We start from the raw sequence: 57,671 nt of genomic DNA on the forward strand, positions 1-57,671 counted from the left end.
TGGCTTAAAGAAAAACAAACACGCGCTGTTGAGTTCTCAAAAAACAACCGCTCATCCCGTACAAGCCCGAACCACCCACAAGGAGCGAATTCCCAAGGCTCTTCCGCAGAGGCGGAGCTTCCGTCTTATTGGGATTTCCCCATCCGGAGCTTATCACGGCTCCTGATTGAGGCTAACCCTTCTATGTTACTCAGTCGAGCTTCCCTGTCAAGATCCAGAGTCGCTTTCCGGAGTGGTTCCCACCCTACCGCCTGTCCCGAGTGCTCGTGACAGCCGCTTGAGTGGGGAGAACCGGCGTTCGCCCACGGGAAGACCCGTGTTCGTTCTGCTCGGTGTCCCCAGACTACAGGCTCCGTACAGTGCTCGTTACCGCTTCCCGGTCACAGGGCGCTATCGGTCGCCCGGTGCAGCCGCCCCCGGCGGCCGTTTCCCGTGCTCACTGCTCCCGGCCGGCTCCACCGAATGGGGAGCCGGCCGGCCGTTCCCGGTCAGAGTTTCTCGATCGGGGCGAACTTCACCAGGAAGTCCTTCTCCCCGATGTCGGCCCCGAAGTCGATCCTCGCCTTCGTCCGGTCGCCCACACCGTCGACCAGTTGCACCGTGCCCATGCCGAAGGAGTCGTGTGTGACCTTGTCGCCGACTTCCAGAGTGGGCACCTCTCGCGTCGGCCGGGACGACGGCTTGCGCGACTGCGCCGCGAACTTCGGGCGCGACGGGGCGATCGCGGATTCGGCGCGCCGCCACTCGACCAGGTCCTTGGGGACCTCGTCGAGGAAGCGCGACGCCGGGTTGTACGACGGCGTCCCCCACGCGCTGCGTACCGCCGACCTACTGATGTACAGCCGCTGCCGCGCCCGTGTGATCCCCACGTACGCCAGCCGCCGTTCCTCCTCCAGCTCCGCCTTCTCCCCCAGGGTGCGCATGTGCGGGAAGACGCCGTCCTCCATGCCCGTCAGGAAGACCACCGGGAATTCCAAGCCCTTGGCCGAGTGCAGTGTCATGAGTGTGACGACGCCGCCGGTGTCGTCGGCGTCGGGGATCTGGTCGGTGTCGGCCACCAGCGCGATCTGCTCCAGGAAGTCGACGAGTGTCGGCTCGGCCGGCTCCGCCGCCTCGCCCTCGGTCTCCGCGCTCTCCGCCGCCGCGTCCGCGTCCCCCGCGGTTCCCCCGGCTCCCTCGGCGGGTTCGGCCCCGAGCGCCGCCTCCCCGTCCTCCTCCTCACCGCCGTACAGCGGGCCGCTGAAGGTGTTCTCGAACTCGCGCGCGACGTCGACGAACTCCTCCAGGTTCTCCACCCGGCTCTCGTCCTGGATGTCCTTGGAGTTCGCCAGCTCCGACAGGTAGCCCGTGCGTTGCAGCACCGCCTCGATGACCTCCGACGGGGTGCTGCTCGGCGCGAGCTCCTCCAACTCCTCCAGCAGGGCCGTGAACTCGCGGATGGCCTTGAGCGAGCGCGTCGCGATGCCGGGTGCGTCCTGGGCGCGGCGCAGCGCCTGGGCGAACGAGATCCGCTCGCGCGCCGCGAACAGCTCGATGCTCTCCTCCGCGCGGTCGCCGATGCCCCGCTTGGGCACGTTGAGAATGCGGCGCAGGCTCACCGTGTCCTCGGGGTTGGCCAGAACCCGCAGGTAGGCCAGGATGTCGCGGATCTCCCTGCGCTCGTAGAAGCGCACCCCGCCGACGATCTTGTACGGCAGGCCCGTGCGGATGAAGACGTCCTCGAACACGCGGGACTGCGCGTTGGTCCGGTAGAACACCGCGACCTGCGACGGCGTGAACTCCCCTTCGTCGTGCAGCTTGTCGATCTCGCCGACGACGAAGGCGGCCTCGTCGTGCTCGTTGTCGGCCACATAGCCCGTGATCTTCGGCCCGATCCCCTGGTCCGACCAGAGCTTCTTCTCGCGCCGGTCGGGGTTGCGCTGGATGACGGCGTTGGCGGCGTTGAGGATGTTCTGCGTGGACCGGTAGTTCTGCTCCAGCAGGATCGTGCGCGCCTCGGGGTAGTCGGCCTCGAACTCCAGGATGTTGCGGATCGTCGCGCCCCGGAACGCGTAGATCGACTGGTCGGCGTCGCCGACCACGCACAGCTCGGGGGGCGGGAAGGCGTCGGGGTCGGCGTCCCTGCCGCCGCCCACAAGCAGGCGGACCAGCCGGTACTGGGCGTGGTTGGTGTCCTGGTACTCGTCGACCAGCACGTGCCGGAACCGGCGGCGGTAGTACTCGGCGACGTCGGGGAACATCTCCAGCAGGTTGACCGTGAGCATGATCAGGTCGTCGAAGTCCATGGCGCCGGCCTCGTGCAGCCGGCGCTGGTAGAGCGTGTACGCCTCGGCGAGCTTCTTCTCCTGCTCGGTCTGGGCGTTCTCGCCGAAGGTGTCGTAGTCGACCAGCTCGTTCTTGAGGTTGGAGACCTGGGCGGAGAACGACTTGGGCGGGAACCGCTTGGGGTCGAGGTCCATCTCCTTGCAGACGAGCTGCATCAGCCGCTTGGAGTCGGCGGAGTCGTAGATGGTGAAGCTGCTCGGGTAGCCGAGCCGGCCGCCCTCGCGGCGCAGGATCCGCACGCACGCCGAGTGGAAGGTCATGACCCACATGGCGTTGGCGGCGCGCGAGCTGAGGAGCCCTTCGACGCGCTGCTTCATCTCGGCGGCCGCCTTGTTGGTGAAGGTGATCGCGAGGATCTCGCCCGGGCGCACGCCGCGCTGCTCCAGCAGGTGCGCGATCCGGTAGGTGAGCACCCGGGTCTTCCCGGAGCCGGCGCCCGCGATGATCAGCAGCGGGCTGCCGGAGTGCGTCACGGCTTCGCGCTGAGGGGCGTTGAGATCGTTGAGGGACAGCTCTAGGGACGGCACGCACCCCAGGTTACGGGGAGCGCGGAGCGCTCGCCCCCCGCCGGGCGGTCCCCTGCGGATGAGGGGGCGGGCGCTCCCCGTACCAGCGGGAACTCCGCTCGGCGCGTCGGCCCTGCGGGCTGTCTCCCGGCCCTCTAGGGCGGGCCGTGCGCGGGCGCGTAGCATCGGGGGTCGTGAAGGAGGGTGCGCGCATGCCGGTGGTCGTCGGGCTGTTCCGGTCGGTCGTGGTCGTGGCGGGTGTGGCCGGCGTCGGCGTGGACATGGCGCGGTCGGGGATCTGGCCGCCGCTGGTGTACTTCACCCTCCAGAGCAACGCGATCCTCGTGGCCTGCTTCGCGGCCGGCGCGTACGCGGCGTTCCGGCGGCGGCCGGGCCCGCCGCCGGCCGTGAAGGGCGCGGCGACCCTCTACATCCTCATCACGGGCCTGGTGTTCCACCTGGTCCTGGCGGACGCCCCGGCTCCGCTGCCGCCGGCGTCCCCGGGGGTGCCGCCCGTCGAGGTCCTGCCGTTCGTCGACACGGGCCTGCTGATGCACACGGTCACCCCGGTACTGGCCGCGGCGGACTTCCTGCTGTTCGACCGGCACGGCCGCCTGCGGTGGCGGCACGCGCTCCTGTGGCTGTCCTACCCGCTGGCCTACGTGGCGTTCACGACGGTGCGCGGGATCGTGCTGCCCGGCAGCGCCTACCCGTACTTCTTCGTCGACGTCCGGATGGTCGGCTACGACGGCCTGCTGCTCAACGTGCTCGGCTACGGTGTCGCGTTCTACCTGCTGGGGCTGGTGCTCATCGGGGTCGACCGGCTGCTCGGGGCACGGGTCCGCGGTGGTCGCCGCGGCGTGGGCGCGGGCCAGGCGCCGTCCGCCGCCGGCTCCGCGTCCGCCGGCGCCTGAGCGCCCTCCCGCTCACGGCGGCGTCCGGCGCCGGTCCTACTCTGATCACGAACTTCGCCGATCGGACACCATGGGAGTTACCTTGCGAATCTTCGTCGACTGCGACCCGGGGATCGACGACGCGGTGGCGCTCGCGTACCTCACCGCGCGGCCGGAAGTCGAGATCGTCGGCGTGGGAACGGTGTTCGGCAACCACACCGTCGACACCACGACGGACAACGCCCTGCGCCTGCTGCGGCTCTACGGGGCGCCCGGCGTTCCGGTGGCGCGCGGCGCGGAGCGCCCCCTCGTGCAGCCGCCGACCCTCGCCGAATCGGTGCACGGGGCCAACGGCCTGGGCGGCATCGACCTCCCCGCCGCCGAGACGGGACCGGCCGCGGAATCGGCCGCCGAGGCCCTGGTCCGGCTCGCGCGCTCCGCTCCGGGCGAGATCGACGTCCTCGCGGTCGGCCCGCTCACCAACATCGCGCTGGCGCTCTCCCTGGAGCCCCGGCTGCCCGAGATGGTCGGCCGTGTCGTCGTCATGGGCGGGGCGGTGCGCGCCCCCGGCAACGTCACCCCGTGGGCCGAGGCCAACACGGCCAACGACCCCGAGGCCGCCGAAGCGGTGTTCGCCGCGGGCTTCGACCTGACCCTGGTCGCACTCGACATCACCATGAAGACGACCGTGGACGCCGCGTGGCTGGACGGGCTGCAGCTGATCGACGGCGAGCGCGCCGCCACGACGTCGGCGTTCCTGGAGTTCTACGTCGGCTGGTACAGCGAGGTGATCGGCGAGCGCGGGTGCGCCATGCACGACCCGCTGGCCGCGGCGGTGCTGCTCGACCCCGACCTGGTGACCGCGTCGGTGGACGTGCCGGTCCGGGTGGAGCTCCAGGGCCGGCACACGCGCGGGCTGACGATCGCCGACCTGCGGCCCGGCGCCGCCGCGGCGGAGGACCCCCGCCCCTCGGTCCGGCTCGTCACCGAGGTCGACAGCGGGACGTTCCTCAAGCGCATGGCCGACTCCCTGCGCCAGGGCTAGGGCAGGGGGTCAGACGAGTTTGCGGGCGGTGGCCCAGCGGCTGAGCTCGTGCCGGTTGGAGAGCTGGAGCTTGCGCAGGACCGAGGAGACGTGGGTCTCGACGGTCTTCACCGAGATGAACAGCTCCTTGGCCACCTCTTTGTAGGCGTAGCCGCGGGCGATGAGGCGCAGGACCTCGCGTTCGCGCTGGGTGAGGCGGTCCAGCTCGGGGTCCATGGGGGGCGCGTCGGTCGCGGAGAAGGCGTCGAGGACGAAGCCCGCCAAGCGCGGCGAGAACACGGCGTCGCCGTCGGCCACCCGGACGATGGCGTTGGCGAGGTCCTTGCCGGAGATCGTCTTGGTGACGTAGCCGCGGGCGCCGCCGCGGACCACGCCGATCACGTCCTCGGCGGCGTCGGAGACCGACAGCGCCAGGAAGCGGATCTCGGGGTGCTGGGGGAGGACGCGGCGCAGGACCTCGGCGCCGCCGCCGCCCGGGAGGTGGACGTCGAGCAGGACGAGGTCGGGCCGCTGCTCGGTGATGACGCGCACGGCGCTGTCGACGTCGCCGGCCTCGCCGATGACGTCGACGGCGTCGCCGAGCTCGCCGCGGACCCCGCTCCGGAAGAGCCGGTGGTCGTCGACGATCACGACGCGCGGAACGGAGGTGCCGTCGGCGAAGGTGCTGTTCTCGTCTCCCACACCCTGGACTCTACCCACCCCGGCCCGCCGGGCGGCGCCCGGTGCCGGTACCGGACGCGCCCGGTTCCGGCCGCCGGGCGGCGACGGTGCGCCGGGTTCAGTCCGTGGCCGTGGGACGCGGCATGCGCAGCTGCACCTCGGTCCCCTCGCCGGGAGCGGTGCGGATGCGGGCGCTGCCGCCGTGGCGCTCCATGCGGCCGATGATGGAGCCGCGGACGCCCATCCGGTCCTCGGGGATGGCGCCGAGGTCGAAGCCGTGGCCGCGGTCGCGGATGAAGATCAGCACCTCGTCGGGGTCGACCTCGCCGAAGACCGAGATGGCGTCGGTCCCCGCGTACTTGGACGCGTTGACCATGGCCTCGCGGGCGGCGCGCAGCCCGGCGTGGACGGCGTCGTCGATGGGGCAGTCGCCGACGCAGACCACCTCGATGGGCACGCCGTGGGCCTCTTCGACCTCGGCGGCGACGCGTTCCAGGGCGGGGGTGACGGTGGTCTCGGCGTCGGCGGGCCGCTTGTAGAGCCAGCTGCGCAGGGCCCGTTCCTGCACGCGGGCCAGGCGCTGGACCTCGCGCGGGTCCTCGGCCCGGCGCTGGATGAGGGTGAGGGTGTGCAGGACGGAGTCGTGGATGTGGGCGGCGAGCTCGGCGCGTTCCTGGTTGCGGATGCGTTCGCGGCGTTCGCGGTCGCGTTCGCGGACCAGGCCGACGATCCACGGTGCGGCGATCAGGGAGATGCCCGCGAGCATGGCGATCGCGAAGGTCAGCCCCGCCCGGGCCGCGTGCAGCTGCTGCTGGAAGACGAGGAAGCCGATGACCCCGACCACGACGAGCAGGACGCCCGCGACGGAGCGCACCCAGCTCTTGCGGTCGCGGAAGGCGGTGGTGGCCATCCACTCGTCGCGCAAAGCGGGGTTCGCCTGCTGCCACAGGATGGTGGCGCCCATCGCGCCGAAGACGAGGAACCACAGCAGCGGGTCGAAGACGCCGCCGAAGATGAGGAAGAGCACGCCCAGCCCGCTGGCGAGGGCCAGGTAGGCCAGGAGCTGGCCGATGTCGCGGCCCCTGCGCGCCCGGACCTTGTCGGCGGAGGTCGGGGGCTCGGAGCCGCCGGGCTCGGGCTCGGGCTCGACCGGCACGAAGAACACCAGCGCCAGGTAGACCGCGATCCCGATCCCGCCGATGCCCAGAGCGAGCAGGGCGAGCCGGGTGACCACCGGGTCGATGCCCAGATGGCGTGCCAGGCCGGCGCCGACGCCCGCGACGAGCCGTCCGTCGCGGGCGCGGTAGAGGCGCGGCATGTCGCTCGCCGTCTGCGTCACGGTGCTCGCGTCCTCCTCGCCTTTCGTCCGTTGCCTCCCCAGAATGCCCCTTGCGGGGTACGCGCTGCATCAGGGGCGCGCCCCTGGGGTCCCCGGTACCGGTTCAGGGTGTGATCAGGGTCGTCCCCGATGGGAAGCGGGTCCCAGGGGCGACGACGATGAGGGTGTGAGGTGGATGCGGTGACCGATCGTGAGTGACGGGCGAGGGCCGATGGACGACGCCGCGCGGGGCGGACCCGCGGCGTCGGCTTCCGGCGACCCCGCGTCCGGCGCCGACGACCGGGAACTGGTCCGGCTCAACGAGGCCGGCGTCATCACGGGGGTGTGCGCCGGCCTCGGCTCCTATACGCGGATCGACCCGATCGTGTGGCGGGCGGCCTTCGCCCTCACGGCGCTGGCGGGGGGCGCCGGGCTGGCGCTCTACCTCGCCGCGTGGATGATGATGCGCGACACGGGCGGCGGTCCGGCGATGGCCGAGCAGCTGCTGAACCGCAGGATCGCCCCGCGCGCGGTCCCCACTCTGCTGGGGGCCGGCCTGGCGGCGGCGGCCGCCTTCAGCCTGGTCGGCGGGTTCAGCTGGGGGACGCTGGTGCTGGCGACCCCGCTCATCCTGGGCGCGCTCGTGGCGCACAACCGGGGGGTGAACCTCCAACGGACGTTCCGGGAGCTGCCGGGGCTGTTGCAGTCGAAGGAGCCGCCGCCGGCGGCGCCACCGCCCGAGCCCAAGCCCGCGTACTTCAACCCGGCCCAGCCGTGGGCGCAGGCGCCCGTCGGGCCCATCGACCTGAAGGTGGTCGCCGACCGGGCGCGCGCCGCTCGCGCGGGGGGCGACGCGCCGCAGGACGGGGACGGGGACGACGACGCCGATGGCCCGGGAGACAGCGCCGGTGACGCGGGCGGCGACACGGGCGGCCCGGTGGGCGGGCGCGACAGTGGCCTCGCGGGCGGTGCGTACGCGGTCCCGGAGTGGGCGGACCCCCACCAATGGGCCTATGAGCACGCGTTCAGCGCCCGGGAGCGGCGGCGCGAAGCCCGTGAGCGGCGCCGGGAGGCGCGCCGGCGGCGCGGGTTCCGCTGGTTCCGGCTGGTGTTCTGGGGGATCGTCGCCACGACCGGGATCGCGTTGGGGCTCACTGGGAACGCGTCGGCGACGGACCTGCTGGGGCCCTCTCTCAGCCCCGTCTACCTGGGGAGCGTTGTCGTGATCATCGGACTGGCCCTCGTCGCCGCCACCTGGGTGGGCGATCCGCGCGGGCTGATCGGTACGGGGGTGCTGGTCACGCTGGTGCTGATCGCGACGGTGTCGGTGGACGTGTCGTCGTTGCGGTTCGGTGCGGAGCAGTGGCGTCCGGCCACGGTGGCCGAGGCCGAGCGGCCGCGCGCGCTGACCGGCGGGTTCGCGGAACTGGACCTGACCGGCCTGGAACTGGCGCCGGGGCAGCGGGTGAGCGTCGCCGCGGATGTGCGGTTCGGCGGGCTGCACGTGCTGGTGCCGGACAGCGCGCGGGTCGTCGTCCACGGCCGGGCGTCGTTCGGTGAGATCCGGGTGGACGACGCCGTCCGGGCGGGTACCCGGCTGGATGTGCGCAGGACGCTGGAGCCGGAGCCCGTCCCCGCCGGATCGGGGGCCGCCCCGGAGGACGGGACCGCGGACCCGGCCGGCGACGGCGGCCGGGAGGCCGCGGGGGACAGCGAGGGAAACGAGTCCGCGGAGCCGCCGACGCTGGTCGTGGATCTGCGGGCGATCGGCGCCGATATGGAGGTGCGACGTGTCGCGTCATGAGACCGACTGGGGATCCCTGATCGCCGGTCTGCTGTTCATCGTGCTCGGGGCGGCCTTCGTGATCAGCGGCACGACCGATTGGGGCTTCGACGCCGTCTGGATCGTGCCGGTGCTCGCCATCGGCCTGGGGATCGCGGGGGTGGCGCGGGCCCTGGCCGGGTCGCGGGGGCCCGACGACCGCGCCTGACGCGGCGCGGACCGGCACGCCCCTGCCTGGGGGCCGTTAGCGGCGCCGCCGCCGGGGCATACCGGGTTGGGAGTCCCCGGACGCGGAAGGTGGCCAGCGATGGGCATTCCGGTCAGGCACGGTTTCCTGCTCGCCGTTCCCGTGGAGGAGGCGTGGCGGATACTGCGCGACCTCCCGCGGATCACCCCCCACATGCCGGGTGCGACCCTCGACTCCGTCACCGGCGACTACGCGGACGGCCGCCTCCGGGTGCGGCTGCGCCGGCTGACCGTGACCTACCGCGGGCGGCTGCTCCTGCTGTCCGCCGACCCGGCCGAAGGCGAATTCGTGGTCGAGGCCGAAGCGCGGGAGGCGCGCGGCGAGGGCCGGGCGTCGGCCACGATCGCCGGCCGGCTGACGGACGAGGGCGGGTCGACCAGGGTCGCCATCGACGCCGATGTGACGGTCACGGGCCGCGGGGCGCTCGTGGAGCCCGCTGTCCTGGCCGCGGCGGGCGAGCGGTTGCTGACCCGGTTCGGCGCCTCGCTCGCGGCGCAGGCCGCGCGGCCCGCCGGGGAGGGCGCCGCCGATGCGCCCCCGCCGGCCGAAGGGCCACCGGTGGTGGTCCCCCGGCCGGCCGCCGAGGCCGATCCCCTGGTCGCGGCGCAGGGCGGGAAGCCGCCGGTGATGGTGGCGGGTGAGGAGTCGCCGGTGACCGTGGCGGCCCCGGAGTCGGCCGCGCGGCCGGGAGCCGTGGCGGTGGCACGGCGGGTGGGGGCGCCGCCCGGCGGCCGGGCGGCGCCGCGCCCCCGGACCGCCTCCACGGAGCCGGCGCGCCCGCCCCGTACCATCCGGCTGCCCTCGCTGCTCCCCCTGCTGCCGGCGGCCTGCGCGGCCGCCGCCGTGCTCATCGCGGTGCGCAGGCTGCTCCGGTCGCGGCGCCGCGCGCCCGGGCGGGCGGCGCGGCCGGGCCGGCGCTGACCCCGCCGGCCGGATCAGGTGGGCCTCATCCGGCTCCGCCGGCCGCCCCGGACCCTCCGATGCGCTCGGCCACGAACCGCACCCGCTCCGCCACGGGGGCGCGCGGCAGCTCGACCAGCTCGTAGCCGTGGTCGCCGTAGGCGGCGGCCATGGCCTCGTGCGTGCGCCGCGCGATCTCCGGTGTCTGGCGGCGTTCGGTGTCGGTCCGGTAGATCTCCGGCCAGGGCGGCGCGATGAACACCTGCCTCCGGTACCGGAACGTACGCGCGGCGGCGTCGACGTGGGCGGGGACGTCGTACCCCTCCAGCCGCAGATAGCCGACCACGTCGGGGACCCCGCGGTCGAAGAACACCGGGCCGCGGCCGGAGGCCGCCGCGGCCTCGTGGGAGCGGAGCTCCCAGCAGAGCATGGCCTCGGCGAAGAGGGCCGGGTCGGCCCATGGCAGGGCCCGGCCGCCGATGGCCGTCTGGGCGCGGATGATCGCGCGCCCGGCCTCCGGCGACGTGGCGTACCCGGCGGCGCGCAGCCCCTCGATCAGCGCGGTCTTGCCCGACCCCGGACCGCCGGTGACGACGACGAGGCGGTCGGTGCCGCGCGCGGCGTCCTGCGGCTCCTTCGGTTCCCGCTGTTCCCGCGGGTGGTGGCGGTGGTGCGGCATGCTGCGGCCTTCCGTGTCCGTGGCGTTCGGGGTGGGACCGCCCCGGCCGGCGGACGCGGCGGCCTAAGGGCGGTGGCCGGGTTCGGGGCCGAGAACGGTGCTGACCCTCCGGAGGTAGGCCGCGAACCCGCGTGTGGCCAGGCCGCGCGGGATCATCCGGTGGACGAGGGCCGGGGGCCGGCGGCGCATGGCGATCTGCAGGGAGGAGACGCGCGAGGCGAGAGCGGCGGGGGGCCGACGGGTGTGTTCGTAGCGCCGCAGGAGGGGTTCGGGCCCGGCCGGGTGCGGGGTGCGGCGGGGGTCCAGCGCCCTGGTGAGGGCCCAGGCGTCTTCGAGGGCCTGGTTCGCGCCCTGCGCGGTGGAGGGCGGGAAGGCGTGCGCGGCGTCGCCGAGGAGGGTGACGGGGCCGTGGCCCCAGAGGTCGGGCACGGTGTGCCGGTAGTGGGGGTAGCGCCCGAGGTCGGTGTCCTGCGCGTACTCCAGGATAGCGGCGGCGACCGGGTCCTTCCAGCGTCCGAAGCGGGCGCGCAGCGACTCCACCGGGGACGCGGGCTCGGCCGCATCGGGAGACCAGGGGACGTCGAACCACCACTGGACCAGCCCGTTCCCGGCGGGCATGATCCCGCACATGCCCCCGGGCCCCTGGACGCACCGGGAGACCGTGCCGTCGGCCAGGGCGACGGGCACGGGGGTGAGCGCCTGCATGCTCGCCCAGCCGCAGGGCTCCGCCGGGGTGTCGGGCAGCTGGTGGGCGCGCAGCACCGAGCCGATGCCGTCGGCGGTCGCGCCGCCAACGGGATCGGTCCGCGGCGCGGTGCACGCCCGGCCGAAGCGCACGGTGCCGTCGGGCAGCCCTGAGGCGAGCCGGGCGAGGAGGTCGCGCCGGGGGACGGTGCGCGATCCGTACCCGAAGCGGGCGCCGACCGCGGCGATGTCGATGGCGGTCCGCATCCGCCCGTGCTCGTCGCGGAACTCCAGGGTGTCGATGCGCCGGCCGAGGTCGGAGATGTCGACGCCGAGCCGGTGCAGGGCCGCGGTCCCGCCCGGGTTCACACCGCGCGGGACGCGGCCGGATCGGCGGCGGTGCCGCCGCGGGCCGTGCGCCGGGAGAGCCGGCCGGTGCGGTCGGCGGGGACCACCAGGGGGGTGCCGGTCTCGGGGTCGGGGATGACCCGCACCGGCAGGCCGAACACCGACTCGACCAGCTCGTCGGTGACGATCTGCGCGGGGTCGCCTTCGGCGACCACCCGGCCGTCCTTCATCGCGATGAGGTGGGTGGCGTAGCGGCAGGCGTGGTTGAGGTCGTGCAACACCGCCACCAGGGTGTGGTCGCGCTCCTGGTGCAGTTCGGCGCAGAGGTCGAGCACGTCCATCTGGTGGGCGATGTCGAGGAAGGTCGTCGGCTCGTCGAGCAGCAGCAGCGGGGTCTCCTGGGCGAGCACCATGGCCAGCCACACGCGCTGGCGCTGGCCGCCCGACAGCTCGTCGACCATGCGCCCGGCGAGGTCCGTGACCCCTGTGGCGTCCATGGCGTCGGTGATGACGCGCTCGTCGGCGCGCGACCACTGCTTCAGGAACCTCTGGTGCGGGTAGCGCCCGCGGGCCACGAGGTCGGCGACGGTGATGCCGTCGGGCGCCACCGAGCTCTGCGGGAGCAGCCCCAGCCGCCGGGCCACCTCCTTGGACGGGTAGGACCCGATCAGCCGGCCGTCGAGGTGCACGGCGCCTTCGGCGGGCTTGAGCATCCGCGACAGCGCCCGCAGCAGCGTGGACTTCCCGCAGGCGTTGGGCCCGACGATGACCGTGAACGAGTTGTCGGGGATGGTGATCCCCAGGTCACGCGAGATGACGCTCTGGTCGTAGGCGAGCGTCAGGTTCTCGCCCCACAGCCGGGACGGCCCGGCGCCGGTGGATGCACTTCCCGCGGTGGTCACAGTGGTGTCTTCCTCGTCGAACCGGACGGCCCGGTCTCGGCCCGGCCGCCTTTCCTGATTCCCGGCGTCACGCACGGCCGCTCCGCCACTCCCGGTGGAGCAGCCACACCAGGTAGCCGCCGCCGATGATCGCGGTGACCGCGCCCACCGGCAACTGGGTCGGTGCCAGCGCGCGCTGGGACACCAGGTCGGCGCTGATCAGCAGAAGGGCGCCCATGAGGCCGGCGCCGAACAGCGCGGTGCCGCCGGTGCGCGCCACGCGGCGGGCCAGCTGGGGCGCCGCAAGGGCGATGAACCCGATCGGGCCGGCGACCGCGATGGCCACACCGGTCAGCGCGCTCGCCGCGACGAGCGCGACGGCCTGGGTGGCCTGCACCGGGACGCCCAGGGCGTGGGCGGTCTGGTCGCCCATCTCCATCAGCCGCAGGCGCGGGCCCAGCGCGAGCACCAGCGGCACCAGCAGCCCGGCGCCGATCGCGACGGCGGTGACCTCGCCCCAGCTCCGGCCGTTGAGGCTGCCGATCATCCACACCTGTGCGGTCATGGCGTCGGTGAGGTCGGCGCGGGTGATGAGGTAGTCGCGCACCGACAGCAGCATGGCGTTGATGCCGATGCCGACGAGGATCAGCCGGTACCCCTGGACGCCGTTCTTCATGGCCAGCAGGTAGACGAGCGCGCCGGTCAGGACGCCCCCGGCGACCGCGCCGAACGAGACCTGGAGCATGCTGCCGCCGAAGACGAGGATGGCGGCGACCGCGCCCGTGGCCGCGCCTCCGGTGAACCCGATGATGTCGGGGCTGCCCAGCGGGTTGCGCGACAGGCTCTGGAACACCGCTCCCGCCACGCCCAGCGCGGCGCCCACCAGGACCGCCGCCCAGGCGCGCGGCAACCGCACGCCCTGCACGAAGAACAGGTCCAGGCGCTCGCCGCGGCCGGCGAGGGCGAGCAGCACACGGGGCAGGGGGATGTCGAAGTCGCCGGTCATCAGCGACACCGCGAACACGGCGGTGACGGCCGCGCCCATGGCGCCGTAGACGACGGCGATGCGGGGCCGCAGCACGAAGGAGAACCGGCCGCCGGCCAGGCGCACCACGCGCGGCCGGGACGCGGGAGCGGCGGCGGGGCCGGGGCGGGACAGCGTGGCGGTCATATCCGGGCCATCTTCTTGCGCCGCACGAGTGCGATGAACACGGGGGCGCCGACCAGGGCGGTGATGATACCGACCTCCAGTTCTCCGTTGGGGAGCACGACCCGGCCCACGGTGTCGGCGGCGGTGAGCAGGACCGCCGCGAGCACGGCGGAGTAGGGCAGCAGCCACCGCTGGTCGGCGCCGACGAGGACGCGGGCGACGTGGGGGACGGCGAGGCCGACGAACCAGATGGGACCGGCCGAGGCGGTCGCCGCACCGCACAGCAGGATGATCGCCACGGCGGTGGCGGCGCGGGTGCGGTTGATCCGGGCGCCGAGCGCCGCGGCGAGGTCCTCGCCGAGGGCGATGGTGTTCAGGGCGGGCCCCAGGAGCAGCGCGATCACGATCCCGGCCGCCAGGAAGGGCCACACCTGGAGGAAGATGTCCAGGTCGCGGCCGACGAGGGAGCCGACCTGCCAGAACCGGATGCGGTCGAAGACGAAGTCGTCGAGCATGAAGACGGTGTGGACGAAGCCTTGGAGGACCGCGGCGACCGCGGTTCCGGCGAGGGCCAGCCGGACGGGGGTGGTGCCGGTCCGGCCGCCCGATCCCAGGCTGTAGACCAGCACCGCGGCGACGCCGGCGCCGATGAACGCGAACCACAGGTAGGACGACGGGGAGGTCAGGCCGAAGACGAAGATCGCGACCACGATCGCGGCGGCGGCGCCGGAGTTGATGCCGAGGATGCCGGGTTCGGCGAGCGGGTTGCGGGTGAGCGCCTGCATGAGCGCGCCGGCAAGGCCCAGCGCGGCCCCCACGAAGATCCCGAGCACGGTGCGGGGCAGCCGCAGTTCGCGGACGACACTGTGGTCGTAGGAGCCGTCGTAGCTCCACAGCGCGTCCCAGACGGTGGCGACCGGGATGGCCTTGGCCCCGACGGCGATGCTCAGCAGGGCGCAGACCACCAGGACCCCGAGAGCGGCGAACAGCCCGGCGGTGCGCGCGAGATGGGTGCGGGCCCGGGCCCGGGTGCGGTCGCCGAGCAGATCGGCGGCGACGGCGGCGTCGTCGTCGGCTCCGCGGTCCGCGGTGGCCGCGGTGGAGGGGCGGTCCAGGCTCATCGCACCCCGCTCCGGTACACCGCCGGCGCCCACCGGTGCAGCAGGCACACCACTGTCACGTCCTCCATCGCTGACGGGACGGCCGGGCTCGGCCGAACTTAGACGAGGCTAACCTACCTCCCTCCGCCGCGGAACCCGGCCCCTCCGGTGACCATGGTCTCCCACCTGCACCTCCCCGGCCCGGCCGCGTCCCGCGCGGAGAAGGAGCGCCGCTCATCCCCGCGGAGGACGCGCGCCGGCGCCGCCCCGGCCCTCATCCACCGGTGATGCGGGGCGGGGTGAAGGCGCGGACCGGGGGAAGGGCGCCGGTGTGGCGTTCCACCTCGACCAGCACCAGCTGGCCGGTGGTGCCCTGGCCGAGGGACGAGGTGCCGATGTCGGCGGTGAGGACGTTGGGGTTGCCGTGGGCGCAGGTGACCCCGGGCGCCGACGGGTCGAACCAGGCGCCGGTGGACAGCTGCACGACACCGCGGCGCAGTTCGTCGCTGGTGACGACCCCGGCCAGGCAGCTCCCGCGGTCGTTGGACACGCGCACCACGTCGCCGTCGGCCAGCCCGCGCGCGGCGGCGTCGTCGGGGTGCAGGCGCACCGGGGCGCGGCCGGCGACCTTCTGCCCCCTGCTGTGGGCGCCCATGTCCTGCTGGCTGTGCAGCCGGCCGCTGGGCTGGTTGGCGAGCAGCAGCAGCGGCCATGTGCGGGCGCGCTCGGTGCCCAGCCGTTCGCCGGAGTCCAGCCAGACCGGGTGGCCGGGGCAGTCGGCGTAGCCGAACCCGGCGATGGTCGCCGAGAACAGTTCGATCCGGCCGCTGGGCGTGCCCAGGGGGTGGGCGGCGGGGTCGGCGCGGAAGTCGCCGAGGAGCGCGACGGGTTCGGTCCGCCCCGGGAGCGCGGTCCCCCCGTCCGCCCAGAAGGCGTCGAACGCGGGCACGTCGCCGGACCGGCCCGTGCGCCCCCGCCAGTCCTCGTAGATGTGCCGCAGCCAGTCCGCGGAGGTGCGGCCCTCGGTGAAGGCGGCGCCGGCGCCGAGCCGCTCGGCGAGGGCGGCGTAGACGTCGTACTCGTCGCGCGCCCGACCGTGCGGGGGCACCGCCCGCCGCATGACGCGCAGCCGCAGGTCGCCCTGGCCGGCGGCCATGTCGTCGCGTTCGAGCGAGGTCGTGGAGGGCAGGACGATGTCGGCGTGGCGGGCGGTCGCGGTCCAGTGGGTCTCGGCGACGACGACGGTGTCGGGCCGGGCGAAGGCGCGGCGGAGGCGGGCGAGGTCCTGGTGGTGGTGGAAGGGGTTGCCGCCGGACCAGGCGACGAGCCTGATGTCGGGGTAGCGGCGGGTCTCGCCGTTGTAGTCGTAGGGCTCGCCGGGGTGCAGGAGCATGTCGGCCACGCGCGCCACGGGGATGTACTCGGCGACCGGGTTGGCGCCCTGCGGGAGGGTGGGCAGCCCGAGCGGGGTGGCGCCGCCGCCGTAGCTGCCGATGGACCCGTATCCGGCGGCGAAGCCGCCGCCGGGCAGCCCGATCTGCCCCAGGCAGGCGGCCAGCGCGATGCCCGCCCACAGCGGCTGCTCGCCGTAGCGGGCGCGCTGGACGGACCAGCCGACGTTGACGAGCGTCCGGCCCTCGGCCATGCGCCGGGCGAGCGCGCGCAGTTCCGCGGCGGGCAGCTCGCAGATCGGGGCGGCCCACTCGGGGCTCTTGGGGGTGCCGTCGGCCTCGCCCAGCACGTAGCGGCGCAGGGTGCCGGCGCCGACGGTGTAGCGGTCCAGGAACGCGGTGTCGGCCCGGTCCTCGGTGAAGAGCACGTGCATGAGCGCGAGCAGGATCGCGGTGTCGGTCCCCGGCGCGGCGGGCAGCCATCGGGCGCCCATGTCGCCCGAGGTGTCGTCGCGCAGCGGGCTGATGGAGACGGTGCGCAGCCCGCGGGCCGCGGCGGCGCGCATGCCCGGCACGGCGGTGTTGGCGGCGCGCCCGCCGGAGGCGTTCCAGGCGTTGGAGGTGCGCAGCCCGCCGAAGGTGACCAGCAGGTCGGTGTGCTCGGCGATCGCCTGCCAGGTGGGCGGGCGCCGCAGCAGGTCGTAGGCCCCCTGGGCGCCGAGCAGGTGGGGGATGAGTACTTCGATGGCGGCGTGGCTGTAGGTGGTGCGCGAGCGCGTGTAGCCGCCGATGCTGTTGAGGAAGCGGTGCAGCTGGCTCTGCGCGTGGTGGAAGCGGCCGGCACTGGCCCAGCCGTAGGAGCCGCCGTAGATCGCCTGGTTGCCGTGGGCGCGGCGCACCCGGTCGAACTCGCCGGCGAGCCGGTCGAGCAGGTCGTCCCACTCCAGCGCGACGTACTCGTCGTCGGGGTGCCCGCGGTGGTCGTCGGGGCCGGGGCCGTTCTGGAGCCAGCGCCGGCGCACGACGGGGCGGTCCACCCGCGTGGCGTGGTGCTGGGCGTCGGGGACGTTGCCGATGATGGGCGAGGGCGCGGGGTCCGCCGGGTCGGGACGGACGCCGACCACCGTCCCGCCGGCCACCAGCACCGAGTAGGTGCCCCAGTGCGAGCTTGTGGGGTACTCCGCGATCTCGGGATTCTGCTGTGCCACCGTCGCCCTCTTCCGCGCTCATCGTGCCTGAACGCACCCTATGCGGGGACCGTCGGCGCGGGCTCGCCCGGGCCTGGTGCGGCCGGCGGGCCGGGCGTTTGGCAGGATGTGGGGCGCCGGAAGCGTCGTTGTAAGGGGTGTTCATGGTGGCGTCGCGGTCGCGCCGGTCGGTTCTCGCCGTGCCCGGGTCCAACCCGCGGTTCATCGAGAAGGCGCGCGGCCTGCCGGTCGACGCGTTCTTCCTGGACCTGGAGGACGCGGTCGCGCCCTCGGAGAAGGAGGGGGCGCGCGCGAGCGTGGTCGCCGCGCTCAACGAGGGCGGCTGGGGCGGACGGGTGCGCGCGGTGCGGGTGAACGCGCTGGACACCGAGTGGACCTACCGCGATGTGATCGCGGTCGCCGAGGGCGCCGGCGCGCACGTCGACTGCCTGATCCTGCCCAAGGTCACCGGGGCCGAGCAGGTGCGCTGGCTGGACCTGCTGCTCACCCAGATCGAACGCGCATCGGGGCTGGAGCCGGGGCGCATCGGGATCGAGGCGCAGATCGAGGACGCCCGGGGGCTGGTGAACGTCGACGAGATCGCCGCCGCGTCGCCCCGGCTGGAGGCGCTGGTCTACGGCCCGGCCGACTTCATGGCGTCGATCAACATGAAGTCGCTGGTCGTGGGCGAGCAGCCGCCCGGCTACGACGTCGGCGACGCCTACCACTACGTGCTGATGCGCATCCTGATGGCGGCCCGCGCCAACGGCCTCCAGGCGATCGACGGCCCCTACCTCCAGGTCCGCGACGCCGACGCGTTCCGTCGCTCGGCGGCCCGGTCGGCGGCGCTGGGCTTCGACGGCAAGTGGGTGCTCCACCCGCTCCAGGTCGACGCCGCGAACGAGACCTACGCCCCCGGCCAGGCGGACTACGACCACGCCGAACGCATCCTGGACGCCTACGAGCACGCCACAACGGTGCAGCGCCGGGGCGCGGTGATGCTCGGCGAGGAGATGCTCGACGAGGCGTCGCGGAAGATGGCCCTGGTCATCGCGCACAAGGGCCGCGCCGCCGGGTTGCGGCGCACGCGGCCGTAACAGCGGACGTGTTCCCCCGTTGGCGGCTCACGCGTAGATTCGTTTGACAGGGTCAACGAACGCGCGATCCGACAAGGGGAACAGGACATGCCCACCGAACCCGCACCCGTGCCCGCCGCCGACATCGCCGAGGTCCGGGCGTTCAACCGGTTCTTCACCCGGCGGGTGGGGGTCCTGCGCCCGGGGCTGCTCGATTCGCCCTACTCGCTGACCGAGGTGCGCATCCTCTACGAGCTGGCCCACCGCGACAGCACCGAAGCGGTCGACCTGCGCAGGACGCTCGACATGGACGCCGGACAGCTCAGCCGGGTCCTCACCCGCATGGAGAACGCCGGCCTGCTCACCCGGGCGGCGTCGCCCGACGACGGCCGCCGCCAGGTGATCGCGCCCACCGGCGACGGGACCGCGGCCGCACGGATTCTGGACGACCGGTCCACCGCGCAGGTCCGCGAGCTGATCGGCCATCTCTCCCCCGCCGGCCGGGAACGGCTGATCGCGGCGCTGCGCACCGTCCGCGGGCTCCTCGCCGGGCCGGGCGAGGAGCCCGCCGACAGCGGACCGGTGCTCCGTCCCCTGGCCCCCGGCGACCTCGGCTGGGTGGTCGAACGCAACGGCGCCCTGTACGCGGCGGAGCACGGCTTCGACACCACCTACGAGGCGCTGGTCGCCGAGATCGCCGCCGGCTACGGCCGGGCGCACGACCACGCGCGCGAGGACGCCTGGATCGCCGAGGCCGGCGGCGAGCGCGCCGGGGCCGTCTTCTGCGTCAGGGAGGACGACTCCACCGCCCGCCTGCGGCTGCTGCACGTGGAGCCGTGGGCGCGCGGCAGGGGGATCGGCGGGCGGCTGGTGGACCACTGCGTCTCCTACGCCCGGTCGCGCGGCTACACCCGCATGGTCCTGTGGACGGTGTCGGTGCTCTCGTCCGCGCGGCGGATCTACACGGGTGCGGGGTTCACCCTGGTATCGGAGGACCGGAGCCCCCGGTTCGGCCGGGATCTCGTCGGCCAGACCTGGGAACTCGACCTGCGGCCGGCGTCCCCCGGCCGCGCCGCGCCTCTTACCGGCGGCTAACCCTGATGGGCCACGATGGCTCCTATGAGCCCAGCCAGCCGCGTGCTGATCGCCGATGACGACCGTGCCATCCGGGAATCCCTGGAACGCGCCCTCCAGCTGGAGGGGTACGCGGTGCGCACCGCGAGCGACGGGGTGCAGGCCATCGCCGCCGTCCACGCCGACCCCGTCGACCTCCTCGTGCTCGACGTGATGATGCCCGGTGTCGACGGCCTCGGCGTGTGCCGGGTGCTGCGCGCCGAGGGCGACCGCACCCCCATCATGATGCTGACGGCCCGGGTCGAGACCCCCGACCGGGTGGCCGGGCTCGACGCGGGGGCCGACGACTACCTCCCCAAGCCCTTCGAACTCGACGAGCTGCTCGCCCGGCTGCGGGCCCTGCTGCGCCGCGCCGCACCGGTCGCCCCCGGTGAGGGCGCCGAGCCGATGCTCCAGGTCGACGACCTGCGGCTGGACCCGGCGGCGCGACGCGTCTGGCGCGGCGAGCGCGAGGTCGAGCTGTCCAAGACGGAGTTCGACCTGCTGGAGCTCCTCGTCCGCAACGCCGGGATCGTGCTCGACCACGCCACGATCTACGACCGGATCTGGGGGTACGACTTCGGGCCGGAGTCCAAGAACCTCGCGGTCTACATCAGCTACCTGCGCCGCAAGCTGGAACCGGCGGGGGCTCCGCCGCTGATCCAGACCGTGCGCGGGGTCGGCTACACGGTGCGCCCGCAGGCCCGCCGGTGACCGCCGCCCGGTCCGCGGCGGCCGCCGTGCTGCAGTGGCGGCCGGTGGCCGACTGGCGGCTGGGCACCCGCTTCGCGGTGTGGTTCGCGCTGGTCGCGGCGGCGGTCATCCTCCTGGTGGGGGCGCTGGCGTACAACACGGCGGCGTTCATGATCCGCACCGACCAGCAGCAGGAGTTCGACGCGACGGTGGCGGGCCTCAGCAGCGACCTGCGCGCGCCCCCGCAGCAGATCCCCGGCGGCCCCGGCGGAGGCGGGTTCACCTTCCTGCACTCCGACTCCTTCGTCTTCCAGATGGTGCGGCCCGACGGAGGCGTGAACGTCTCCGTCCAGAGCCCCGAGGCGATCGAGATCCTGCCGACGACCGACGAGGACCGGGAGGTCGCCGCCTCCCAGGAGCCCGGCGTGGTCGCCACCCGCGAGGGGTCCGCCAACGGTGAGGACTACCGCATCGCCACCGTGTCCATCGGCGGCGCCTCCGGGGCCATCCAGATCGGGCAGCGGCTGTCGCCCACGGAGCGCATGCTCGATTCCCTGGCCTGGCAGATGGCCGGTGTGGGCGTGGCCGTGCTCGTCGGCGCGGGCATCGCAGGATGGCTGGTGGGCCGCACGGTCACCGGCCGGCTGGTCCGCCTCACCGAAGCCGCCGAGTACGTCAGCTCCACCGGGCGGCTGGACCAGCCCGCCCCCGGCAGGGAGGAGGCCGGCAACGACGAGGTCGGACGCCTCGGCAACGCCTTCAACTCCATGCTGGCCCGGCTGGCCGGCGCCAAGGAGGAGCAGCGGCGGCTGGTGCAGAACGCGTCGCACGAGCTTCGCACCCCGCTGACCAGCCTGCGCACCAACGTCAGCGTCATGCGGCGGTTCGACCGGCTGAGCCCGGAGGCCCGGGACCGGCTGATCGACGACCTCCAGGGCGAGACCCGGGAGCTGACCGACCTCGTCAACGAGCTGGTGGAGCTGGCCACCGACAGCCGTGAGGACGAGCCGCCGCGCGAGGTGGAGCTGCGCGGCGTCGCCGAGCAGGTGGCCGCCCGCACCCGGCGGCGCACCGGGCGCGAGATCACCGTGGACGCCGACGACAGCACGGTCATGGGCGTGCCGGGCGCGCTGGAGCGCGCGCTGTCCAATCCGGTGGAGAACGCGGCGAAGTTCGACCCGGAGGGCACGGCCCCGATCGAGATCGTGGTGCGCCGGGGCCGTGTTGAGGTCCGCGACCGGGGCCCCGGGCTCGATCCGGCCGAAGCGGGCCACATCTTCGAGCGCTTCTTCCGGGCGACGTCGGCGCGCGCGATGCCCGGATCGGGCCTGGGGCTGTCGATGGTGCACGACATCGCGGCGGCCCACCACGGCGGGGTCTTCGCGCACAACCGCGACGGCGGCGGCGCGGTCATCGGCTTCTGGGTACCCACCCTGCACTGACGCCATAGGGTAGGTCCCTCACGCCCGTCGGCCGGGCGCGCGAGCTCTCCGGACTGGGTAATCTCGGTTTGCCCTTTATCGACGTTTCACTCGCGTCCTATCAGGATGCCCCCAGGTCAGGTCCGTTCGACGGCACCGGGAGGCAGGCCGCCCGGACCGGTGAACCGTCCCGCGGGCGGCACGTGCTGATTCAGGATCCAGGCCCGCACCCCGCGGACACCCCCGCGGCCGCGGGACCTGGCGAGCCGAAGGGGCGCGGCGCCGGGTGGACTGAGGAGCGGTGTGCGACCGAGGAACGAGGGAGCGCGCCGCGACGAGGCGGTTCCGCCGGACCGGCGCCGCCTTCAAGCGCCCCCGCAGGCTGAGCGGGAAATGCAGTGGAGAGGGCGGAGCCGTACATGACGTGGTCTGTGGCCGTGGCCATCGCGGGGGCGCTGGCCGCCGCGCTGGGTGCGGCTCTCCAGGAGCGTGCCGCGATGCGCGCGCCCGTGGCGGGTATCAGCCAACTGCGGCTCCTCCGGCATCTCGCGCGCAGCCGCAGGTGGTGCGCCGGGTCGCTGCTGACCGTGGCGGGCGTCGGGGCGCACATGTGGGCGCTGGGCCACGCGCCGCTCATCATCATCCAGCCGATCGGGATCAGCGGCCTGCTGTTCGCGGTCCTGCTCTCGGCCTTTTTCCGCAAGCGGCGGCCGTCGTCCCAGCAGGTGTTCGGGTCGCTCGCGGTGATGGCCGCGCTCACCGGGCTGCTCTCGACGGTGCCCACGCACGCGGTCGCCCCCGACCTCACGCCCTCGGAGATGGTGCTGATGTCGCTCGCCTGCGCGGCGGCGATGCTGCTGTGCGTGGCGGTGGCGCGGCTGGTGGGGGACGCCGCCCGCGCGTGGACGCTGGCCGTGGCCGGCGGCGTCGCCTACGCCATGACATCGGCGCTCGCCCGGGTGATCGGGGTGGGCGCCGTGGCCGACCCGGCCGCCGTCATCAGCCCGCTGACCGCGGTCGCGCTGGTGATCGGCCTGTGCGGCGCCCTCGTCGTGCAGAACTCCTACCGCACCGGCCACTTCGCGCTCGCCTACGCCACCCTGCTCATCAGCGATCCGCTCGCCGCCACCCTGATCGGGGTGGCGTTCTTCGGCGAGCGGGTGCCGACCGACCCGGTCAACGCCTCCATCGCGATCGTGGCCGCCCTGGTCGGCACGGTCGGCGTGGTGACGCTGGCGCGGGCGTCGCGCCACGGCTCGCCCCGCCCCGTCGCGGCGGTTCACCCGTCCGCGAGCCCCCTGCCGCGGACCCGCGCCACGTCGCGGTAGATCCGCTCGAACCTCGCCAGCGACGCGCGTTCGTCGTGCCGCACGGCGATCGCCCGGCTCGCCTCGCCCATGCGGGCGCGCTCCCCGGGTGACACCAGGATCTCGGTGAGGTACTTGGCCAGCGCGCCGACGTCGCCGGGCGGGTAGAGGTAGCCGTTGCGCCCGGTGTGCACCAGGTGCGGCAGTGCCATGGCGTCGGCGGCGACGACCGGCAGCCCGCTGGCCATGGCCTCCAGTGTGGCGATGCTCTGCAATTCGGCGGTCCCGGCGATCGCGAAGGCGTCGGCCGCCCTGTAGACCAGCGGGAGGTCGCCCCCGGGAACCAGCCCCAGGAAGTGCACCCGGTCGGCGACTCCGCACCCGGCGGCCAGCCGTTCCAGGAGCGGCCGCCGGGCCCCCGCCCCGGCGAGGACGAGCTGTGCGTCGCCGGGCCCGAGCCGGGGCAGGGCCCCGATCAGTTCCTCGACGCGTTTCTCCTCGTCGAGCCGTCCGACGAAGGCGATGGTGGGGCGGTCGGGGAGGCCGAACCGGGCGCGGACGCGCGGGCGCTCGGCAGCGGGGTCGGCGGGAGGGCGGAACCGGCGCACGTCGATCCCGCACGACACCGCCTCGACGGGGCGGTCGAACCCCTGGTCGAGCAGCAGCTGAGCGGCGATCCGGGTGGGGGTGGTGATGTGGTCGGCGGCGGCGAGCACGCGGACGAAGTCGCGCCAGGCCGCCCGGCCGATCCCGGGCCGCAGGGAGGCGGGTACCCGGAGGTGGTGGAAGAGGTTCTCGGGCATGAAGTGGTTGGTGGCCACGACCGGGATGCCGTTCCGGCGGGCCGCGGAGATCAGCAGGCGGCCGACGATGAAGTGGTTCTGCACGTGGACGGCGTGCGGGCGCAGCCGCGCCAGCAGCCGGCGGGCGTGCCCGGCGGCCCCGGGCGGCAGGGCGAGCCGGAGGGTCTCGTGTGCGAGCGACGGCACCGAGCGCAGCCGGTGCTCGACCACGCCGCCGTCGCGGGCGACCTGCGGAGGCCCGTGCGGCGACTGGCAGAGGACGTGCACCTCGGCACCGCGCTCGGCGAGCCCCCGGGCGAGCCGCGCGGTGAAGAAGGCGGCGCCGTTGACGTCGGGGGGGTAGGTGTCGGTGCCGATGAGGACGCGCAACCGCTCCGGCTCGGGGGCGGCCTCGGGGACGCGGGACCCGCCCGGGCCGCGGTCGCCACTGCCGGATGCGTCGAGGGGGGAAGCGGCCATGGTCGGTCTCCTGGTGTCGGCGCGGAGCGGCCCCGTGCGGCACGAGCGTGTTCGCCGTCCATGCAACCGCCGGCGTCGGCGCGGCGGCGGAGAGAGCCGGTCCGGTACCGCGCCTGTGACGCGAACGATACCCTCCGCGACCATCGGGACACAGCGCATCCGCGGGGTAGGTCGCCGGGTGGGTCGCGGCCCCGGCCGCCCGGGGGCCACCGCTCGCGGGAGGAAGCGCGGGTCGGAGGCCGTCCGGGTGCGCGGGCGCCCTCGGCCGACGCCGACCGCCGTGTCCGGCGGGCCGGCCCCCATCCGGCCCGCCGGACACGGCGGATCCCGCGCCGCTACGCGACCCGGCGTCCGCCGCAGCGGGGGCCTCGCCCGGTGCCCTCGACAGAAGGGGGCGGACCGCCGCGATCGGCGCGTCGCGTCCGGGCTCTCGACCCACTACCGCCACGCCTCGACGACCGTCATCCCCGTGCCTTCGCGCGACTCGGAGATGGCCACCGCAGCACACCGCCACCGGGCCGGGACGCCCCCTGAACCATCCCGGCCCGGACCACCCGGTCAGCCGCCGATGCTCTCGATGCTCTCAGCGGACTGAGCGGACAACGTGACCTCGACCTCGGCCTCGTTACCGTCACGGGTGTAACCCAGGGTCACGGTGTCGCCGGGCTCGTGGGGCGGACCGCCACGATCAGCGCGTCCGGGCTCTCGATCGAATCGGAGATGGCCGCCGCCGGACCGCACCCTCGCCGGGCCGGGCCGGGACGTCTCCCCTGAACCGTCCCGGCCCGACCGCCCGGTCAGCCGCCGATGCTCTCGGCCGACTGAGCGGACAACGTGACCTCGACCTCGGCCTCGTTACCGTCACGGGTGTAACCCAGGGTCACGGTGTCGCCGGGCTCGTGGGAGCGGATCGCCGCGATCAGCGCGTCCGGGCTCTCGATCGGCTCGCCGTCGAGGGAGGTCACGGTGTCGCCGCCCTCCAGCCCCGCCTCACGCGCCGCGCCACCGCGCGACGTCTCGACGACCGTGGCCCCCGTGCCCTCGCGCGGCTCGGAGATGGTGGCGTCGATCGCGGCGTACTCGGCCGTACCGGTCTCGATGAGCTGCGCGGCGATGGTCCGTGCCTGGTTGATCGGGATCGCGAAGCCCAGCCCGATCGAGCCGGCCTCACCGCCCTGGCCCGCGGTCAGGATCGCGGTGTTGATCCCGATGACCTCCCCGTTCATGTTCATCAGCGGCCCGCCCGAGTTCCCGGGGTTGATCGGGGCGTCGGTCTGGATGGCGTTGATGACGGTCGCGGTGCGCAGCTGGGACTGGCCGCCGCCCTCGTCGGGCGGGGTGAACGGGTCCTGCTGCCCCTGAGGCGGCTGCTGCGGCTGCTCGGGCTGCTGGTCGGCGCTGCCGGTGTTGACGGGGCGGTCGACGGCGCTGACGACACCGGAGGTCACCGTCCCCGACAGCCCCAGCGGGGAGCCGATGGCGACGACGTCGGCGCCGGTCTCGACCTTGTCGGAGTCGCCGAGGGTCGCGGCGGTCAGGCCGCTCACCCCGTCGGCCTTGATGACGGCGAGGTCGGACACGGGGTCGGCGCCCAGGATCTCCGCCTCGGCCTCGCTGCCGTCGTTGAACTGCACGAGCACCGGGCCGTCGGAACCGGCGACCACGTGGTTGTTGGTCAGGATCTGGCCGTCGTCGCTGATGACGACGCCGCTGCCGCCGCTGCCCTGGCTGGTCTGGATGGACACCACGCTGGGCAGCGTCGATTCCGCGACGGTGCTGACGGAGCCGGATGAGACCGAACCGGACGGCGTACCGGTGAGGGAGCTGATCCCGCCGCCGCCCTCGATGAGCCGGGTGGTCACGATGGCCGCCGCGGGCCCCACGATCAGGCTGGTGGCCAGGGCGGTGACGGCGGCGACGCCGAGCACCTTGTTGCGCTTCCAGAAGGATTCGCGCTGCAGGCCGGCGTCGGGGGCCGGCATGCCGAACGCGGCTTCCGGCGGCATGGGCGGTAGCCCGCCGCCCATGCCGCCGCCCTGCGGCGGGCGGGCGAACGACCCGGTGGTCGCGGCCGGCTGGGGCGCGGTGCCCCATGGGGGGGCGGGAGCACCGAACACGTGCGTGTCGCCGCCGGGCGCCTGCCAGCCCGCGTGCGGGGCATGCGGGGCGTGCGGCGCGTGGCCGGCGGCACCGATCGCGTACCCGTCGGGGCCCCCGGGGGCCGGGTGCTGCGGCTCCGGGCCCTCCGGCCCGGAGGGCGGCCCTGACGCGGAGTCGGTGGAGCCGGTCGCCCACTGGGCGGTGTGGGTGGTGTCGGTGGGCCCGGGGCCCTCGCCGTACACGGGACCTCCGTACGCGGGCCCGCCATATCCGGGCTCGCCGTGGCCGTGCTCCGGGGGGACCGGGTCGACGTACCTGGGATCGGTGGGGGCGGCCTGTCCGTCGGCGTCGCCGGGCACGGCGCCGGGGTTCCGGGCGCCGGTGCCGTCAGCGGGCTCGCCGTTGGGGGTGTCGGGTGCGCTCATGTGGTCCTCCGGGATCCTCATCCGATTGGTACGAGCATCGTCGGTTCGGGTTAGAACGCGGTGAGATCGCGGGAAGGCCGGGTTTCGAGTCCCCCGTCTCCGCCCCGGTCCCCCGGTTTCGGACGACACGCCACCTGGTCATCTTTTGTCCGTTAGAAGCGACATCGGCGCGTCGTTCCCGCGGGCGGGCGAACCTGACCGACGATGGATCCACCAGCCCCACCCGCCCTCTCACACGGTCCGCCGCGTGGCCGCCTACTGACCCAAAGTCCGCAGGCCACGCGGTGTTCACGACGGCGGTGGCCGCTACGGTCGCCGTCCACCGCCCTCTCCGGTCTCGACCGGAAGCGCGGAGTCGGGAGCCCAGGCGCTCCACGACCCCGGGTACAGCCGCGCACCGGTGAATCCGGCGTGTTCCAGGGCCAGCAGGTCGTGGCATGCGGTCACGCCCGACCCGCAGTAGGCGGTGATGGTTTCGGCCGTGTCCGCCCCGAGGGCGGCGAACCGCTCGCGCAGCCGTTCGGGTGTGGCGAAGGTCCCATCCTCCGCGAGGTTGTCGGCCCAGGGGGCGCTGTGCGCGCCCGGGACGTGCCCGGGACGCACGTCGACCGGTGCGGGGGCCTCGCCGGTGTAGCGGGGGTGGGTGCGGGCGTCGAGCAGCAGCCCGGCGGGATCACCGATGCCGGCGCGGACCGTCGCGGTGTCCACGATCCGGTCGGCGGGCCAGGGCACGGAGCTGCGCAGCGCGGGCCGGGGCTCGGCCGGCCACCTCTCCAGCCGCCCGGTCCACGCCTGGATCCCGCCGTCGAGGAGCGCCGCCGGGGTGCCGGTGGCACGCAGCATCCACACCAGGCGGGCGGCCGTGGAGCCGCCGGCGTCGTCGTAGGCCACGACGCGCGCTCCGTCACCGATACCGAGCGCGGACATGGAGGCGGCGAAGGCGTCGGGGTTCGGCAGCGGGTGCCGGCCGCCTTCGGTCGACGCGGGCGCCGCCAGGTCGACGTCGACGTCGACGAAGACCGCTCCGGGGATGTGGCCGGCGTCGTAGGCGTCGCGGCCGGAGCGGCCGTCGAGGTACCAGCGGACGTCGGCGACGACGAAGTCGTCGCGGCGTTCGGCCACGAGGTCGGCCGGGACGACAACGGGCAGATCGCTGCTGCGGTTCATTGGTGCCATGCCCGCAAGCTACACGGAGGGGCCGCACCGGGTGGCGGACACGGTCAAGCCGATGGCGCGTGCTCCGCGCGGCCGACGTGGCGCAGCCAGAGCAGGCCCAGCACCGGCAGGACCAGGGGGATGAACAGGTAGCCGCTGCCGAAGCGGGACCAGACGGTGTCATCGGGGAACGCGGCGGGATCGGCGATGCTGAGGGCACCGACGACGAGCACGCCGATGAGTTCGACCGCGCACGACGCCATGGCCACCCGGTGGGCCGTGCGGCCGCGCCGGGCGATGCCGACGGCGGCGACGATGTAGACCGCCCCGGCCACGGCCGACAGCAGGTAGGCGAGGGGGGCTTCCTCGAACCGGGTGAGGATCTGCACGGCCGCGCGGGCCGTGGCGGCCAGGGCGAAGACCGCGTAGACCGCGATCAGCACCCGCCCGGGACCGGAGCGCGACGCGGCCTCAGACACTGGACGGGTCCCAGACCTGTTCGAGCCGCACCATCATGACCGGCAGGATGAGGCAGGCGAAGGCGATCACCGCGGGCCCCCACCTGCTGCGCTCCATGAAGCCCCACGCGGCGCAGGCCGGGGGGATGAGCACGATCGTGGCGAGGTAGCCGATGAACGTCGCGGTCTCGGCGGGGCGTTCTCCCCCGGCCATCAGCACCCCGGAGACCACCGCCTGCCCGATGACCAGCAGCCACAGGACGCCCATGGCGATGAGGTGGGGCACCAGCATCGGGCGGTCGCGGAAGGTGGTGATCAGACACCACACGGCGATGATCAGCGATGCGATCTCGATGGTGGTGGTCAGTCCGTCGACCACGCCGCCTCCACTCCCTCTACTACGACGCACTGTAGTACCAGGATCGGCGGGCGGGGAAATCGGGGCGGCGGAGAGGCGGCGGGGCGGCGCAGGTGGCGGTCGGTGGGACGGCCGGCCCCTGCCGCGGACGGCTACACGATCGACAGCACCACGCCGCCGACCACACCGCCGATGGCGCCGCCCAGGAGCGGCCCGACGACCGGGACCCAGGAGTAGGCCCAATCGGAGGTCTGTTTGCCCTCAATGGGCAGCAGCTGGTGCACGACGCGCGGGCCGAGGTCGCGTGCGGGGTTGATGGCGTAGCCCGTGGGGCCGCCCAGGGAGAGCCCGATGCCGACCACCAGCAGCGCCACGATCAGCACCCCCGTGCCCGACGCCTGTAGCTCCCTGTAGGCGCCGGTGATGACGATGACGAAGACGAGCGAGAAGGTCGCGATGATCTCGGTGGCGAGGTTCTGCCCGCTCTTCCGGATCTCGGGCTCGGTGGAGAAGATGCTGAGGAACGGGCCCGGCGACGACCGGAACTGGCCCAGGTAGGTGAGCCAGACCAGGAAGGCGCCGAACATGGCGCCGATCACCTGCGCGGGGATGTAGGTGGGGACCTTGGAGAAGTCGCCGGTGGAGAACGCCAGCCCCAGGGTCACGGCGGGGTTGATGTGCCCTCCCGACAACGGGAAGGCCATGTACGCCCCCGCCAGGACGCCGAACCCCCACCCGAAGGCGATGGCGATCCACCCGGCGCCCTGCGCCTTGGACTTGTTCAGCGTGATGGCGGCACAGACTCCGCCGCCGAACAGGACCAGGATCGCCGTGCCGAAGAATTCGCCCACAATTCCGGCCCAGATGTCCACAAAACCCCCGATGGAACGAGTGGAGAGAAACGCGACCGCGATTCGGTGATCACGTTCACGTCACGGATACCGCGCGGGCGGCGCCGTTCGCGAGCGCTTGGGGGACGTGTCGGCGGCTTTACCCGATCCTGGCGAATGGCGGAGAAGGCCCGGGTGCCCGGTGTCGGCGCGCCGCCTTTGCGAGGTCCCCCGTCCGTGCCTTCCGGGGAGCGGCGAGCGAATACGGTTGCCCGTCCGCCGCGCACTGCATTAACATGCTGGTTTCGCTCTGGCGGCGTACGCACGTCTGCGCGCTGAGGATCGGCACGAACCGGGCCACGGGCCCGGGGCGGGAACCCACGCACCCGCCGCCGTCCACCCGTTCCCGCCCGCACCGAGGTTGCGCATCCCATGCCGGTACCCGAGTCCTCCCCTGCCCTCGACCCTGAGATCACGGCCGAGCGCGCCCATCTCTTCGCCTCCCGCGAAGCGCTGCGCCGCATGCGCGACGACGTCCTCGCCACCGAGACCCCCGAGGTCTACGGCGACTGGGTGTCCACCCAGGCGCTGAAGCAGGCGCGCGCGCTGCGCGCCGAGGCGCTGGCCGACCTCCCCGACACCCCGCTGTTCTTCGGCCGGCTCGACTTCGCCGCCGGGACCGTGTTCGAGGCCGGCGCCGACGGAGCCGCCGTCGGCGGCACCGGTGGCGGCACCGGTGGCGGCACCCGTGGTGATACCGACGGCGGGAGCGGTGGTGAGAGCGGTGGTGGCGGTCCCGACGGCGGTACCGGCGATGGCGGTGGCGGCGGCGGTGGTGGCGAAGCCAGCGGGGATGGTGGGACCGACCGCGTCCACATCGGCCGCCGCCACGTGCACGACGAGCGCGGGCGCGCGATGGTGCTCGACTGGCGGGCCCCGATCTCGGTTGCGTTCTACCGTGCGAGCCCGGCGGACCCCATGGGGGTGCGGGTGCGCCGCCGCTACGGGTTCGGCAACGACGCCGAGCTGACCGCCTTCGAGGACGAGGACATCGCCGGCGGCGCCGTCCTGCCCGCGGCTGCGGCGCTCGGCGGCGACCTGCTGACCGCCGAGATCGAGCGCCCGCGCACCGGGCCCATGCGCGACATCGTGGCGACCATCCAGCCCGAACAGGACGACCTCGTCCGCGCCCCGCTCACCACCACCCTGTGCGTGCAGGGCGCCCCGGGCACCGGGAAGACCGCCGTGGGCCTGCACCGCATCGCCTTCCTGCTCTACACCGAGCGCAAGCGGCTGAGCCGGTCCGGTGTGGCCATCGTCGGCCCCAACCGGTCGTTCCTGTCCTACATCCGCAACGTCCTGCCCGCGCTGGGCGAGATCGACGTCGCCCAGGCCACGCTGCGCGACCTGCTGGAGACCGTCCCCGTGCGCGCGGCCGACGACCCCGCCACCGCCCGGCTCAAGGGCGACGCCCGCATGGCCGAGGTCATCCGCCGCGACCTGTGGTCGCTGCCGAGCCCGGCCGCCGAGACCCTGGTGGTGCAGCGGGGCGCGCGCCGCTACCGGCTCTACCCGGACGACCTCGCCGCCCTGCTGGCGGAACTGCGGGAACGCGGGGTGCCCTACGGAGCGGGGCGCGAGCTGCTCGCGCACCGGATCGCGCACGCCGTGCTCAGCCTCATGGAGGCCGCCGGCGAGGCGTGCGACGACCGCACCCACGACCAGGTGCGGCGCACACGCGAGGTCCGTGCCGCCGTCACCGCCATGTGGCCCAAGGCCGACCCCGTCCGGCTGCTGCTGGGGCTGCTCACCGACCCCGACCGCCTCGCCCTCGCCGCCGACGGCCTGCTCACCCCCGAGGAGCAGGCCACGGTCCTGCTGCCCGGACGGCCGCGCGGCCCCAAGAGCGCCCGCTGGTCCGAGGCCGACCTCGCGCTGATCGACGAGGCCGCCGGGCTCATCGAACGCCCCCCGGGCCTGGGCCACATCGTGATCGACGAAGCCCAGGACCTGAGCCCGATGCAGGCCCGCGCGCTGGGGCGGCGCGCCGCCGGCGGCTCGTGCACCGTCCTGGGCGACATCGCGCAGGGCACCGCGCCCAACGCCGCCGACGACTGGGACACGCTCCTGCGCCACCTCGGCAAACCCGACGGCCGGCTGGCCGTCCTGGACCGCGGGTACCGCGTCCCCGCGCAGATCATCGACTTCGCGGCCCGGCTGCTCCCGCGGATCGCCCCCGGCCTCGGCGCCCCCGTCGCGATCCGCCGCTCGCCCGGGTCGCTGCGCATCGCGCCGGCCGGACCCGGCGGGCTGGTCGGCGCCGTCGCCGACGCGTGCCGCACGGCGCTCGCCGGGGAGGGGTCGGTGGGGCTGATCGCGGCGGACGCCGACCTGCCCGCCCTGCACGCCGCGGTCACGGCGGCCGGGCTGGCGGCGGGGCTGCTGGGCGCCGCCGACGACGCGCTGGAGGCCGAGCGGCTGGTGTGCGTCCCCGCGTCGCTGGCCAAGGGCCTGGAGTTCGACGCCGTGGTCGTCGCCGAACCCGCCGGCATCGTCGCCGCCGAGCCACGCGGCATGCACCGCCTCTACGTCGTGCTGACCCGCGCGGTCTCCACCCTGCACATCGTGCACGCCGAGCCACTGCCCGACCTCCTCGCCGGCGCCGACGCCGACGCCGCTGCGGAGGAGTCCGGCGGTTGAGACGACGGCGCCCCCGCCGCCGACGGGGGCGGGGCGAGGGCGGGGCGGGAACGGGGTGTGTCCCGGGCTCCGGCCCGGGCTACTCCCACTCGATGGTGCCGGGCGGCTTGCTCGTGACGTCGAGGGTGACCCGGTTGATCTCGCGGACCTCGTTGGTGATGCGGTTGGAGATCGTGGCGAGCACGTCGTAGGGCACCCGCGACCAGTCGGCGGTCATGGCGTCCTCGCTGCTCACGGGGCGCAGCACCACGGGGTGTCCGTAGGTGCGGCCGTCGCCCTGGACGCCCACCGAGCGGACGTCGGCCAGCAGCACCACCGGGCACTGCCAGATGTCGCGGTCCAGGCCGGCGCGCGACAGCTCCTCGCGGGCGATGGCGTCGGCCTCGCGCAGGACGTCGAGGCGGTCGCGGGTGACCTCGCCGATGATGCGGATCCCCAGGCCGGGGCCGGGGAAGGGCTGGCGCCAGACCATCTCCGCGGGCAGGCCCAGCTCCTCGCCGACCCGGCGGACCTCGTCCTTGAAGAGTTCGCGCAGCGGCTCGACCAGCTTGAACTGGAGGTCGTCCGGCAGCCCGCCGACGTTGTGGTGCGACTTGATGTTGGCGGTCCCGGTGCCGCCGCCCGACTCCACGACATCGGGGTAGAGCGTGCCCTGGACCAGGAACTCGACGTCCTCGTCGGCCTCGCCGCCCTCGGCGACGACCTCGCGCGCGGCCTGCTCGAAGACCCGGATGAACTCCCGGCCGATGATCTTCCGCTTCTCCTCGGGGTCGGTGACCCCGGCCAGAGCGGACAGGAAGCGCTCCTGGGCGTCGACCACCTTGAGGGCCGCGCCGGTAGCGGCCACGAAGTCCTTCTCGACCTGCTCGGCCTCGCCCTTGCGCAGCAGCCCGTGGTCGACGAACACACAGGTGAGCTGGTCACCGACGGCGCGCTGCACCAGCGCACCGGCCACGGCGGAGTCGACGCCGCCGCTCAGCGCACAGATGACGCGCTTGTCGCCGATCTCGGCGCGGACGCGCTCGATCTGCTCGTCCACGATGTTGACCATGGTCCACGTGGGGCGGCAGCCGGCGCCCTCGTAGAGGAAGTGCCGCAGCACGGCCTGGCCGTGCTCGCTGTGCATCACCTCGGGGTGGAACTGCACGCCGTAGAGGCCGCGCTCGCGGTTCTCCATGGCGGCGACGGGGGTGCTCGCCGTGCTGGCGGTGGTGCTGAAGCCGTCGGGCGCCTGGGCGACGGAGTCGCCGTGGGACATCCACACGGTCTGGCTGGCGGGCAGGCCGTTGAAGAGCACGGAGCCGGTGACGACGTCGACCTGGGTGCGGCCGAACTCACTGAGGCCGGTCTTGGCGACCGTGCCGCCGAGCGCCCGCACCATCGCCTGGTAGCCGTAGCAGATGCCGAAGGTCGGGACCCCGGTCTCGAACAGGCTGCGGGGCGCCTGCGGGGCGCCATCGGCGTAGACCGAGGAGGGCCCGCCGGACAGGATGATCGCCTTGGGGTTCTTGGCGATCATCTCCTCGACGGGCATGGTCGAGGGCACGATCTCGCTGTAGACGTTGCATTCACGCACCCGCCGCGCGATCAGCTGCGCATACTGCGCGCCGAAGTCCACGACGAGGACGGTGTCGAACGTGCTGTCGCCAGCACCGGCAAGGGACACGTGACGGCCTTCCCGCAGGTAGACAGGGTGTGGGTCGCATCCAGTCTAAAACCCCGATACCGACACCGCGCACGACGCGTGCGACGGGGGAGGTTCAGAGGGAGTCGGCCCGCACGCCCCGGATGAACCGACCCCACTCGGCGGCACCGAACTCCAGATGCCCAAGGTCCTGGTGCTGAGTGTCACGCATCCGTACCGCCCGGTCGTGAGAACGGCACTCGACGCAGTTGTCAGCGCCTCCCTTGCTGAAGCTGGACTTGGCCCAGTCCTTGGTCGACATCGTCGTACTCTCTCCTGATCTGGTTCATCAGTTCGCGTGAGGCGGCCGGGGACAACGCCGCACCCCTCAACTCCCCGAACAGACCGACGTACTCCTGGACGGCTTCGGGATCGTCGACGGGGTATCCGCTGATCCGGGTCTCCGTGTAGACGAGTTCGCCGTGGTCGGGGACGGTGAACAGGTGGAATGTCCCGTCGAGGCCGGGTTGGTACTCGCTGGACATCTCTACCACGTGGATGGTCGTACGGGGCAGGGCCGAAATCTCGATGAGGTGCTCGATCTGCGCCTTCATGATGGTATCGCCGCCCAAATTGCGGCGAAGGACCGACTCGTCGAGCACGACGGTCACAATGGGCCCTTGGTCGGACGCCAGGATCTTCTGCCGCTCAAGCCGACCCAGCACTTGCTCCTCGACATCGGCCGGGGTCGCGGTGCGGTCACCGTATCGGATGATGGTGCGCGCGTAGCCCTCGGTCTGGAACAACCCGGGCACCAGAAGCGGACTGTTGACCTTGATGTCGGTGGCGGTTCCTTCCAGAACGGCAGTGCCCGCGAACCAGTCCGCGTACCCATTTTTACGCTCGTGCAGCTCTTGCCAGCGGCTTTCGAGGACGCCACCGGCGCTAAGGACGACGTCCAAGCGCTTGACTTGGTCACCGGTCGTCCCTTTTTTCCCGAGCTCGATCGAACTCAGATGCGATTGCACCATGTTCACCGCGCGGGCCAGCTGCGATTGGGTCAATCCAGCTCGCGTGCGGTGCTTCCGCAACTCGGATCCGAACCTGAGCCGCGCCGCCTGGGGCAGCCACAGCGGGTTCGACATCCCGGGGGACACCATCGCCTCGGCCGTGCTCCTCGTCTCGGAGGGCGTCACGAACGCCATCCGCTACACCGCCAGCGGGCGCGGCGGGGTCTTCACGGTCACCCTGCGGATCGACACCCACCGGATCACCATCGAGGTCGACGACGAAGGGTGTCCCGCTGGCGGGACACTGCCCTTCATCCGTCCGCTCACCCCCATGGCCCAGCACGGCAGGGGCGTGACCCTCATCGACTACATAGCCGACACCTGGGGCCCACTCCCCGACCCCCGAACTGGAGTCACCTTCACCCTCACCGGCCGGCCCGCCGGGACATCCGTCGCCTGATCCCGGCGCTGCGGATAGGCGTGGTCCTGCCACCGGCGGGGCGGGACCGCGCCACTTCAGACCGACTTGCGCTCGGATCCAGGGTGGTGTGGTCCGTTCCCGGACTCACCTTCTGGGTGCCCAACACGCCGCACAAGGGTTTCCCGGAGCTTCACGGCTTTCGGGTCCGTGAATCCAGTCAGAGCGGCCATCGCTTCGCGGCGTTGATGTCGGGCTTGATCAGCGGCTCCGGTCTGGTCCAGAGCTGTGGCGAGGTTGTTGAGGGCGAGGGCGAGGAACCAGCGGTTGCCCAGGTCCCGCTGGGCCATCACTGCTATGCGGTGAAAATCGGCAGCTTGTTCGGGTCGACCGAGTTCCTGGTAGGTCTCGCCGGTCGCGCCCATGGCTTGGGCTTCCCGATTTCGGTCGCCTATCTCACGGTGGATGGCCGCGCAGCGTTGGTACGTCGCAAGGGCGTCGGAATTACGGCCATATGCCCGCTGAACAAGGCCGAGCTCCAGCAAAGCAGCCCCTTGAAGCACCGGGTTGTCAAGTTCGTCCGCTATGGCTCGCGCCTGCTCGGTGAAGCCGAGCGCTTCCTCGCATCGCCCCAATACCCGGTGGGCTCTACTGAGGTCGAGTAGCGGATCGAAGCGGGCAACCGGGTCGAGACCGACACCGCCGCCGAGCACCAACGCCTCGCTGGCGGAATCTATCGCCTTCTGCGGTTCGTCCAGTTCGATGTAGGTCGAGGCGAGGTTGGCCGCTGCGAACGCCTTCCATCCGGGATGGGACGACGCATCGGCCACTTCCCTGAGCCGGGAGAACTGGGAGCGAGCGCCATCCAAGTCACGGCGGCGAAGGAAAGTGAGACCGAGACTGTTGATCGACTCGGCTTCACGTGAACGCATCCCGGTATCGCGATATATCGTCAGCGCCGTTTGGAGGAGTCCGATGGCCGCACCGGTGCGATTCGCCTTATTATGAGCGGTCCCGAGAGCCATCAGGATGAGGGCTTCGCCGACTCGATCACCTTGCGCTCGGACTTCTGTCAAGGCGATATCCCCCAAGGCGAACCAGTCATCGAACGGGGACCGGTCGACTTGGAGCGCATGGAGAACGGCGAAGATCTTCCAGGAGACATCACCCCGACCTATATCTCGGGCCACGCGGGCGACGTCCAGGAGATTGCCCTGCTCATCCCTGTACCATCGCAAGGCCTCGGCGTGGTCGGCAAAGCTCAGTGGAGTGACGCCCTCGGGTAGGGGGCCGACATCCATGACCTCGGTGATGTTCTGAGTGGAGGCGGCCGCCGTGGCGGTGTGCAGGTACCAGTCAAGAACATGGGCCAGCGCCGCATGGCGATCATCCGGAGTCTCGTCATGGTGGGCTTGGCCCGTCGAATATGCCCGTAGAAGGTCGTGGAACTGGTAGCGACCCGGCACCTTCTGCTCTAGGAGGTGCGCGCCGGCGAGCACATCCAGTAGATGACGGGTCTCGCGTACCGGATGCGCCGCGAGTGCCGCCGCGGATTCGACGGTAAAGTCGTCGCCCGGATGAAGACCAAGGAGACGGAAGAGACGGGCGGCCTCCGGATCGAGTGCCCGGTAAGACCACGCGAAGACCGTCCGCACGGAGTCGGAGTCCTCGTCAGTGGAGAGGGCGTCCCACAGAGAGGACTCACTGCGCAGGTCGGCAATGAGGTCACTCAACCGCAGATACGGACGGCTTGCAGCACGTTCAGCGGCGATACGCAGGGCCAGCGGCAGGCCGACGCAGAGTCGGGCGAGCTCGGCGAGCTCCCCCGGGTCGTCGGTCGGACGGTAGTTCTCGGTGGTGTCGCGTACCAGCGCGACGGCTTCGTCGGAAGCGAGCGTCTCCAGATCGAGGCGGTGGGCGCCGTCTCTGACCATGAGCCCGGCGAGGCGATTTCTGCTAGTGACCAGGACCACGCATTCTGCTGCGCCGGGGAGCAGGGGGCGAATCTGGCCGACCGTTGCGGCGTTGTCCAGAACGATCAGTAGACGACGCTTGGCCACCTGTGAACGGAATTGGGCTGATCGATCCTCAAGGTCAGAAGGGATCGAAGTGGCTGGAACGTCCAAGGCCCGGAGAAACCGCTCAAGAGCCTCCCCTGGGCCCAGTGGAGCCCGGGGGTCATAGCCGCGTAAGTTCACGTACAACTGACCGTCGGGGAACCGCTCCCGAGCACGGTGGGCCCAGTGCAAGGCCAGCGAGGTCTTGCCCACACCGGCAGTCCCCGTGATCATGCAAAGCGCCAGTGTAGGGCTCTGGTCGCGTTGGGCCATGAGCGTGTCCAACCGCGCCAGGTCCGCCCGCCGATTCACAAACCCCCGCACATCCGCGGGCAGCTGGCGCGGAACGGATCCGGGTCGAACGGGTGCGGCGGAATGAAAATGCACCCCGCCGCTCACCTGGTGGGACTGAACCACATTGGCGGCAGAACCCGACAACTCCGAATGTGTGTCTCCGTAACGGTTCGACGGCTCCTCAGGCAGACCATGCTCCATACCAACCCGCCCTACCTCACCGCTACTCGACCGCACCGGTTGCGCACAGAGAATACCCGGTCCCCATTCAGCACGGGAAACGGCATCACCGATTCGTCACGAGAGCGCCGATTGACGAGCCTGAATCGACTCCCCGGCCGGATGCCGACCGCTTCACAAGACGGGCGGAGTGGGGTCGGGCTAAGGTCCCGGCGTCCGCGAAAGCGGCCGGGGGCGTCCTTTCGGGCGCCTCCGGCCGCGGTCCAGGTCGTACCGGGGTCCGTCCACCCGATGGCGACCTTCCGGGCACGTCCCCCATGCTCGGCGCGGTCCGGGTGGACTTAGGGGTCAGACCTCTCAGGCCCCGACCTTGGTGATCTCGGAGATCGTGGACACGCTCAGCTGGGTGGCGCACACGCTGTCCTGGCCGTCGGTGGAGTAGGAGAACGGCTCGCCTTCGTTCATGAACTGCAGGTACGCGCTGCCGACCTCGGTCGGCTCGCACTCCCACTCGTCGTAGTTCTCGGTGTTGGGGCGGGTGATGGTCATCACGGCCTCTTCCCCGGGGGAGAGGGAGAACACGGAGTCGGCGTCGCCTTCCTGCTGGGCGAACCCGCCGATCCGCTCGCCCTCGTCGTCGCCCCAGTACATCCGGTCCAGCGCCCCGTACATCGTGCAGGCCTCGTCGTCGTAGGGCGAGGCCGGCGGCAGCTTCTCGAAGGTGACTTCGATGTACACGTTTCCGGCGGCGCCCTCACGGCTCATCTCCGTGATGAAGTCGGTCGAGACGCAGTCCCGGACGCTGGTGGTCCCGGCCTCGGATCCGTCCTCGGCGAAGGCGGCCGGGGCACTCACGGCAAGGGCGGAGGCCACCACGGCCCCGAGAGCGAACGTCCGAGCCGGGCGAACACCGATCTTCTTCATTTCGAACAGCCTCCTTCTAGGTATATGTGCTTGATTTAAATGCGAATGCACGATGTGCGATGCCACGGTCGCGATCTTTGTTCGCCGCCAAAGCGAGAAAATTTCAAAACAATCCTGACCAGCACAAATGGCGCCTCATCCAGCGGGGGATGTGCGGCGCCTTCCGTTCAATGCCGGACCGAGCGCCGCCGCCGAGGCGGGAAGCGCCGGCACCGACGGGCATGAAGGCGGGCCGGACCGCGACGATCCGGACGCGGGGAAGAAGTGCTCGGGACGCGCCCGGGGATGCGCGAAGCGCGGCGGGTCCCCGCGCACGCACCTACCGGGGATGCGCAACCGCTTCAGCGGGCGCCGCACAGGCACCTAGCGGATGCGGAACCGCTTCATCAGCCGGGCTCCGAGGGTGAGGGCCTTCGCGAGGGTCTCGGCGTCCATTCCGGGTGGGCCGGCGATGCCGACGACGTGCTGGCTGGCGATGGCCTGCGGCTCGGTGTAGCGCAGCAGCCCCTCCACGCCGTGGCGGCGGCCGAGGCCCGACCGCTTCATGCCGCCGATCGGGGCCCCGTAGCTGGCCCATGTGGCCCCGTAGCCCTCGTTGATGTTCACGGTGCCGCTGCGGATGCGCTCGGCGAGGCGCCGGCCGCGGGCGACGTCGCGGGTCCAGATGCTGGCGTTGAGCCCGTAGCCGGTGGCGTTGGCGCGTTCGACCGCCTCGTCCTCGTCGCCGAAGCGGTGGAGGGCGGCCACCGGGCCGAACGTCTCGTCGTCGCACGCGTCCATGTCCGCGGTCACCCCCGCCAGGAGCGTGGGCTCGTAGAACAGCGGCCCGATGTCGGGGCGGGGACGGCCGCCGACCAGGACGTCGGCGCCCTTCGCGCGGGCGTCCTCGACGTGTGCGGTCACCCGGTCGAGCTGGCGCCGGTAGGTGAGCGACCCCATGTCCGCGGTGAAGTCGAACTCGGCGTTGAGCGTCATGTCGCGGACCGCGGCCACGAGCCGGCCGGCGAAGTCGTCGTGGATCGCGTCGTGGACGTAGATGCGCTCCATGGAGACGCAGAGCTGCCCGGAACTGCTGAAGCACGCCCGCAGGACACCGTCGACCGTACGGTCGAGGTCGGCGTCCGCGCAGACGATCGCGGGGTTCTTGCCGCCCAGCTCCGCCGAGCACCCCACCAGCCGGGCGGCTGCGCGCTGGGCGATGTGCGCGCCCACGGCCGAGGAGCCGGTGAAGGCGACGTGATCGGCGTGGTCGATGAGGGCGTCGCCGATCTCGGCGGGTTCGCCCAGGACGGGGATCCACAGGTCCTCGGGGAGCCCCGCCTCCACGAGCAGGTCGATGGCCCACAGCGCGGTCAGCGCGGTCTGGGTGTCGGGTTTCGCGACGACGGCGTTGCCCGCGATCAGCGCGGGGACGGCGTCGCTCACGGGCAGCGTGAGGGGATAGTTCCACGGGGTGATGACGCTGACGACGCCCTTGGGCCGGTGGTGCACGTAGGTGCGGGTCGCCCCCGGCACAGCGCCGGGGGTGCGGCGGCGCCGAAGCATCGCCGGGGCGTGCCGGGCGTAGTACAGGGTGCCGCCGGCGGCGTCGTAGACCTCCTCGAAGGCGTGCCGCCGCGCTTTGCCGGTCTCCCATTGGACGATGTCCAGGATCTCGCGCTGGCGGTCCAGCACCAGGTCGTGGAAGCGCTCGAAGGGTGCGGCGCGCTCGCGCGGCGTCCGGGCCGCCCACGCCGCCTGCGCGGCGCGGGCGCGGGCGAAGGCGCCGGCGACGTCCGCCGCCGAGGACTGCGGCAGTTCGGCGAGCGGCTTGCCGGTGAACGGCGCGCTGGTGGTGGTCGCGGAGGCACCGGACGCGGCCGCGACGCGGCGGATGAGTCTGCTGATCAGCGCCGGATCGAGCATCGGGGCCTCCGAGGGGCGGACGGCGGGTGCCATGCCGGCGAGCCTAGTCCGCCCGCCCCCTCCTGACTACCCACCGGTAACCACGTTTTCGCGGCTCATTCGGGGCAGAGGACCGAGGTGCCCGGAACGTCGCCCACATCACAGCCGCGACCCCCTGGACAGGGACAGGTGACGGGGGTTTCTATTTCATCAGGCGTTGAATTAACGCCGATGCAACACGACGCGGTCTTTGGAGGCTGCAATGACGCACACCGAGACGCATGCCGATGCCGAGACGACCACCGTCGCCATCGCCGGGGGCGGCCCCGCGGGGATCATGCTGGGCCTGCTGCTGGCCCGGGCGGGGGTCGACGTCACCGTGCTGGAGAAGCACGGCGACTTCATCCGCGACTTCCGCGGCGACACCGTGCACCCCTCGACCCTGGAGCTCCTCGACGAACTCGGCCTGGCCGAGGAGCTGGAGGGCATCCCGCACCGCGACGCCGACCGCCTCACCATCGGCTCCGCGGAGCGGCCGATCATCACCGCCGACCTGAGCCGGTACCCGTGGCGGCACCCCTACATCGCGCTGATCCCGCAGTGGGACTTCCTGAACATGCTCGTCGAGCACGCGCAGCGCTACCCGGGGTTCCGGCTGCTGATGCGCGCGGAGTGCACGGACCCGATCGAGGACGACGGGGCCGTGCGCGGGCTGCGCTACATCCAGCGCGGCGAGGACGGGTCGGAGGAGGCGCGCGAACTGCGCGCCGTGCTCACCGTCTCCGCCGACGGTCGCAGATCGCGGCTGCGCGAGGCCGCGGGGCTCGTCCCGGTCGACCTGGGCGCGCCCATGGACGTGCTCTGGCTGCGCGTCACGCGCGACCCCGATGCCCCCGAGGTCGGCCTCAACGGCCGCCTGGGCACCGGCGCCATGGGGGTCGCCATCGACCGGGGCGACTACTGGCAGGTCGCCTACCTCATCCCCAAGGGCGTCGAGGGCGCCGACGACGTGCGGACCCGCAGCGTCGAGGAGTTCCAGGAGCGGCTGCTCGAGGTCCTGCCCTTCCTCGGCGAACACGTCCGCGAGGTCGACGACTGGAGCAAGGTCGCCTTCCTCGAAGTCGGGCTCGACCGGCTCAGGCACTGGTTCCGCCCCGGCTACCTGTGCATCGGCGACGCGGCGCACACCATGTCGCCGATCGGCGGGGTCGGCATCAACCTCGCGATCCAGGACGCCGTGGCGTCGGCCAACCTGCTGGCCGAGCCGCTGCTGCGGGCGCAGGCCGAACCGGAGCGGTTCGAGCGGACGCTCAACCCGGCGCTCCTGGCACGTGTGCAGCAGCGGCGCTGGGCCGCCACGGCGGGCACCCAGCTCTTCCAGCAGGTCGTCCAGCGTCAGGTGATCCAGCGCGTGCTGTCGTCGCGGAAGGAGCAGCCGATCCCGTTCCCCCTCCGCACGGAAGCGGGATCGCGGGCCTGGTCGCGGGTCGTGGCGCGGGTGATGCTGCGGGGCATCCGGCCCGAGCACATCCGCACGCCCGAGCGTTCCGCCCCCGTGGTGCCCGCCCAGAAGCGGGTCCCGTCGGTCACCCGGGCCACCGCGCAGGGGCCGTCGTGAACCCGGGCGTCCCCGTGCGGGGTCAGGCGCAGTAGGCGCCGCGCGCCGGCCAGGCGCCGGTCTCGCGGACGGTGCGCACGACCTTGGCCCGCGCCCACCGCACGGCGTTGGGAACCGGCCCGCCGCCCCAGCCGCGCAGTCCGAAGTCGTCGACGCCCAGAGTGAAGCGGAACCTCGCGGGGTCGTCGGCGTCGCCGCACGTGTAGGAGACGGTGTCCGGCCCCTCACCGGATCTGGCGAAGAGCACGTGGATCGCCATCAGGGCGTCCCTTCCTTCCGCGCCCGGGACCGGTCGCCGGGCGCCGCCTCGGCCGCACCCGGTCCCGCTGACCTTGATGTGGCCCGCGTTCCCCAGCGCGCTCATCCGCCGGGGCAGGTCCGAATCGCTGACGCCGATGTGGTCGCGCAGGAAGCCGAAGCCGGCCTGCTCGCCGTTGGCCGGACCGGATCGGCCGCTAGCCGGGTGCCCGGCCGCCGGCCCACGTCGCCATCGCACCGGCGGCCGGGGCCCCTGCAAACGGGGCCGCGACCTCACGCGTGCGCCTGCTCCGGCAGCGTGAGGATCTCGGCTCCGTCCTCGGTGATGGCGATCGTGTGCTCGCTGTGTGCCGTCCGGCAGCCCGTCGCGCTGCGGAGCGTCCACCCGTCGGCATCGGTGACGAGGTCGGCGGTGTCCGCCATGACCCACGGCTCCAGTGCCAGCAGCAGCCCGGGGCGCAGTCTGTGCCCGCGGCCCGGCCGTCCGGTGTTGGACACGTGCGGGTCCTGGTGCATCGTCGATCCTATGCCGTGCCCGCCGAACTCGGTGTTGATCGGGTATCCCGCCGCGCTGAGGACCGTGCCGATGGCATGGGAGATGTCGCCGATGCGGGCCCCGGGGCCGGCGGCGGCTATCCCCGCGCTCAACGCGCGCTCGGTCGCGCTGATCAGCGCGACGCTCTCCGGGGGAGCGGATTCGCCCACGATGAAGCTGATGGCGGAGTCCGCGGCGACTCCGCCCAGGGAGACGGCGAGGTCGAGGGTCAGCAGGTCGCCGTCGGCGAGCGCGTAGTCGTACGGCCGCCCGTGGAGCACGGCGTCGTTGACGGCCGTGCAGATGTAGTGGCCGAACGGCCCGCGGCCGAAGGACGGCGCGTAGTCGACGTAGCAGGACTGCGCTCCGGCCTCGGCGATCATGGCGGCGGCCCACCGGTCGATGTCCAGGAGGCTCGTGCCGACCGCGCTGCGGCCCTTCAGGGTCTGCAGGATGTCGGCGACCAGGGCGCCCGTGTCCTTGGCTCGGGCCAGCTCGGTGGGGGTCAGGATCTCGATCATGCGGCGTCCTTATCGCGTGCCAATAACTATACCGGTCATACTATCCCGGTACTATGATCGGGCCATGGTCAGGTTGCCGCTCACTCCCGCAGAGGTCGAGCGCGGACAGCGTCTCGGCGCACTCCTGCGTCGCGCCAGGGGGGAGCGCTCGATACTCGAGACCGCGCTCGACGCGCGCGTCTCACCGGAGACCCTCCGCAAGATCGAGTCCGGCCGCGTAGCGACCCCCGCCTTCCCGACCATCGCCGCGATCGCCGATGTCCTCGGCCTCTCCCTCGATGCGGTGTGGGCCGAGATCAACCAGCCCGAACACGGTGCCGAACCGACCGGCTCCGGTCACACCCCGCGCGAGCGGCTGGCCTCGTAAGTCCCGGACCGCGGCGGTGCCGGAGGCGGGGGAAGCGGGGCGCGGCTCCCGGCCGATGCCCCGGTCGGCACGCCCGGTGAGACCGCCCTGAGGCCGGCGGACGGACCTACTCCGAGCCGTCCCGCTGGCCGGCGAATCCGTGGGGGTTGGCGGCCTGCCAGCGCCAGGCGTCGGCGCAGGCGTCGGCCACCGTCTTCTCGGCCCGCCAGCCGAGGCCGCGCAGTGCGGCGGAGGGGTCGGCGTAGCAGGTGGCGATGTCGCCCGGGCGCCGCCCGGTGATCTCACAGGGGACCGCGGTGCCGGCGGCGTGCTCGAAGGCCCGGACGGCCTCGAAGACCGACGTGCCGCGGCCGGTGCCGAGGTTGTAGGCGCGGAAGCCGGTGGAGTCGGCGAGGTGGTCGAGCGCGGCGACGTGTCCGCGTGCGAGGTCGGTGACGTGCAGGTAGTCGCGCACCCCGGTGCCGTCGACGGTGTCGTAGTCGTCGCCGAAGACGCTCAGTTTCGCGCGGTGGCCGGAGGCCACCTGGGCGATGTAGGGGAAGAGGTTGTTGGGCACGCCCTGGGGGGCTTCGCCGATCAGGCCGCTGGGGTGGGCGCCGATCGGGTTGAAGTAGCGCAGGGCGGTGATGCTCCAGGCGGTGTCGGCGACCGCGAGGTCGCGCAGGATCCGCTCGGCGAAGAGCTTGGTGGCGCCGTAGGGGTTGGTCACCGACAGCGGCATGTCCTCGGTGATGGGGACCGTGGCGGGGTCGCCGTAGACGGTGGCCGAGGAGCTGAACACCATCCGGTGCACGCCGTGGTCGTGCGCGACCTCGCACAGCGCGAGCAGGGCGTCGAGGTTGTTGCGGTAGTAGCGCAGCGGCTGCCCCACGGATTCGCCGACCGCCTTGAGCCCGGCGCAGTGGACGACGGCGTCGGGGGCGTGGTCGGCGAACGCCTTGTCCACCACCGCGGGGTCGGCGCAGTCGCCGACGAGAAGGGGCACGGCCGCCCCGGTGATGCGCTCGACGCGGCGCACGGCCTCGGCGAAGCCGTTGGCCAGCGAGTCCAGGACCACGACCTCGTGGCCCTCCGCGATCAGCTCCACGGCGGTGTGCGTGCCGATGTACCCGGCACCGCCGGTCAGCAGGACCTTCATGGGGACCTCCTCGCGTGCGACCCCCGGCCGCGGACGAATGACGGGAGCGGGGACAGTGGTGCCGGGCCGATCCGCCGCCGCACCCCGTACCCGGTCGGCGACCCGACGCCCCGAGCCTACCCGCGCCACCGCGACCACCGGCGCGTATGCCCACCTGTATGCCCACCTCGCCCCTTGCCGCCGGGCCGGTACGGGCAAGGATGGCGCCCCCTCGCGGCGATGATCAGGCCGGGCCCCCGCCATGCCGGGGCCCGGCCGCGCCACCGCGCCGCTGCGGCGTCCGTATCCCCACGGACGCCGAACCCGCCCGGCGCGGCCGACTGCCGCCCCCTCGTACCGGCACCGGCCGATGCACAGCCTCCGGGCGAACCCGCCATCCGCTGGTTCGGTTCGAGTGTGGCGGCGACGGTCGCCGATGGGGGCCGGAGCCGGTGGCACCGGGAACCGGCGATCTGTCACCGGGTCTCGTCGAGCACCAGCATGACGTGCTCGTCCCCGCCGTACCGGACCGTCGCGGTGCGCCGGAATCCGTGCTTCTCCAACAGGCGCACCGAGGCGGTGTTTCCGAGGAGGGGGTCAGCGTGAAGGGGGCGGGTCTCCTCACGCTCCAGGAAGAGCGCCAGCGCCCGCGTGCCGATGCCCCGGCCCCAGTACCGCCGGCCGAACCAGTACCCGAGGAAGCGCTGATCCTCGTCCCACCACGCCACCAGGTTGCCCGCCAACTCCCCGCTGACGGTGACGGCCTGCACGAAGACGTCGGGGTCTCCGAGGACCCTGGTCGTCCAGTGGGTCATGAAGGCATCCCGCGGCCGTGGCGGAAACTTCGAGCGCCGCGCCGCCTCAGGGTCGTGCTCGTGCGCGAAGAACACCTCCAGATCAGCCGGCCCGACATCTCTCAACCGCACCTGGTCACTCATGACGGTGAGTCTGCCACCGGCCGTTGACAATCCCGCGGGCCGCTCACAGGCGCGGGTCGACGGGTTCGGATTCCAGGGCGAGGATGGCGAACACCGGTTGGTGGACCCGCCACAGGGGCTCGCCGCGGGCGTGGCGGGACAGGGCTTCCCGGCCGAGTTTGTGCTCGCGCAGGGCGAGCCCGCTCTTGCGGCCGAGTTTGCGGTCGCGAAGCGCCTCCATGCGCTGGGGTTCGAGGTAATCGGGGCCGTAGATGATCCGCAGGTACTCGGGCCCGCGCACCTTCAGCCCCGGCTGGACGAGCCCCTTGCGCCCGGTGGTCAGCGCGCCGTCGAACGGTTTGACGACCATCCCCTCTCCCCCGGCCCCCACCAGGTCCTCCCACCACGCCGTGGCGGCGTCGGTGGCCTTGGGGTCGGTGGTGTCGACCTCGCGGTAGCGGGTGGTGCGCACCATCGGGCAGTGCTCGGCCAGGGCCTCGGCGACCCCCATGTGCCACACGTGGTCGCGGTCGCTGAACTCGGCGCCCTCGGCGGCCAGGACCGCGAACGGCGCGTAGCGCAGGCCGGCCGCGCCGTCGGTGGGCCAGGTGTAGCGGCGGTAGACCGCGCTGAACGACTCGACCGCGGCATCGTGGCGGTCGACGTGCCCGGCGAGGTCGACGACGTCCAGGCCGCGCCCGGCCGCCGCGGCCAGGGCCCCGGCCGCGGCGGGAAGGGCGGCGCGCGCCGCCGCCCCCACCGACGCGTACTGCTCGCGGATCAGACCTTCGGCCTTGGCCGACCACGGCAGCATCTCGCCGTCGAACGCGATCCAGTCGGTGGCGAACCGCTCCCACAGCCCGGCGGCGCCGATGCCCTCGCGCAGGGTGTCGAGCACCGCGGACTCGGTGTGCGGATCGGCGAAGAACGGCCGGCCGGTGCGCGTGTAGACGGCGCCCCCGGCGCCGGGCACGAAGCGGCGTGCCGCCGCTATGTCGTCGCGGCAGACCACGACGACGGCGCGCGACCCCATGTGCTTCTCCTGGCACACGACCCGCCCCACGCCCGCGCCCAGGTAGTGCGCGAACGCCTCGCCGGGGTGCTCCAGCAGCCCGGGGTCGGCGGACGTGGGGGCCGGGGCCATGGTCGGCGGCAGGTACAGCAGCCAGCGGGGGTCGACGGCGAACCTGCTCATGACCTCCAGCGCGGCCGACGCGTTCTGCTGCGGGACGGAGACGGAGCCGTGCGCGGTCGCCACCGGCTCCCCGCGGTCGGGGCGGTCGGAGACGACGTCGCCGATGTCGAGGACACCGGCCGCGCGCGACGGGTCGCGGTCGAGCGCGTGGCCGGCCCCGCCCGCCCCGCCCGCGAACGGCTTGGCGGGCTCGAACCAGACCTCCTGGGCCGGCACGTGCACGAGGTCGCGTTCGGGGTAGCGCAGCGCGGTGAGCCGTCCGCCGAAGACGCAGCCGGTGTCGAGGCAGATGGTGTTGTTGATCCATTCGGGCTCGGGCGTGGGGACGTGCCCGTAGACGACGGCGGCGCGGCCGCGGTAGTCGAGCGCCCACGGGTGGCGCACGGGCAGCCCGAACTCGTCGGTCTCGCCGGTGGTCTCGCCGTAGAGCGCGAACGAGCGGACCCGGCCGGACGCGCGCCCGTGGTAGTCCTCCTTCAGCCCGGCGTGGGCGACCACGAGGCCGCCGCCGTCGAGGACGTAGTGGCTGAGCAGGGAGTCGCAGAAGGCCAGCGCCCCGGCCCGGAACTCCGGGGTCTCGCGGTCGAGCTGCTCCAGGGATTCGGCGAGGCCGTGGGTGGTCTGCACCTTGCGGCCCTTCAACGCCCGCACCAGCTTGTTCTCGTGGTTGCCGGACACGCAGAGGGCGTCGCCGTCGCCGACCATGCCCATGGCCAGCCGGAGCACGCCCGGGGTGTCGGGTCCGCGGTCGACGAGGTCGCCGACGAACACGACGGTGCGCCCCTCGGGGTGGCGGGCGCCGACGGCGCGGCCGAGGTCGTCGCGGCGGAGGGCGTAGCCCAGCGCGGCCAGCAGCTCCTCCAGCTCGGCGCGGCAGCCGTGGACGTCGCCGATGATGTCGAACGGGCCGGTGAGGTCGCGCTTGTCGGTCCAGCCTTTCTCGGTCCGCACGACCGCGGACTCGGTCTCCTCAGGGCCGTTCAGCACGTGCACCGTGCGGAAGCCCTCTTTGCCCAGCCGCTTGAGGTGGCGCTTGAGATCCCGGGTCTGCCGTGTGATCACGTGCGGGCCGAACTCGCGGTCGGGGCGCTCGGCGTTGCGCTCCCGGGCGAGCCGCTGGGGGACGTCGAGCACGATGGCGGTGCTCAGGACGTCGTGCTCCTTGGCGATCCGCACCAGCTGCGCGCGCACCTGCGGCTGCACGTTGGTGGCGTCGACGACGGTCAGCAGGCCGCGCCGCAGCCGGGCGGCGACGATGTGGTGCAGCAGGGCGAAGGCGTCGCCGCTGGCGGACTGGTCGTTCTCGTCGTCGCTGATCACGCCGCGGCAGAAGTCGGACGACACCACCTGGGTGGGCCGGAAGTGGCGGGCGGCGAAGGTCGACTTCCCCGACCCGGACACCCCGATGAGCACGACGAGGCCCATCTCGGGCACGCCCAGGACGCGGGCGGCGGGGGCGGTGGCGGTCACTTGGAGAACACTCCCATCTGGGTCGGCGCTCCGGCCGATGGGTCCTCGGGCCCTACGGGCAGGATGCGCAGCCGGTAGCCGTGGGCCGAGGCGACGGGCTCGGCCCACGCGCGAAACTGCGCCCGGGTCCATTCGAAGCGGTGGTCGGGGTGGCGGAACGCGCCGTCGGCGAGGCCCTCGTAGAGGGCGTTGTATTCGGCGTTGGGCGTGGTGACGACGACGGTGCCCGGGGCGGCGTGGCCGAAGACGACCTGTTCCAGGGCGGGCAGCCGGGAGGGGTCGATGTGCTCGACGACCTCCATGAGCACGGCGGCGTCGTACCCGGAGAAGCGGGTGTCGCGGTAGACGACGGACCCGGTGAACAGGTCCAGGCGGGCGCGCCGGCGTTCGGGCATGCGATCGACGTGCAGCCGCCGGTGCGCGTGCTCGATGGTGGCGGCCGCGACGTCGACACCGGTGACGTGGTCGATACCCGGCTGGTCGAGCAGCCGGGCGACCAGCTTGCCGGTGCCGCACCCGAGGTCGATGACCCGGCGCGCGTTCTCGGCGGCCAGGACCGACAGCACCGCCCCCGCGCGGAGTTCCGCGAGCGACGGCGCCCGCTCGGCCGGGTCGGCCGGGTGAGCGGTGGGGTCGCCCGGGGCGGCGCCGGAGCCGGCGGACACGCGAACGGCGTCCGTTGCGGGAGCGCCGACGACCGGGCCGAGGACGAGGCCGGGATCGAGGTCCGGGTCGGACGGGTCGGGGTCGGCGGGGTCGGCGGGGTCGGTGAGGTCGTCGAGTTCACGCAGGCGCGCGATCGCCGTGCGCACGTACCGCTCCCGTCGTGCGAGATAGCGGCGGGTGATCCACGCGCGCTGCGGGTGCCCCGGCAGCCAGGCGGCGCCCGCGCGCAGCAGCTTGTCGACCTCGTCCTCGCTGACCCAGTAGTGCTTCGCGCCGTCCATGGCGGGGAGCAGGACATAGAGGTGGCCGAGCGCATCGGCCAGCCGCATGTGGCCCGTGAGGGTGAGCCGCACGTAGCGGGAGTCGCCCCAGCCCGGCAGCCCGGGGTCGAGCGGGACGGGATCGGCCTCGACCTGCCAGCCCAGCGGTTCGAAGAGCGCCCGCACCTGGTCGGGACCGCCCCGGCACGGGACCGCGGGCACGTGCAGGCGCAGCGGGATGGCGGTTTCGGCGAGGCCGGGCCGGGAATCGCAGCGCGCCCGGATGGCACTGCGGAAGACGTCGCCCAGGGCCACCGCGAACAGCGACGACGCCGCATAGGGGCGGTCGTTGACGTACTGCGCCAGCGCGAAGTCGGGGGCGGAGCGCTCCGCGCGCCCGCGCAGGAGCGCCCGGGGATCGGCCTCCAGCAGCAGCGCCGCCGTGCACCGGTCGTCGCCGGCTTCGGGGTAGAACACGTGCGCGGTGCCGTAGGACTGGTCGAACCGCTGCACGCGATCGGGGTGCTTGTGCAGCAGGAAGCCGAGGTCGGTGGCCGGCCTGTGGGTGGTGGTGATCGTCAGCAGCACGGTCCCAGTGTGCTGGACACACCTACCGGATTCGAACGAATTTTCCCGCCCTGTGGAAAACCGGCGTCCGCGCCGCCGTACAGCCGACGGGCCGCGGGCGGACCGTGCGGCCACGTCTGCGGCCGACGCTCCCCGGCGGGCCCCTGCCCCGCGCGCGGTGGTCGTCACGGACGGCGTCGCGCCGCGGCTCGACCGGGCACGCGTCCCGGTCGGCGGCCGCCGGCGCCGTCCGGCGCGATCCGGTGGCGGACCGAGCGGTGTTCCGGGCAGGCTCTCGCGCATGGTCTCGATGGTGCGGAACGTGGCGATCGACCGTGCGCACGCCTACGGGCCGGCCCGGTTCCGGAGCGAGGTGCTCGGCCGTCCGCCGCGCCAGGAGGACGAGCCGGGAGATCCGGAGACCGAGGTGATGCCGCCGGAGGGCCCGCTGCCGCACGTCAACCGGGTGCCGGAACCGTAGACGACCAGGAACAGGGTCCGCCTGTGCCCGCGTCCGGAGGCCACCCGCGAGGAGGAGGCCGAGCGGCTCCCGAACCTCGGGGCCGCGCTCGTCGACGATCGCCGGGAACCCGGTGGCGCCGGCCGGGTCGTCCTCGCGGACCCGGAGGGCGATGAATTCCGAGTCCTGCGCAGCGAGGCCGACCGCGCGGTGATGTCCTCGTGAGGCTCACCCGCGCGACGGCCGGATGCGCAGCGATCCGGGGAGGCCGTAACCGCGTCCGGATCGCCGCGCACCGGGCACGCCCCTAGTGCCGGCCGGCCGGTACGCGGGTGTCGGGAACGGGGACGATGTCGGGGGCGCCGTGCTGGACGGCGTCGGCCTCGTTGTCGTTGTCCTGTTCCTGTGCCGCGCGTTCGGCCTCGATCCGCTTGCGGTAGTACTCGACCTCGCGTTGGACCTGGTCCTCGCCCCAGCCCAGCGGGGCGGCCATGAGCCTCGCGGCCTCCTCCGCCACCGCGATCCCCCGGTCCCAGGTCTCGAACGACACGCGGGTCCGGCGGGACAGCACGTCGTCGAGGTGGCGGGCGCCCTCGTGCCGCACCGCGTAGACGACCTCGGCGCGCAGGTAGTCGTCCGCGCCGGTCAGGGGCTCCTTGAGATCGGGGCTCTCCTCCATCAGCGCGAGCACCTCCCCGGTCATGGACCCGTACCGCCGCAGCAGGTGCGATACCCGCGACGGGTGCAGCCCCGCCTCGCGGGCGACCCGGCGGCGCTGGTTCCACAGTGCGGCGAACCCGTCGGCGCCGACGAGCGGGACCCGGTCGGTGACCGATCCCGGGATGCGCCCGTCGAGGCCGTGGGCGACGGCGTCGACCGCGTCCTTGGCCATGACCCGGTAGGTGGTGTACTTGCCGCCCGCGATCAGCACCAGCCCCGGGACGGGGTGGGCGACCGTGTGCTCGCGCGACAGCTTGGAGGTCTCGTCGGACTCCCCCGACAGCAGCGGGCGCAGCCCCGCGTAGACGCCCTCGACGTCGTCCCTGGTCAGCGGAACCCGCAGCACGCGGTTGACGTGGTCGAGGATGTAGTCGATGTCGCTCCTGCTGGCCGCCGGGTGGGCCTTGTCCAGGTCCCACGCGGTGTCGGTCGTGCCGACGATCCAGTGCCGCCCCCACGGGATGACGAACAGCACGCTCTTCTCCGTGCGCAGGATCAGCCCGGACGACGCCTGGATCCGGTCGCGCGGCACCACCAGGTGGATGCCCTTGGACGCGCTCACGTGGATCTGCCCGCGTCCGCCCACCATCTCCTGGATGTCGTCGGTCCACACCCCGGCGGCGTTGACGACCTGCTTGGCGCGGATCTCCAGGTCCTCGCCCGTTTCCAGGTCGCGCGCCAGCGCCCCGGTGACGTGCTCGCCCTCCCGCAGGAAGCCGACGGCCTGGACCCGGCTCGCGATCTGGGCGCCGTAGGTGGCGGCGGTGCGCAGCAGGGTGACGACGTAGCGGGCGTCGTCGACCTGGGCGTCCCAGTACTGGACGGCGCCCACCAGGGCGTCGCGCCGCAGCGCCGGGAAGATGCGCATGGCCCCGCCTCGGGTCAGGTGCCGGTGGCGCGGCAGGCCGCGCGAGGTTCCCATGGTCATCGACAGGGTGTCGTAGAGCGCCACCCCCGCGCCGATGTAGGGCCGCTCCCAGTGGTGGGTGAAGGGGAAGACGAACGGCACCGGCCGGACCAGGTGGGGGGCGATGCGGTTGAGCAGCAGGCCGCGCTCCGTCAGTGCCTCGCGCACCAGCTCGAAGTCCAGCTGCTCCAGGTAGCGCAGGCCGCCGTGGATGAGCTTGCTGGACCGGCTGGAGGTCCCGGCCGCGAAGTCGCGCGCCTCGATGAGGCCGACCGACAGCCCGCGGGAGACCGCGTCGAGCGCGACCCCGGCGCCGACGATGCCCCCGCCGACCACCAGGACATCGAGTTCGCCGTCGGCCATGGACGCGAGCGCCGAGGTCCGCTCGTCGGGCCCCATCCTCGCTGTGATCATGTGTCGCCTTTCTCCCGGCGGCTTCCGGGCGGAGCCGAGTGGTTGCGCCCGGTTCGTCCTGGCTCCCCAGGCTAACCCGGCTCACGGTGCGCGACCGGTCGACACGGCGGCCCCGGGCACCTGCGGCGGGCCCGCGAGCGAGCGGGAGCGGTGCCGCCCGTGGCCGAGGGCTCCTTCTCCGGGGCCGCCGGAGGCAGGGCGGGCGGGGCCGCCGGGTCGAACCTGTGCGCCGCCGGCGGCGGCGGTGCCCTCCCCGGCCCTCACACCGGCACGGGGCCGTCAGCGGGAGTCGGAGACGACCCGGTTGGCGATGTCGAGGACGTCGTAGGCGTAGGCCTCGGACCGGTTGTAGGTGAGGATGGCGCTCCACCAGCCGTCGTCGGAGGTGAGGTCGCGGCCGCCGTCGCACAGGTAGCGGGCCGCGGCGAGGGCGGTGTCGTCGATGTCGTGCGGGTCGGCGGTGCCGTCGCCGTCGCCGTCGGCGCCCCAGCGGTCCCAGGTACCGGGGATGAACTGCATCGGGCCGACCGCGCGGTCCCACTCGGTGTCGCCGTCGAGCCGGCCGCCGTCGGTGTCGCGGATGGCGGCGGTGCCGTTCGTGCCGTCGAGGGGGATGCCGATGATGTCGACGGTGGTGCGGCCGTCGGGCCCGATCTCACCGCCGGCGAAGGTGCCGTGGCGGGACTCCACTTCGCCGATCCCCGCGAGCGTGGGCCAGGAGATCCGGCATTGCGGGGACTCCTCCATGGCGCGCAGCTGCGCCGCGGCGTACGCCTCCAGGGCACGGCGCGGGACGCCCGTGGACGCGGCGGTGGAGTCGAGCCATTCGGCGCTGGCCGCGGCGGCCGGCGCCGGCGACTCCTGGACGGGTGAGGCTCGGTCGTCGGCGGCGGTGTCGGGGGCCTGCTCGGCCGCCGCGGGAACGGTGTCGATGCGCCCCGCGGAGTCGTCGGCGCCCGGGGGGAGCGGCGGCGGGGAGACCGCGTCGCCGATCCCGCCGGCGACCGCCGCGACGCCTCCGGCCAGAGCGACGGTGCAGAAGACGGCCGCCGCGGCGGCGGCCGCGGGCTTCCATCCTGCCTCGGGGGCGACGCCGGGGGACGGCGTCGCCGGTTCCGGTTCCGGTGCGGGGGGACGGTTCACAGACACCTCATCAACGCGGAGGGAGGACGATCGTGACCATGTGATTACGCTGCGCCGAGAGAACAACCTACCCGCAGCGGCGGCGGATGGGCAGACGCACGGCCGAAAAAGGCACCGCCGATGTCCGGCCGGCGCCCGGGACGGGCACCGGCCGGACACGGTGCCGTGGCGCGGGTGCCGCTAGTTGTGCGGGTTCACGACGACCTCGACGCGCTGGAACTCCTTGAGGTCGGTGTAGCCGGAGGTGGCCATGGTGCGCCGCAGGGCTCCCATGAGGTTCATCGAGCCGTCGCTGGAGGAGGCGGGCCCGTGCAGGATCGACGTGAGGTCGCCGATCGTGCCGACGTCGACCCGCTCGCCGCGCGGCAGCTCGTTGTGGTGCGCCTCGCTGCCCCAGTGGTAGCCCCGCCCGGGGGCCTCGCTGGCCCGCGCCAGGGGCGAGCCCACCATGACGGCGTCGGCGCCGCAGGCGAGGGCCTTGGCGATGTCGCCGCTGTGGCTCATGCCGCCGTCGGCGATGACGTGCACGTAGCGGCCCCCCGACTCGTCGAGGTAGTCGCGGCGGGCCGCCGCGACGTCGCCGACCGCGCTGGCCATGGGCACGGCGACCCCGAGCACGGAGCGGGTGGTGTGGCCCGAGCCGCCGCCGAAGCCCACCAGCACCCCGGCCGCCCCGGTGCGCATCAGGTGCAGGGCGGCGGTGTAGGTGGCGCAGCCGCCGACCACGACCGGAACGTCCAGGTCGTAGATGAACTGCTTGAGGTTGAGCGGCTCGGAGCGGCCCGAGACGTGCTCGGCCGACACGGTGGTGCCGCGGATCACGAAGATGTCCACGCCGGCGTCGATGACGGCCTTGTGGTACTGCGCGGTGTTCTGCGGGGACAGCCGCCCCGCGGTGACCACGCCGGCCTGGCGGATCTCCTCGATGCGCCGACCGATCAGCTCCTCCTGGATCGGCGCGGCGTAGATCTCCTGGAGCCGCCGCGTGGCGGCGGCGTCGTCGAGCTCGTGGATCTCGGCGAGCAGCGGCTCGGGGTCCTCGTAGCGGGTCCACAGGCCTTCGAGGTCGAGCACGCCCAGCCCGCCGTTGCGGCCGATCGCGACGACGGTCTCCGGCGACGCGACGCTGTCCATGGGGCTGCCGACGAGCGGTGTCTCGAACCGGTAGGCGTCGATCTGCCAGGCGATGGACACTTCCTCGGGGTCACGGGTGCGCCGGGCGGGCACGATCCCGATCTCGTCGAGTTCATAGGCGCGCCGCCCGTTCTTGCCCAGCCCGATCTCCACCTGAGCCACCGCTTCGGTCCCCTCTCGCGTGCCACCGCGCCGGCCGGTCGGCCGGCGCGCCTGCTGCCGCCGCGAGTGTACCGCCGACCACCCGGTATCCCCGCTCCGAGCACCCCTTATCCGGTACCCGGGCGGACCCCGGGCGGCGGACCGGGGCGGGTCTCAGCGGCGGGCGTGGTAGTTGGGCGCCTCGACGGTCATCTGGACGTCGTGCGGGTGGCTCTCCTTGAGGCCGGCCGACGTGATCTGCATCAGCCGGCCGTCCTCGCGCAGGGCGGCGACGGTGCGCGCGCCCGCGTACCACATGGACTGCCGCAGCCCCCCGACGAGCTGGTGGGCGACCGCCTGAAGGGGGCCGCGGTAGGGCACCTGGCCCTCGATCCCCTCGGGGATCAGCTTCTCCTCGGTGGCGACGTCGGCCTGGGAGTACCGGTCCTTGGAGAAGGACCGCCCCCGCATGGCGCCCAGCGACCCCATGCCGCGGTAGGTCTTGTACTGCTTGCCGTTGATGAAGTTCAGCTCGCCCGGGCTCTCCTCGACGCCGGCGAGCAGGCTGCCGAGCATGACCGTGCTGGCGCCGGCGACGATCGCCTTGGCGATGTCGCCGGAGTACTGGAGCCCGCCGTCGGCGATGACGGGGACGCCCGCGGGCCCGGCGGCCTTGGCGGCCTCCATGACGGCGGTGACCTGGGGGGCGCCGACCCCCGCGACGACGCGGGTGGTGCAGATGGAGCCCGGCCCGACACCGACCTTCACGGCGTCGGCGCCGGCGTCGACCAGCGCCTGGGCGCCGGCCCGGGTGGCGATGTTGCCCGCCACGATGTCGGCGCGCGAGTTGGCCTTGAGCTTGGCGACCATCTCGACGACACCGGAGGAGTGGCCGTGCGCGGTGTCGACGACGATGAAGTCCGCCCCGGCCTCGACCAGCGCCCGCGCGCGGATCTCGGAGTCGGGGCCGACGCCCACGGCGGCGCCGACCACCAGGCGGCCGTCGGCGTCCTTGGTGGCGTCGGGGAACTGCTCGCTCTTGATGAAGTCCTTGACGGTGATCAGCCCGCGCAGCCGGCCCTGGTCGTCGACCAGCGGCAGCTTCTCGACCTTGTGCTCGTGCAGCAGCCGGAACGCCTCTTCGCGGGAGACGCCCACGGGCGCGGTGACCAGCGGCATGCGGGTCATGACGTCGCGGACACGGCGGTTGCGGTCGTCCTCGAAGCGCATGTCGCGGTTGGTGACGATGCCCACGAGGCGGCCGTCGGTGTCGGTGACCGGGGCCCCGGAGATGCGGTAGTGGGCGCTCAGCTGCTCGACATCGGCCAGGGTGTCGTCGGGGCCGCAGGTGACGGGGTCGGTGACCATGCCGGCCTCGGACCGTTTCACCAGGTCGACCTGGCCGGCCTGGTCCTCGATGGAGAGGTTGCGGTGCAGCACGCCGGCGCCGCCCTGGCGGGCCATGGCCACGGCCATGCGCGCTTCGGTGACGGTGTCCATGGCCGCGGAGAGCAGGGGCATGCGCAGCTCGATGTTGCGCGAGAGCCGGGTCCCGGTGTCCGCTTCGCCCGGTTGGAGGTCCGAGTAGGCCGGAACCAGCAGGACGTCGTCATAGGTGAGGCCGGGCGCCAGCACCTTGCCGTCGGCCCCCGTGTACAGCTGCGTCATTGAACCATCCAACCATTCGCCGTGACCGTTTCATCCTATGGCCCTGACCGGCGGCTTTACCGGCGGGGAACATCACAGGTGGGCGGGGTGGGCGGTGGGGAGGGTCACAGTGCGGACCGGGGTCGCCTACGGGCGCGCGCTCTCAGCGCGCGGGCCGCCCCATGCGGCAGTGGCGCGGGTCACGGATCCGCGACGGGCAGCGGCGGCCGCGGGGCCCGGGGCGCAGGGGCGCGCGGCAGGCGGAGCCGCTAGAAGAGGCGGTTCGCCACGGCCACTTCCCGAAGCCGAGCAAGAGCTCGGTGCTGGGCAACCCGTACCGCACCCGCCGACATTCCAAGTACATGTCCCGTCTCATCAGCCGAAAGACCGGCGATCACGCGCATCAGCAGCAGTCGCCGCTGCTGCTCGGGCAGTTCGTTCAACAGCGCCCGCGCCCGTTCCGCCTCGACGGTGCGGACCGCGGCCTCCTCCGGACCGGGTCCGTCGTCGGGCCGGTCGGGGACGGTCTCGGTGGGCACGTCGGCGCGCGTGGATCCGCGCAGGGCGTCGGCCACCTTGTGCGCCGCGATGCCGAAGACGAAGGAGGCGAACGGCCGCCCCATGTCCTCGTAGCGCGGCAGCGCCGCGAGGAGGGCGATGCAGACCTCTTGGGCGACGTCGTCGGAGTAGTGCACGTAGCCGGAGACACGGGCCAGGCGGGCGCGGCAGTAGCGGACGACCATGGGGCGGACCTCGCGGATCAGCGAGTCCACCGCACCGTGGTCACCCTGGACGGCCAGCGAGGTCAGGTTGTTCAGTTCCGTGTCGTTCGCCCTGCGCGGGACAGCTGGTGATGGCACCTGCGGGCCCCCCGCGACGCGTAGATCCGTCACGTACGAATGATGCCCCGACACCGGGACTTACACGTCACGAACACCGGCTACAGAATGATCACATTTGGTGTAAACCGGATAAAGGCACGCGTGCCCCGAAAGGTTCATCGGGGCACGCGTGATAAGGGCCGCCCGCCGCGGCGGGGTCCGCAGGCTCAGTGCCCGTGCCCGTGGCCGTGTCCGGCCTCGCCCTCTTCCTCCGCCGGCTTGTCGACGACGAGCACCTCGGTCGTCAGCAGCATGCCCGCGATGGAGGCCGCGTTCTGCACCGCCGACCGGGTGACCTTCACCGGGTCGATGATGCCCTGCGCCATGAGGTCGCCGTACTCGCCGGT

The 57,671-nt window shown here is 73.0% G+C and carries 48 protein-coding genes and 1 pseudogene (1 of these 49 running past the window's edge); 16 read left to right on the top strand and 33 right to left on the bottom strand.

The annotated features are described in order from the left end of the window. Positions 1–488: 488 nt before the first annotated feature. A complete protein-coding gene (locus tag ACFO4E_RS14550; RefSeq protein WP_378574834.1) occupies positions 489–2,852 on the bottom strand; it encodes a UvrD-helicase domain-containing protein in 2,364 nt (787 codons plus the stop codon). 191 nt (positions 2,853–3,043) lie between these two features. Here ACFO4E_RS14550 and ACFO4E_RS14555 point away from each other — a divergent pair, with 191 nt between their 5' ends. Both ACFO4E_RS14555 and ACFO4E_RS14560 read left to right on the top strand, forming a co-directional pair. Then, positions 3,044–3,745: a Pr6Pr family membrane protein gene (locus ACFO4E_RS14555; RefSeq protein ID WP_378574836.1), complete on the top strand. Its 702-nt coding sequence runs from the start codon at positions 3,044–3,046 to the stop codon at positions 3,743–3,745. An 82-nt stretch (positions 3,746–3,827) separates the two neighbouring features. Next, positions 3,828–4,769, top strand: coding sequence for a nucleoside hydrolase (locus ACFO4E_RS14560; protein WP_378574838.1), 942 nt, complete (start codon positions 3,828–3,830; stop codon positions 4,767–4,769). Between the two features lie 9 nt (positions 4,770–4,778). On the opposite strand, the gene ACFO4E_RS14565 is transcribed toward ACFO4E_RS14560, so the two are convergent. After that, a complete protein-coding gene (locus ACFO4E_RS14565) occupies positions 4,779–5,450 on the bottom strand; it encodes a response regulator (protein ID WP_378574840.1) in 672 nt (223 codons plus the stop codon). Positions 5,451–5,547: 97 nt separating this feature from the next. After that, the gene (locus ACFO4E_RS14570) at positions 5,548–6,747 is read right to left on the bottom strand and encodes an ATP-binding protein (RefSeq protein ID WP_378575133.1); all 1,200 of its coding nucleotides are present in this window, start codon (positions 6,745–6,747) and stop codon (positions 5,548–5,550) included. 211 nt (positions 6,748–6,958) lie between these two features. Between ACFO4E_RS14570 and ACFO4E_RS14575 the strand changes: the two genes are divergently transcribed. The 3 genes from ACFO4E_RS14575 (at position 6,959) to ACFO4E_RS14585 (ending at position 9,698) form a co-directional block, all read left to right on the top strand. Then, positions 6,959–8,551, top strand: coding sequence for a PspC domain-containing protein (locus ACFO4E_RS14575; protein WP_378574842.1), 1,593 nt, complete (start codon positions 6,959–6,961; stop codon positions 8,549–8,551). Continuing rightward, positions 8,538–8,738 carry a hypothetical protein gene (locus ACFO4E_RS14580; RefSeq protein ID WP_378574843.1) on the top strand — a complete coding sequence of 67 codons (201 nt, stop codon included), beginning with the start codon at positions 8,538–8,540 and terminating at the stop codon, positions 8,736–8,738. The genes ACFO4E_RS14575 and ACFO4E_RS14580 overlap by 14 nt, the downstream gene beginning before the upstream one ends. Positions 8,739–8,837: 99 nt before the next feature. Further along, positions 8,838–9,698 carry an SRPBCC family protein gene (locus ACFO4E_RS14585; RefSeq protein ID WP_378574845.1) on the top strand — a complete coding sequence of 287 codons (861 nt, stop codon included), beginning with the start codon at positions 8,838–8,840 and terminating at the stop codon, positions 9,696–9,698. Between the two features lie 25 nt (positions 9,699–9,723). On the opposite strand, the gene ACFO4E_RS14590 is transcribed toward ACFO4E_RS14585, so the two are convergent. The 6 genes from ACFO4E_RS14590 to ACFO4E_RS14615 all read right to left on the bottom strand — a co-directional run bounded on the left by ACFO4E_RS14590 (position 9,724) and on the right by ACFO4E_RS14615 (position 17,118). Next, positions 9,724–10,356: an AAA family ATPase gene (locus tag ACFO4E_RS14590; protein ID WP_378574846.1), complete on the bottom strand. Its 633-nt coding sequence runs from the start codon at positions 10,354–10,356 to the stop codon at positions 9,724–9,726. A gap of 63 nt (positions 10,357–10,419) precedes the next feature. Next, positions 10,420–11,409, bottom strand: coding sequence for an FAD-dependent oxidoreductase (locus ACFO4E_RS14595; RefSeq protein ID WP_378574848.1), 990 nt, complete (start codon positions 11,407–11,409; stop codon positions 10,420–10,422). Next, positions 11,406–12,290 carry an ABC transporter ATP-binding protein gene (locus ACFO4E_RS14600; RefSeq protein WP_378574850.1) on the bottom strand — a complete coding sequence of 295 codons (885 nt, stop codon included), beginning with the start codon at positions 12,288–12,290 and terminating at the stop codon, positions 11,406–11,408. Before ACFO4E_RS14600 ends, ACFO4E_RS14595 begins: the two co-directional genes overlap by 4 nt. Before the next feature lie 67 nt (positions 12,291–12,357). Next, positions 12,358–13,440, bottom strand: a complete 1,083-nt coding sequence (locus tag ACFO4E_RS14605; RefSeq protein WP_378574852.1) for a FecCD family ABC transporter permease — start codon at positions 13,438–13,440, stop codon at positions 12,358–12,360. Next, positions 13,437–14,540, bottom strand: a complete 1,104-nt coding sequence (locus ACFO4E_RS14610) for a FecCD family ABC transporter permease (protein WP_378574854.1) — start codon at positions 14,538–14,540, stop codon at positions 13,437–13,439. Before ACFO4E_RS14610 ends, ACFO4E_RS14605 begins: the two co-directional genes overlap by 4 nt. A gap of 253 nt (positions 14,541–14,793) precedes the next feature. Next, a complete protein-coding gene (locus tag ACFO4E_RS14615; RefSeq protein WP_378574856.1) occupies positions 14,794–17,118 on the bottom strand; it encodes a molybdopterin-dependent oxidoreductase in 2,325 nt (774 codons plus the stop codon). 143 nt (positions 17,119–17,261) lie between these two features. On the opposite strand from ACFO4E_RS14615, the gene ACFO4E_RS14620 reads away from it, so the two are divergent. The 5 genes from ACFO4E_RS14620 to ACFO4E_RS14640 all read left to right on the top strand — a co-directional run bounded on the left by ACFO4E_RS14620 (position 17,262) and on the right by ACFO4E_RS14640 (position 22,728). Continuing rightward, positions 17,262–18,194: an HpcH/HpaI aldolase/citrate lyase family protein gene (locus tag ACFO4E_RS14620; RefSeq protein WP_378574858.1), complete on the top strand. Its 933-nt coding sequence runs from the start codon at positions 17,262–17,264 to the stop codon at positions 18,192–18,194. An 87-nt stretch (positions 18,195–18,281) separates the two neighbouring features. Next, entirely contained in the window at positions 18,282–19,268 is a 987-nt protein-coding gene (locus tag ACFO4E_RS14625) for a bifunctional helix-turn-helix transcriptional regulator/GNAT family N-acetyltransferase (protein WP_378574860.1), read from the top strand. A gap of 24 nt (positions 19,269–19,292) precedes the next feature. After that, the gene (locus tag ACFO4E_RS14630) at positions 19,293–20,000 is read left to right on the top strand and encodes a response regulator transcription factor (RefSeq protein ID WP_378574863.1); all 708 of its coding nucleotides are present in this window, start codon (positions 19,293–19,295) and stop codon (positions 19,998–20,000) included. After that, complete coding sequence (locus ACFO4E_RS14635) at positions 19,997–21,421, top strand: sensor histidine kinase (protein ID WP_378574866.1); 1,425 nt, start codon at positions 19,997–19,999, stop codon at positions 21,419–21,421. The genes ACFO4E_RS14630 and ACFO4E_RS14635 overlap by 4 nt, the downstream gene beginning before the upstream one ends. 398 nt (positions 21,422–21,819) lie before the next feature. Further along, a complete protein-coding gene (locus ACFO4E_RS14640) occupies positions 21,820–22,728 on the top strand; it encodes a DMT family transporter (protein WP_378574868.1) in 909 nt (302 codons plus the stop codon). On the opposite strand, the gene ACFO4E_RS14645 is transcribed toward ACFO4E_RS14640, so the two are convergent. From ACFO4E_RS14645 to ACFO4E_RS14670, 6 genes are all read right to left on the bottom strand, one after another. Continuing rightward, the gene (locus ACFO4E_RS14645; protein ID WP_378574871.1) at positions 22,680–23,969 is read right to left on the bottom strand and encodes a glycosyltransferase; all 1,290 of its coding nucleotides are present in this window, start codon (positions 23,967–23,969) and stop codon (positions 22,680–22,682) included. The genes ACFO4E_RS14640 and ACFO4E_RS14645 overlap by 49 nt on opposite strands. Positions 23,970–24,766: 797 nt before the next feature. After that, on the bottom strand, positions 24,767–26,515 hold the full coding sequence (locus tag ACFO4E_RS14650; protein WP_417618110.1) for a S1C family serine protease: 1,749 nt from the start codon (positions 26,513–26,515) through the stop codon (positions 24,767–24,769). Positions 26,516–26,800: 285 nt separating this feature from the next. Next, entirely contained in the window at positions 26,801–27,661 is an 861-nt protein-coding gene (locus ACFO4E_RS14655) for a sulfurtransferase (RefSeq protein WP_378575136.1), read from the bottom strand. 53 nt (positions 27,662–27,714) lie between these two features. Further along, entirely contained in the window at positions 27,715–28,128 is a 414-nt protein-coding gene (locus ACFO4E_RS14660; RefSeq protein WP_378574877.1) for a hypothetical protein, read from the bottom strand. Continuing rightward, the gene (locus ACFO4E_RS14665) at positions 28,121–28,486 is read right to left on the bottom strand and encodes a hypothetical protein (RefSeq protein WP_378574880.1); all 366 of its coding nucleotides are present in this window, start codon (positions 28,484–28,486) and stop codon (positions 28,121–28,123) included. The genes ACFO4E_RS14660 and ACFO4E_RS14665 overlap by 8 nt, the downstream gene beginning before the upstream one ends. A 131-nt stretch (positions 28,487–28,617) precedes the next feature. Continuing rightward, complete coding sequence (locus ACFO4E_RS14670; RefSeq protein ID WP_378574882.1) at positions 28,618–29,337, bottom strand: MIP/aquaporin family protein; 720 nt, start codon at positions 29,335–29,337, stop codon at positions 28,618–28,620. A gap of 390 nt (positions 29,338–29,727) precedes the next feature. Here ACFO4E_RS14670 and ACFO4E_RS14675 point away from each other — a divergent pair, with 390 nt between their 5' ends. Further along, positions 29,728–31,995, top strand: a complete 2,268-nt coding sequence (locus ACFO4E_RS14675) for a HelD family protein (RefSeq protein WP_378574884.1) — start codon at positions 29,728–29,730, stop codon at positions 31,993–31,995. A gap of 79 nt (positions 31,996–32,074) precedes the next feature. Here ACFO4E_RS14675 and guaA read toward each other — a convergent pair whose 3' ends face one another. The 3 genes from guaA to ACFO4E_RS14690 all read right to left on the bottom strand — a co-directional run bounded on the left by guaA (position 32,075) and on the right by ACFO4E_RS14690 (position 34,683). Continuing rightward, positions 32,075–33,661 (bottom strand): glutamine-hydrolyzing GMP synthase, encoded by a 1,587-nt coding sequence (gene guaA / locus ACFO4E_RS14680; protein WP_378574886.1) that lies wholly within the window; start codon positions 33,659–33,661, stop codon positions 32,075–32,077. A 94-nt stretch (positions 33,662–33,755) separates the two neighbouring features. Then, complete coding sequence (locus ACFO4E_RS14685; RefSeq protein WP_378574888.1) at positions 33,756–33,941, bottom strand: DUF397 domain-containing protein; 186 nt, start codon at positions 33,939–33,941, stop codon at positions 33,756–33,758. Continuing rightward, complete coding sequence (locus ACFO4E_RS14690) at positions 33,892–34,683, bottom strand: helix-turn-helix domain-containing protein (protein WP_378574889.1); 792 nt, start codon at positions 34,681–34,683, stop codon at positions 33,892–33,894. The genes ACFO4E_RS14685 and ACFO4E_RS14690 overlap by 50 nt, the downstream gene beginning before the upstream one ends. A gap of 10 nt (positions 34,684–34,693) precedes the next feature. On the opposite strand from ACFO4E_RS14690, the gene ACFO4E_RS14695 reads away from it, so the two are divergent. Further along, entirely contained in the window at positions 34,694–35,089 is a 396-nt protein-coding gene (locus ACFO4E_RS14695) for an ATP-binding protein (protein WP_378574891.1), read from the top strand. A gap of 56 nt (positions 35,090–35,145) precedes the next feature. Here ACFO4E_RS14695 and ACFO4E_RS14700 read toward each other — a convergent pair whose 3' ends face one another. The 3 genes from ACFO4E_RS14700 to ACFO4E_RS14710 form a co-directional block, all read right to left on the bottom strand. Beyond that, entirely contained in the window at positions 35,146–37,599 is a 2,454-nt protein-coding gene (locus tag ACFO4E_RS14700; protein WP_378574893.1) for an ATP-binding protein, read from the bottom strand. A 336-nt stretch (positions 37,600–37,935) separates the two neighbouring features. Next, on the bottom strand, positions 37,936–38,502 hold the full coding sequence (locus tag ACFO4E_RS14705; RefSeq protein WP_378574895.1) for a DUF4232 domain-containing protein: 567 nt from the start codon (positions 38,500–38,502) through the stop codon (positions 37,936–37,938). Between the two features lie 363 nt (positions 38,503–38,865). Continuing rightward, positions 38,866–40,440, bottom strand: a complete 1,575-nt coding sequence (locus ACFO4E_RS14710; protein WP_378574898.1) for a succinic semialdehyde dehydrogenase — start codon at positions 40,438–40,440, stop codon at positions 38,866–38,868. Positions 40,441–40,648: 208 nt separating this feature from the next. Here ACFO4E_RS14710 and ACFO4E_RS14715 point away from each other — a divergent pair, with 208 nt between their 5' ends. Next, complete coding sequence (locus ACFO4E_RS14715) at positions 40,649–42,004, top strand: FAD-dependent oxidoreductase (protein ID WP_378574900.1); 1,356 nt, start codon at positions 40,649–40,651, stop codon at positions 42,002–42,004. A gap of 22 nt (positions 42,005–42,026) precedes the next feature. Here ACFO4E_RS14715 and ACFO4E_RS14720 read toward each other — a convergent pair whose 3' ends face one another. Both ACFO4E_RS14720 and map read right to left on the bottom strand, forming a co-directional pair. Further along, positions 42,027–42,263 carry a hypothetical protein gene (locus ACFO4E_RS14720; protein WP_378574903.1) on the bottom strand — a complete coding sequence of 79 codons (237 nt, stop codon included), beginning with the start codon at positions 42,261–42,263 and terminating at the stop codon, positions 42,027–42,029. A 272-nt stretch (positions 42,264–42,535) separates the two neighbouring features. Then, a complete protein-coding gene (gene map, locus ACFO4E_RS14725; RefSeq protein ID WP_378574905.1) occupies positions 42,536–43,318 on the bottom strand; it encodes a type I methionyl aminopeptidase in 783 nt (260 codons plus the stop codon). Positions 43,319–43,382: 64 nt separating this feature from the next. Between map and ACFO4E_RS14730 the strand changes: the two genes are divergently transcribed. Continuing rightward, complete coding sequence (locus tag ACFO4E_RS14730) at positions 43,383–43,685, top strand: helix-turn-helix domain-containing protein (protein ID WP_378574907.1); 303 nt, start codon at positions 43,383–43,385, stop codon at positions 43,683–43,685. A 106-nt stretch (positions 43,686–43,791) separates the two neighbouring features. On the opposite strand, the gene galE is transcribed toward ACFO4E_RS14730, so the two are convergent. The 4 genes from galE to ACFO4E_RS14750 all read right to left on the bottom strand — a co-directional run bounded on the left by galE (position 43,792) and on the right by ACFO4E_RS14750 (position 49,898). Beyond that, positions 43,792–44,823: a UDP-glucose 4-epimerase GalE gene (galE, locus tag ACFO4E_RS14735; protein ID WP_378574908.1), complete on the bottom strand. Its 1,032-nt coding sequence runs from the start codon at positions 44,821–44,823 to the stop codon at positions 43,792–43,794. 455 nt (positions 44,824–45,278) lie between these two features. Further along, positions 45,279–45,740 (bottom strand): GNAT family N-acetyltransferase, encoded by a 462-nt coding sequence (locus tag ACFO4E_RS14740; RefSeq protein ID WP_378574911.1) that lies wholly within the window; start codon positions 45,738–45,740, stop codon positions 45,279–45,281. Between the two features lie 43 nt (positions 45,741–45,783). Continuing rightward, positions 45,784–48,339, bottom strand: a complete 2,556-nt coding sequence (locus ACFO4E_RS14745) for a polynucleotide kinase-phosphatase (protein WP_378575139.1) — start codon at positions 48,337–48,339, stop codon at positions 45,784–45,786. 41 nt (positions 48,340–48,380) lie between these two features. Continuing rightward, the gene (locus tag ACFO4E_RS14750) at positions 48,381–49,898 is read right to left on the bottom strand and encodes a 3' terminal RNA ribose 2'-O-methyltransferase Hen1 (RefSeq protein ID WP_378574913.1); all 1,518 of its coding nucleotides are present in this window, start codon (positions 49,896–49,898) and stop codon (positions 48,381–48,383) included. Between the two features lie 301 nt (positions 49,899–50,199). On the opposite strand from ACFO4E_RS14750, the gene ACFO4E_RS14755 reads away from it, so the two are divergent. Continuing rightward, positions 50,200–50,358 carry a hypothetical protein gene (locus ACFO4E_RS14755; RefSeq protein WP_378574916.1) on the top strand — a complete coding sequence of 53 codons (159 nt, stop codon included), beginning with the start codon at positions 50,200–50,202 and terminating at the stop codon, positions 50,356–50,358. Positions 50,359–50,373: 15 nt separating this feature from the next. Then, positions 50,374–50,562, top strand: a pseudogene (locus tag ACFO4E_RS14760) (VOC family protein); the annotation flags it as partial. 82 nt (positions 50,563–50,644) lie between these two features. Here the strand turns inward: ACFO4E_RS14760 and ACFO4E_RS14765 are convergent. From ACFO4E_RS14765 to groL, 6 genes are all read right to left on the bottom strand, one after another. Then, on the bottom strand, positions 50,645–52,378 hold the full coding sequence (locus ACFO4E_RS14765) for a glycerol-3-phosphate dehydrogenase/oxidase (protein ID WP_378574917.1): 1,734 nt from the start codon (positions 52,376–52,378) through the stop codon (positions 50,645–50,647). A 279-nt stretch (positions 52,379–52,657) separates the two neighbouring features. Beyond that, a complete protein-coding gene (locus ACFO4E_RS14770) occupies positions 52,658–53,521 on the bottom strand; it encodes a lytic transglycosylase domain-containing protein (protein ID WP_378574919.1) in 864 nt (287 codons plus the stop codon). Between the two features lie 180 nt (positions 53,522–53,701). Further along, positions 53,702–54,808 carry a GuaB3 family IMP dehydrogenase-related protein gene (locus tag ACFO4E_RS14775; RefSeq protein ID WP_378575142.1) on the bottom strand — a complete coding sequence of 369 codons (1,107 nt, stop codon included), beginning with the start codon at positions 54,806–54,808 and terminating at the stop codon, positions 53,702–53,704. A gap of 162 nt (positions 54,809–54,970) precedes the next feature. Further along, complete coding sequence (gene guaB, locus ACFO4E_RS14780) at positions 54,971–56,464, bottom strand: IMP dehydrogenase (protein WP_378574921.1); 1,494 nt, start codon at positions 56,462–56,464, stop codon at positions 54,971–54,973. 248 nt (positions 56,465–56,712) lie between these two features. Further along, positions 56,713–57,336 carry a sigma-70 family RNA polymerase sigma factor gene (locus tag ACFO4E_RS14785; protein ID WP_378574923.1) on the bottom strand — a complete coding sequence of 208 codons (624 nt, stop codon included), beginning with the start codon at positions 57,334–57,336 and terminating at the stop codon, positions 56,713–56,715. Positions 57,337–57,491: 155 nt separating this feature from the next. Further along, a protein-coding gene (groL, locus tag ACFO4E_RS14790) for a chaperonin GroEL (RefSeq protein WP_378574925.1) crosses the window boundary here: on the bottom strand, positions 57,492–57,671 show its end. Its footprint extends 1,434 nt past the window's final position; the window shows 180 of its 1,614 coding nt (coding positions 1,435–1,614); its start codon lies off the right edge, out of view; the stop codon is at positions 57,492–57,494.

The organism is Nocardiopsis mangrovi (genome assembly GCF_042653925.1).
Lineage (GTDB): Bacteria > Actinomycetota > Actinomycetes > Streptosporangiales > Streptosporangiaceae > Nocardiopsis_B > Nocardiopsis_B mangrovi.

Excerpts from the sequence above, each read along its gene's own strand:
- ACFO4E_RS14555 (WP_378574836.1), top strand. The coding sequence starts at position 3,044 with ATGCCGGTGGTCGTCGGGCTGTTCCGGTCGGTCGTGGTCGTGGCGGGT.
- ACFO4E_RS14570 (WP_378575133.1), bottom strand. The coding sequence starts at position 6,747 with ATGCCGCGCCTCTACCGCGCCCGCGACGGACGGCTCGTCGCGGGCGTC.
- ACFO4E_RS14585 (WP_378574845.1), top strand. The coding sequence starts at position 8,838 with ATGGGCATTCCGGTCAGGCACGGTTTCCTGCTCGCCGTTCCCGTGGAG.
- ACFO4E_RS14590 (WP_378574846.1), bottom strand. The coding sequence starts at position 10,356 with ATGCCGCACCACCGCCACCACCCGCGGGAACAGCGGGAACCGAAGGAG.
- ACFO4E_RS14605 (WP_378574852.1), bottom strand. The coding sequence starts at position 13,440 with ATGACCGCCACGCTGTCCCGCCCCGGCCCCGCCGCCGCTCCCGCGTCC.
- ACFO4E_RS14610 (WP_378574854.1), bottom strand. The coding sequence starts at position 14,540 with ATGAGCCTGGACCGCCCCTCCACCGCGGCCACCGCGGACCGCGGAGCC.
- ACFO4E_RS14620 (WP_378574858.1), top strand. The coding sequence starts at position 17,262 with ATGGTGGCGTCGCGGTCGCGCCGGTCGGTTCTCGCCGTGCCCGGGTCC.
- ACFO4E_RS14625 (WP_378574860.1), top strand. The coding sequence starts at position 18,282 with ATGCCCACCGAACCCGCACCCGTGCCCGCCGCCGACATCGCCGAGGTC.
- ACFO4E_RS14630 (WP_378574863.1), top strand. The coding sequence starts at position 19,293 with ATGAGCCCAGCCAGCCGCGTGCTGATCGCCGATGACGACCGTGCCATC.
- ACFO4E_RS14640 (WP_378574868.1), top strand. The coding sequence starts at position 21,820 with ATGACGTGGTCTGTGGCCGTGGCCATCGCGGGGGCGCTGGCCGCCGCG.
- ACFO4E_RS14645 (WP_378574871.1), bottom strand. The coding sequence starts at position 23,969 with ATGGCCGCTTCCCCCCTCGACGCATCCGGCAGTGGCGACCGCGGCCCG.
- ACFO4E_RS14650 (WP_417618110.1), bottom strand. The coding sequence starts at position 26,515 with ATGAGGATCCCGGAGGACCACATGAGCGCACCCGACACCCCCAACGGC.
- ACFO4E_RS14655 (WP_378575136.1), bottom strand. The coding sequence starts at position 27,661 with ATGAACCGCAGCAGCGATCTGCCCGTTGTCGTCCCGGCCGACCTCGTG.
- ACFO4E_RS14675 (WP_378574884.1), top strand. The coding sequence starts at position 29,728 with ATGCCGGTACCCGAGTCCTCCCCTGCCCTCGACCCTGAGATCACGGCC.
- ACFO4E_RS14685 (WP_378574888.1), bottom strand. The coding sequence starts at position 33,941 with ATGTCGACCAAGGACTGGGCCAAGTCCAGCTTCAGCAAGGGAGGCGCT.
- ACFO4E_RS14700 (WP_378574893.1), bottom strand. The coding sequence starts at position 37,599 with ATGGAGCATGGTCTGCCTGAGGAGCCGTCGAACCGTTACGGAGACACA.
- ACFO4E_RS14705 (WP_378574895.1), bottom strand. The coding sequence starts at position 38,502 with ATGAAGAAGATCGGTGTTCGCCCGGCTCGGACGTTCGCTCTCGGGGCC.
- ACFO4E_RS14710 (WP_378574898.1), bottom strand. The coding sequence starts at position 40,440 with ATGGCACCCGCCGTCCGCCCCTCGGAGGCCCCGATGCTCGATCCGGCG.
- ACFO4E_RS14715 (WP_378574900.1), top strand. The coding sequence starts at position 40,649 with ATGACGCACACCGAGACGCATGCCGATGCCGAGACGACCACCGTCGCC.
- ACFO4E_RS14720 (WP_378574903.1), bottom strand. The coding sequence starts at position 42,263 with ATGGCGATCCACGTGCTCTTCGCCAGATCCGGTGAGGGGCCGGACACC.
- map (WP_378574905.1), bottom strand. The coding sequence starts at position 43,318 with ATGATCGAGATCCTGACCCCCACCGAGCTGGCCCGAGCCAAGGACACG.
- ACFO4E_RS14730 (WP_378574907.1), top strand. The coding sequence starts at position 43,383 with ATGGTCAGGTTGCCGCTCACTCCCGCAGAGGTCGAGCGCGGACAGCGT.
- galE (WP_378574908.1), bottom strand. The coding sequence starts at position 44,823 with ATGAAGGTCCTGCTGACCGGCGGTGCCGGGTACATCGGCACGCACACC.
- ACFO4E_RS14740 (WP_378574911.1), bottom strand. The coding sequence starts at position 45,740 with ATGAGTGACCAGGTGCGGTTGAGAGATGTCGGGCCGGCTGATCTGGAG.
- ACFO4E_RS14745 (WP_378575139.1), bottom strand. The coding sequence starts at position 48,339 with ATGGGCCTCGTCGTGCTCATCGGGGTGTCCGGGTCGGGGAAGTCGACC.
- ACFO4E_RS14765 (WP_378574917.1), bottom strand. The coding sequence starts at position 52,378 with ATGATCACAGCGAGGATGGGGCCCGACGAGCGGACCTCGGCGCTCGCG.
- guaB (WP_378574921.1), bottom strand. The coding sequence starts at position 56,464 with ATGACGCAGCTGTACACGGGGGCCGACGGCAAGGTGCTGGCGCCCGGC.